This window comes from Lysobacter sp. Soil_N_23 (assembly GCF_057656135.1).
In genome coordinates this window covers 1-43,163 of sequence record NZ_JBDGKY010000027.1, presented here as the reverse complement: position 1 = coordinate 43,163, position 43,163 = coordinate 1, and the positions used below count along the sequence as shown (strand labels likewise).

At 67.0% G+C, this 43,163-nt stretch carries 32 protein-coding genes; 22 read left to right on the top strand and 10 right to left on the bottom strand.

What is annotated here, in order from left to right:
* Positions 1–171: 171 nt before the first annotated feature.
* Positions 172–618 (top strand): EF-hand domain-containing protein, encoded by a 447-nt coding sequence (locus AC3A3X_RS16290; protein WP_487584069.1) that lies wholly within the window; start codon positions 172–174, stop codon positions 616–618.
* Between the two features lie 25 nt (positions 619–643).
* On the opposite strand, the gene AC3A3X_RS16285 is transcribed toward AC3A3X_RS16290, so the two are convergent.
* Together AC3A3X_RS16285 and AC3A3X_RS16280 are read right to left on the bottom strand one after the other, a co-directional pair.
* Positions 644–1,225 (bottom strand): manganese efflux pump MntP, encoded by a 582-nt coding sequence (locus AC3A3X_RS16285; protein WP_487584068.1) that lies wholly within the window; start codon positions 1,223–1,225, stop codon positions 644–646.
* Positions 1,226–1,238: 13 nt separating this feature from the next.
* Positions 1,239–1,598: a hypothetical protein gene (locus AC3A3X_RS16280; RefSeq protein WP_487584067.1), complete on the bottom strand. Its 360-nt coding sequence runs from the start codon at positions 1,596–1,598 to the stop codon at positions 1,239–1,241.
* Positions 1,599–1,855: 257 nt separating this feature from the next.
* On the opposite strand from AC3A3X_RS16280, the gene AC3A3X_RS16275 reads away from it, so the two are divergent.
* The gene (locus AC3A3X_RS16275; protein ID WP_487584066.1) at positions 1,856–2,479 is read left to right on the top strand and encodes a DUF4136 domain-containing protein; all 624 of its coding nucleotides are present in this window, start codon (positions 1,856–1,858) and stop codon (positions 2,477–2,479) included.
* A 4-nt stretch (positions 2,480–2,483) separates the two neighbouring features.
* Here the strand turns inward: AC3A3X_RS16275 and AC3A3X_RS16270 are convergent, their stop codons facing one another.
* On the bottom strand, positions 2,484–3,317 hold the full coding sequence (locus AC3A3X_RS16270) for a hypothetical protein (RefSeq protein ID WP_487584065.1): 834 nt from the start codon (positions 3,315–3,317) through the stop codon (positions 2,484–2,486).
* A gap of 311 nt (positions 3,318–3,628) precedes the next feature.
* On the opposite strand from AC3A3X_RS16270, the gene AC3A3X_RS16265 reads away from it, so the two are divergent.
* From AC3A3X_RS16265 to AC3A3X_RS16240, 6 genes are all read left to right on the top strand, one after another.
* Positions 3,629–4,405 carry an iron-containing redox enzyme family protein gene (locus AC3A3X_RS16265; RefSeq protein ID WP_487584064.1) on the top strand — a complete coding sequence of 259 codons (777 nt, stop codon included), beginning with the start codon at positions 3,629–3,631 and terminating at the stop codon, positions 4,403–4,405.
* A complete protein-coding gene (locus AC3A3X_RS16260) occupies positions 4,342–4,845 on the top strand; it encodes a VOC family protein (protein WP_487584063.1) in 504 nt (167 codons plus the stop codon). Before AC3A3X_RS16265 ends, AC3A3X_RS16260 begins: the two co-directional genes overlap by 64 nt.
* 27 nt (positions 4,846–4,872) lie before the next feature.
* The gene (locus tag AC3A3X_RS16255; RefSeq protein WP_487584062.1) at positions 4,873–6,249 is read left to right on the top strand and encodes an aminotransferase class III-fold pyridoxal phosphate-dependent enzyme; all 1,377 of its coding nucleotides are present in this window, start codon (positions 4,873–4,875) and stop codon (positions 6,247–6,249) included.
* Between the two features lie 48 nt (positions 6,250–6,297).
* Entirely contained in the window at positions 6,298–7,539 is a 1,242-nt protein-coding gene (locus AC3A3X_RS16250; protein WP_487584061.1) for a cation:proton antiporter, read from the top strand.
* Positions 7,540–7,789: 250 nt separating this feature from the next.
* Complete coding sequence (locus AC3A3X_RS16245) at positions 7,790–8,149, top strand: gamma-glutamylcyclotransferase family protein (RefSeq protein WP_487584060.1); 360 nt, start codon at positions 7,790–7,792, stop codon at positions 8,147–8,149.
* Positions 8,142–8,768 (top strand): DUF4166 domain-containing protein, encoded by a 627-nt coding sequence (locus AC3A3X_RS16240; RefSeq protein WP_487584059.1) that lies wholly within the window; start codon positions 8,142–8,144, stop codon positions 8,766–8,768. Before AC3A3X_RS16245 ends, AC3A3X_RS16240 begins: the two co-directional genes overlap by 8 nt.
* A gap of 48 nt (positions 8,769–8,816) precedes the next feature.
* Here AC3A3X_RS16240 and AC3A3X_RS16235 read toward each other — a convergent pair whose 3' ends face one another.
* Positions 8,817–9,518, bottom strand: a complete 702-nt coding sequence (locus AC3A3X_RS16235) for a hypothetical protein (protein WP_487584058.1) — start codon at positions 9,516–9,518, stop codon at positions 8,817–8,819.
* A gap of 136 nt (positions 9,519–9,654) precedes the next feature.
* Between AC3A3X_RS16235 and AC3A3X_RS16230 the strand changes: the two genes are divergently transcribed.
* The 4 genes from AC3A3X_RS16230 (at position 9,655) to AC3A3X_RS16215 (ending at position 15,440) form a co-directional block, all read left to right on the top strand.
* Positions 9,655–10,728, top strand: a complete 1,074-nt coding sequence (locus tag AC3A3X_RS16230; protein WP_487584057.1) for a phosphotriesterase family protein — start codon at positions 9,655–9,657, stop codon at positions 10,726–10,728.
* Positions 10,729–11,006: 278 nt separating this feature from the next.
* Positions 11,007–12,512: a xylulokinase gene (gene xylB, locus AC3A3X_RS16225; protein WP_487584056.1), complete on the top strand. Its 1,506-nt coding sequence runs from the start codon at positions 11,007–11,009 to the stop codon at positions 12,510–12,512.
* A gap of 55 nt (positions 12,513–12,567) precedes the next feature.
* Positions 12,568–13,905, top strand: coding sequence for a xylose isomerase (gene xylA / locus AC3A3X_RS16220; RefSeq protein WP_487584055.1), 1,338 nt, complete (start codon positions 12,568–12,570; stop codon positions 13,903–13,905).
* Positions 13,906–14,006: 101 nt separating this feature from the next.
* Positions 14,007–15,440, top strand: a complete 1,434-nt coding sequence (locus AC3A3X_RS16215) for a sugar porter family MFS transporter (RefSeq protein ID WP_487584054.1) — start codon at positions 14,007–14,009, stop codon at positions 15,438–15,440.
* Positions 15,441–15,520: 80 nt separating this feature from the next.
* Here the strand turns inward: AC3A3X_RS16215 and AC3A3X_RS16210 are convergent, their stop codons facing one another.
* Positions 15,521–16,597: a LacI family DNA-binding transcriptional regulator gene (locus AC3A3X_RS16210; RefSeq protein WP_487584053.1), complete on the bottom strand. Its 1,077-nt coding sequence runs from the start codon at positions 16,595–16,597 to the stop codon at positions 15,521–15,523.
* Positions 16,598–16,668: 71 nt separating this feature from the next.
* Between AC3A3X_RS16210 and AC3A3X_RS16205 the strand changes: the two genes are divergently transcribed.
* From AC3A3X_RS16205 to AC3A3X_RS16180, 6 genes are all read left to right on the top strand, one after another.
* Positions 16,669–18,927 (top strand): alpha-glucuronidase family glycosyl hydrolase, encoded by a 2,259-nt coding sequence (locus AC3A3X_RS16205; protein ID WP_487584052.1) that lies wholly within the window; start codon positions 16,669–16,671, stop codon positions 18,925–18,927.
* A 6-nt stretch (positions 18,928–18,933) separates the two neighbouring features.
* Entirely contained in the window at positions 18,934–20,964 is a 2,031-nt protein-coding gene (locus AC3A3X_RS16200) for a sialate O-acetylesterase (protein ID WP_487584051.1), read from the top strand.
* Between the two features lie 25 nt (positions 20,965–20,989).
* Complete coding sequence (gene manD / locus AC3A3X_RS16195; protein WP_487584050.1) at positions 20,990–22,249, top strand: D-mannonate dehydratase ManD; 1,260 nt, start codon at positions 20,990–20,992, stop codon at positions 22,247–22,249.
* 5 nt (positions 22,250–22,254) lie between these two features.
* Positions 22,255–23,928, top strand: coding sequence for a glycoside hydrolase family 43 protein (locus tag AC3A3X_RS16190; RefSeq protein WP_487584049.1), 1,674 nt, complete (start codon positions 22,255–22,257; stop codon positions 23,926–23,928).
* Between the two features lie 11 nt (positions 23,929–23,939).
* A complete protein-coding gene (locus AC3A3X_RS16185; RefSeq protein ID WP_487584048.1) occupies positions 23,940–26,672 on the top strand; it encodes a glycoside hydrolase family 3 protein in 2,733 nt (910 codons plus the stop codon).
* Between the two features lie 122 nt (positions 26,673–26,794).
* On the top strand, positions 26,795–28,252 hold the full coding sequence (locus AC3A3X_RS16180) for a mannitol dehydrogenase family protein (RefSeq protein WP_487584047.1): 1,458 nt from the start codon (positions 26,795–26,797) through the stop codon (positions 28,250–28,252).
* A gap of 69 nt (positions 28,253–28,321) precedes the next feature.
* On the opposite strand, the gene AC3A3X_RS16175 is transcribed toward AC3A3X_RS16180, so the two are convergent.
* From AC3A3X_RS16175 to AC3A3X_RS16155, 5 genes are all read right to left on the bottom strand, one after another.
* A complete protein-coding gene (locus tag AC3A3X_RS16175; RefSeq protein WP_487584046.1) occupies positions 28,322–29,365 on the bottom strand; it encodes an SMP-30/gluconolactonase/LRE family protein in 1,044 nt (347 codons plus the stop codon).
* Positions 29,365–32,070 (bottom strand): beta-galactosidase GalB, encoded by a 2,706-nt coding sequence (gene galB / locus AC3A3X_RS16170; RefSeq protein ID WP_487584070.1) that lies wholly within the window; start codon positions 32,068–32,070, stop codon positions 29,365–29,367. Before galB ends, AC3A3X_RS16175 begins: the two co-directional genes overlap by 1 nt.
* Positions 32,071–32,162: 92 nt before the next feature.
* On the bottom strand, positions 32,163–33,584 hold the full coding sequence (gene uxaC, locus AC3A3X_RS16165; RefSeq protein ID WP_487584045.1) for a glucuronate isomerase: 1,422 nt from the start codon (positions 33,582–33,584) through the stop codon (positions 32,163–32,165).
* Between the two features lie 37 nt (positions 33,585–33,621).
* Positions 33,622–34,629: an endo-1,4-beta-xylanase gene (locus AC3A3X_RS16160; RefSeq protein WP_487584044.1), complete on the bottom strand. Its 1,008-nt coding sequence runs from the start codon at positions 34,627–34,629 to the stop codon at positions 33,622–33,624.
* A gap of 23 nt (positions 34,630–34,652) precedes the next feature.
* Positions 34,653–35,957, bottom strand: coding sequence for an MFS transporter (locus AC3A3X_RS16155; protein WP_487584043.1), 1,305 nt, complete (start codon positions 35,955–35,957; stop codon positions 34,653–34,655).
* A 477-nt stretch (positions 35,958–36,434) separates the two neighbouring features.
* Between AC3A3X_RS16155 and AC3A3X_RS16150 the strand changes: the two genes are divergently transcribed.
* The 4 genes from AC3A3X_RS16150 to AC3A3X_RS16135 all read left to right on the top strand — a co-directional run bounded on the left by AC3A3X_RS16150 (position 36,435) and on the right by AC3A3X_RS16135 (position 42,969).
* A complete protein-coding gene (locus tag AC3A3X_RS16150; RefSeq protein ID WP_487584042.1) occupies positions 36,435–39,473 on the top strand; it encodes a TonB-dependent receptor in 3,039 nt (1,012 codons plus the stop codon).
* Between the two features lie 133 nt (positions 39,474–39,606).
* Positions 39,607–41,091 carry an MFS transporter gene (locus tag AC3A3X_RS16145; RefSeq protein WP_487584041.1) on the top strand — a complete coding sequence of 495 codons (1,485 nt, stop codon included), beginning with the start codon at positions 39,607–39,609 and terminating at the stop codon, positions 41,089–41,091.
* 47 nt (positions 41,092–41,138) lie between these two features.
* Positions 41,139–42,155, top strand: a complete 1,017-nt coding sequence (locus AC3A3X_RS16140; RefSeq protein WP_487584040.1) for a glycoside hydrolase family 43 protein — start codon at positions 41,139–41,141, stop codon at positions 42,153–42,155.
* The gene (locus AC3A3X_RS16135) at positions 42,145–42,969 is read left to right on the top strand and encodes an aldose epimerase family protein (RefSeq protein WP_487584039.1); all 825 of its coding nucleotides are present in this window, start codon (positions 42,145–42,147) and stop codon (positions 42,967–42,969) included. Before AC3A3X_RS16140 ends, AC3A3X_RS16135 begins: the two co-directional genes overlap by 11 nt.
* Positions 42,970–43,163 lie beyond the last annotated feature (194 nt).

Here is a 43,163-nt window from a genome sequence, read left to right as displayed (position 1 = left end):
TCAACGCGATGGTGCGCGACGGTGTCCGCTGGAACGCCCATCGCGAACAAACCGCTTGACGAGAAACACAGTTGCTCGCTGCGCTCGGGATGACAGGACGGCTCCCGCTGTCCGCTTTGCGGCCCCCCCACCGTTGCATGAGCTTGTGCTCATCACTCCGGGGAAACTGCCATGACCGCCGCCTGCCTGCTGCGCCTGTCCGTTCTTGCGCTCGGCATGGGGATCGCAGGACCTGGTCTGTGCGATGCGCCCGGCACTGCCACGCAGGTACTACCGGAAGGCGCCGAAGCCCGCTTCGAGTACCTCGACGTCAATCGCGACGGCGTCCTGAGCAAGTACGAGTACGACAGCGACGTCGCCTTCGAGGCCGCCGACCGCGACCACAATTCGCTCATCTCCCCCAGCGAGCTGCAGGAGATCCTGGGGCCGCCGGTGCCTGGCGTGCCGACCGTCGCCGACCGGCTGATCATTGCCGACCTAGACAGCGACGGCGAACTCGACGACAACGAACTGCGTCGGGCCCTGGAAATGCGCTTCGGCTGGCTCGACCGCAACAGCGACGGCAACCTCGACCTCGAGGAAATGAAGTCGGGATACGGCGTTCGCGTCCGGCCCTAGTCACGCTTGAGGTACGTGGAAGCGATCAGGCGGGCGCCGCATGCAGGTGCTCGTAGAGGATGGTGGCGCCCACCAGGATCAGGATAACGCCGCCGACCATCTCGGCGCGCTTTCCGATCAACGTGCCCAGCGCCCGGCCGGCCATGATCCCCAGCGTGACCATGGTGAACGTGCACAGCGCGATGACGACGGCGACGACCAGGATATTCACATCGACGAAGGCCAGGCCGACGCCCACGGCCATTGCATCGATGCTGGTCGCCAGTCCGGTCAGGGCAAGCGACCACAGCCCGGCCTTGCCTTGTCGGGTGGTCGGTTCTTCGGCATCGTCCTGGTCGGTGACGGCCTTGTAGATCATGTGGAGTCCCAGCGCTCCGAGCATGCCGAAGGCGATCCAGTGGTCCCACGCCTCGATATGGCGCGAGGCCGCCGAGCCCAGCAGCCAGCCAACGATGGGCGTGAGGCCTTCGACCACGCCGAATATCAGCCCGATCCGCAGCGCTTCCGGCCATCGCGGCCTGAGCATGCCGGCGCCTTTGCCGAGCGCCGCGGCGAAGGCATCGGTGGACATGGCCAGGCCGAGCAGGACGATCGATACCGGGTTCATCGACGCGGCAGTCCTACTTCTCGTAGGTGATCGCGACATCCGCCGCCGTCTGGCTTTGCTTGAACACGCGCGCAGTACCCAGTCCGGACACGGTCAACGCCGTCTCCGAATCCCACCGCACCTTCAACGGCACGTCACCACCGAGGATCAGGGCGTTGCCCGGAATGTTGGGTTGCTCGGCGCTGCGCGGCAAAACGGCGACCTGCGTGTTGACTTCCGTGGTCGCCCCGCAGTTGCGATGGAACACGACGGCGCGGGCCGCCCCGGAGGGCGAGGGCACGATGGTGACCGGCTCGTTCCTGCACTGGTCGCCGCAGCCGGTCATTCCCATTACCAGCACGGCAACGAACAGGCATTTCAGGGAAAGGTTCATGCGATGCCAGCCTCAGCAGTGGATGTAACAAGTGTCGTCCTGGTGCAGCCGGCCGCAATCGTTGCCGGGGAGTAGCGTCACCCGCGCCAGTGATGGCGTCGTGAACGGAGCCGATCGGACCGATGCCATCACGTCTGTTTCACATGCGCTGACCGGACGATTGACCTGGAGCAATGCTTTCGAAGCGGATTCGGCCACATCGCCGGAGCGCCAACGAGCGCGTTGATGGTCACGTCCCTGGAACCGGAGCCCCGCCCATGAATCGTCTGCAGTCCTGCCTGCTTTGCTGTGCGTTGGCAGTCTTCGTCGCGCCGGGTTTGCACGCGAGCGAGCCCGTGGCGAGTGTCGAAGTATCCAAGCCGGCGACGTCGCTGCCGGGCAGCCGTTACGCCTGGGTCGACATGCCGCCGCAGCTGGCGGCGGAATTCGACCAGCGCGTGCAGGACCCGAAGTTGCGCGGAAGGCTGCAGACAGCATTGGACAAGGCGCTCGCGGCCAAGGGTTACCGGCGCACCGAGGACCTGCGCCAGGCCGACATCGCCGTGGCCTACCGCGTCGGCGTGCGCGACAGCGAGGAGACACTGGTCCGCGACACCGGACTGGCCAGCGCCAACGAGGCCGGCGTCGAGTGCAAGGCCGGCGGCTGTTCGCAGATCGTGACCCAGGGCGCCAACGGCGTGCCGGCGGTCAAGCTGGACACCAAGGAGATGGTCGAAGGCGGGCTGCTGGTGGAAGTGCTGCAGCCGGACGACATCCGCGTGCTGTGGCGCGCGCTCTATCGTGGCTCCGTGCGGGCCAGGCACGAGTCGTCGGTCAACCTCGACACCGTGGCCACGCAGACGTTGGCGCAGCTGCCGGCGGCGAGCGCGGCCTCGCCCTGATGCTTCACGGGCGGCCGACGCCCGGCGCGGGAGGGCGCCCGCCTGCTCGCCCCGCGCGCAGTGACATCCGCATGCGCCGCAGCGGCGCCTTCAGCGGCAGTGCGAGGTGCCGGTAGAAGAACGACACGACCCGTCGCGATAGCGGCACGCGGCGCGCCAGCCCTTCCTCGATGGTGTAGAGGCAGGGCGCGCAGATGCCGCAGGGCCTGCCACGCACGGGCGTGTGGCAGAACCAGGTCATGTCCATGATCGCGCTCCAGCCTTCGGCTGCGGCCTGCCGGTCGATGCCCACCTTGTCGATGTGGAACAGCGGAAAGCTGAAGTAGCGGAACAGCCGGAACTCGGCCGTGTGGGCATGGCGAGGGTCGACGCGGACGCTGCGGTAGCCGTCCGGGTGATCCGACTCCAGCGCATACGGTCGTACCAGGGCCTGCACCTTGTCGTCGACGTGCACGCCCAGTTCCATCGCCTCGATCGCGTTGTGCTTGCAGAACGATGGAAGCCACGCGTACTGGCTGCCGATGAACATGCGCCGGCGGATTTCCCTCAGCGCGGCATTGATCTCGTCATCCTCGACGACGTCACGGACCGAGCCGATCCGGATCGGTTGAAGCAGCTCACGGGTATGTGGCCAGGTTGCGCGCAGGTGGTCGCCGATGCGGACCATGGTCTGCAGCTCGATCTGCGTCGATGCCCGGGTCGGGTCTTCCAGGTAGTAAGGGATCACCGGAACACGATGCTTCAGCAACAGCTGCAACAGGCGGAACGTCGAATCCCACCCGCCTGTCCAGAGCAGGTTCACGGTGGATCCGTCGTTGACCTCACATGTGGCTCGCATCAGGCGATCGTGCATCCCTTTACGTGCTTCCCTCTATATGACGCGACCTATATGGCACGTCTCGCCGTGAACGAAAGCTGCATGGCGTTTCGCGCATTCAAAACAGATCGTGAATCGCGCAACGTCGAATCTGGATGATGAATACGCATGAGCTTCGTTGCAGCGAACGAAGATCAAATGTTTGGTGAACGATTGCTCGAAACTGCGACCTGTTGGTCTACGCAAGGTGAAATGCGACGCCGCTTTCCGAAGCTATGCTCGGCTCGAACTCTCCAGGGCTGGAACGAATGACATTGCTGAAGAGAACGACGTTGCTGAAGAGCTCTGGCGCGCAGGCGACACCGACACTCATCGAATCCGGCGCGACGCCTGCCGGCGCGTGGGACCGGCAGGGCTTCTGGCAGTTCGCCGACGCGGCGAAAGAAGCGACGGAAGCGCTGGCCGCGCAGAAGATGAAGGTTCTGCCGCAGCTTTCGATCGAGGATCTGCGCCAGGTCTGCGTGCAGTACCGGTTCTTCACCATCGACTACATCAGCGATCTGGCCCTGTTGCTGGCAAAGCTGCCGTTCGGCGGCCTTCGCAGCCTGCTCAGCGAGATCCTTGCCGAGGAACTGGGCGAAGGCGATCCGGACAAGGCGCATCCGGCGATCTATGACCGCTTCCTGGCGACGATAGGCGTCGAGCCGGCGCAACTGCAGCGATGCATTCCGGCCAATCGAAGCAACCTCGACAGCCTGACGCGACAGCTGTCCGCACGCAGCTCCGCCTTCGGCGTGGGTTTGCGCGGGATGGGCGGCGAGTGCCTGTGCCAGACCTATCTGTCGGTCCTGTTCGAGCACCTGCAGACCCATCCCTACATGCTCGAGCATGCCGATCGCATCGACTGGGAGTTCTGGACCATCCACACCGGTGAGCAGGACATCATCCACGGCGAGCTGACGCGGCAAGCCATAGACGACTACATCCGGCACGAACCCGAAGCGCTGTCGGACCTGGCCGACGGTTACGAATGCAGCATCACCGCATGGAACCTGTTCTGGCGGAACATCTTCGCAACGTGCGCGATCCGTCCGGGCGCGGTGTCATGAGCCAGGCCAGGTCGATCGTGCAGTTCAAAATCGCACAGTTCCACCTTGCCTTCCCGGTCCGTGACCTGGACGAGGCACGCGGTTTCTATGGCGGCGTCATCGGCTGTCCGCAGGGCAGGAGCGACGTCAATTACCAGGACTTCGATTTCTTCGGCCACCACCTGGTCGCCCACCTCGGCGGCGACAGCCGGGCCACGCTCGACAGCCGATTCGACGGCGAGGCGGTGCCGGTTCCGCACTTCGGCATGAACCTGGACCGTGAGTCGTGGGAGACGCTCGCCAGGCGGCTGAAAGCGGCTGGCATCGCCTTTGCCGAGGAGCCGCACCTGCGGCTGAAGGGCAAGCCCGGCCAGCACGTGACGATGTTTCTCTTCGACCCCTCGGGCAATGCGCTAGAGTTCAAGTCGTTCGACGACCCTGAACAGACCTTCATTCCCTGACCTTCATTTGCCCTAGGGCGCAAAGCCATGCGTGACGTCCCCCCTGATGGCGTGCCCGGTGCGGGCACTACGCGATCGGCCGCTGCCCGCGATGACCGCCTGCACGTGCTGCATTCGTGGTCGGCCCATGGCTCGCTGGATCCGCTCGTCGTCACCGGCGCGTCCGGGGTCCACTTCCACGACGAGAGCGGACGGCGCTGGCTCGACTTCTCCAGCCAGCTGGTCAACGTCAACGTCGGTCATCAGCACCCGAAACTGATCGCGGCGATCAAGACGCAGGCAGAGGTGCTGTGCACGGTTGCGCCGTACCACGCCAACCCGGCCACCAGCGAAGCGGCGCGGCTGATCGCCGAAGTCGCGCCGGGCGACTTGAACCGGGTCTTCTTCACCAATGGCGGTGCCGAAGCCATCGAGAACGCGATCCGCATGGCGCGCCTGCATACCGGTCGCCACAAGGTGCTGACCGCCTACCGCAGCTACCACGGCGCGACCGCCGCTGCGATCACCGCGACCGGCGATCCGCGGCGTTGGGCGTCCGAGCCGGGTGCGCCAGGCTTCGCCCGGTTCTGGGGGCCGTATCCGTATCGCTCCGCATTCCATGCAACCACTGCGCAGGAGGAATGCGAGCGCGCGCTGGCGCACCTGGCCGACACGATCATGGTCGAGGGCGGGCAGGGCATTGCCGCGATCGTGCTGGAGTCGGTGATCGGTTCCAGCGGCGTCCTGGTGCCGCCCGACGGCTACCTCCAGGGCGTGCGCGCGCTGTGCGACAGGCACGGCATCATGATGATCGCCGACGAGGTGATGGTGGGCTTCGGTCGCTGCGGCGAATGGTTCGCGGTGGATCGCTGGAATGTGGTGCCGGACCTGATCACCTTCGCCAAAGGGGTCAATTCCGGTTACGTGCCCTTGGGTGGGGTGATCATGAGCGACGCCATCGCCGCCAGCTTCGAATCGCGCGCCTATCCGGGCGGGCTGACGTACTCGGGCCATCCGCTGGCCTGCGCCGCCGCCGTGGCGTGCATCGGGATCTACAAGGACGAGGGCATCGTCGACCACGCCAGACGCCTTGGCGACGAGGTGATCGCACCGGCGTTGCAGGCAATGCAGGCGCGACACCCCAGTGTCGGCGACGTGCGCGGGCTGGGTGTGTTCTGGGCGATCGAGCTGGTGCGCGACCGCAAGACGCGTGAACCGCTGGTGCCGTTCAACGCCTCCGGCGCCGACAACGCACCGATGGTCGCGTTCGCAGCCGCCTGCAAGCAGCGCGGACTGTGGCCGTTCGTGGTCGGGAACCGCCTGCACATCGCACCGCCGCTGATCATCGACGAACAGACGATGCGCGAGGGCCTGTCGATCATCGACGAGGCGTTGGCGACGGCCGATCGTTACTGCGTCGGGTGAGGTGAAAGTGGTGGCCCACAGCCGCCACGGATGGCTATGATCGGCCTCATGCCGTCACTGCTCGCAGCCGTCCTCGATACGTTGGTATTCGTCGTCCTCGCCTGGTGCGTGTGGCGCGCGCTGGGTCGATCCATTCCCATCGCGGTGATCCCGATCATCATCGGGCTGGTGCTGGCGGCCACCGGAGCGGTGCCCGCGTCCTGGGGCCTGCCCTCCGCGATCGGTCAAGACGTCGGTTGGGCTGGCGTGCTTTTGCTGGCCTTCGCAGCGGGACTGGAGACACGCCAGGAGGCGCACCTCCCCGCCAATCCGGGAGCGGCGTCGCAGGCGCGCCCGCGCAAGTTGCGCTTCCTCGCCAGCGCATCGGTCGCACTGTTGCTGCCCTTCTGCGTCGGTACCGTTGCAGCCCATTTCTATTTCACCCGCTTGCCCGGCTGGGCCGCGCCCGGTGGCGGTGAATGGCTGGGTTCGATCGCGATCGGGCTGTGCGTGGCGGTCAGCGCGTTGCCGGTGCTGATCGGCATCGTCCGCGAGCTTGGTCCCTTGCACCGCCGGCTCTCGCAGCTTGCATTGAGCATCGCGGTGATCGATGACGCGGTGCTGTGGATCGGGCTGGCAGCGGTACTGCTCGCTGCCAATGGTGGCTCGCTGCTGGACGGCGTATCGGGCATGCAGGTGCTCGCGCTGCTGCTGGTCGTGGCGCTCGCGCTGACCGGAAGCGCGGTAAAGCGGCTGCGCCTGTCGCCGCCGCGCTGGCTGGTGTGGGCCGCGCTGCCAGTGTTGCTGGCCGCAGGTTCCTGGTCGACGTCGCAGCTTGGATTGCATGCATTGCTGGGCGCCTATTTCGCCGGCGCGATGGTGCCTCAGGCGTGGTCGAAGCAGCTGCCGGTCGAGCGCATCGGCCAGTTCGCGCTGCTCGCGCTGGCACCGCTGTTCTTCGGCCACAGCGGCATGAAGATCGACGGCCAGGTGCTGGGCTGGGCATCGCTGCAGGCCTCGGTCGTGCTGCTGGTGCTGGCCGTGAGTGCCAAGCTCGTGGCGGTGCTGATCTGCCCGCCCGCGCCGCAGTTGCCACGGCGTGAGGCCTTGGCCGTCGGCGCCCTGCTGCAGTGCAAGGGTCTGATGGAAATCGTGGCGGCCACGATCCTGCGCGACAAGGGCCTGCTGTCCGAGCACGCGTTCGCTGCGCTGGTGACGCTGGCCGTGCTGTCGACGCTGCTGACCGGGCCGGCATTCCGCTGGCTGGTACGTCGTCGGGTTGTGGAATCTCCGAGCCGCGAGATGGCTTGAGGCATTCGTCCACGGGGCGGCGTCGTCCGCCGGTTGGGCTTGCGTCTGCGGACGACGCTCTGGCAATTGGTTGCATGGTCTTCGGCGGCCCTCACCCCAACCCCTCTCCCGTAAACGGGAGAGGGGCTCGCACCGTCATCGGAAGACCGTCATCCCCGCGAAGGCGGGGACCCAGCGACGTTGCTCCAATGGCTGGCGACGTGAACTGCCAGCGGGTAATCGAGATGTCCTTCGCTATAGTTGCGCGACCATGCTCGAACGACTCTTCGTCTACGGAACCCTCGCACCCGGACGGCCCAATGCGCACGTGCTGGCGGACGTGCCTGGCACGTGGGAGCCGGCCACGGTGCGGGGCAGGCTGTACGCCCAGGGCTGGGGCGCGGCGATCGGTTTTCCCGGCATCATCCTGGAAGCGTCAGGGGATCAAGTGCAGGGGTTGGTCTTCAGTTCCCAAGCGCTGGCCGCGCACTGGTCTCGACTTGACGAGTTCGAAGGTGAGGGCTACGAGCGCGTGCTGACCAAGGCCAGGCTAGAGGATGGCACGTTGGTTGATGCCAATATCTACCAGCTCAGCGATCGCAGTCCGCCACTTGGAGCCAGTCATGCGTGACGTCGTCGCATCGGAAGGAGAGTTGTTCCGGCGTGTCCTTGGCGACGAGTGGAGCAAGCTGCATCCCGACATCCAGCATCGCTTTGGAATGAATCCTCCGGCAGGGAGCCGGCTCCACTACACCGGTACGTTATGGGAGCTGACGTGCTCGCGACTGGGCAAGCTGATGGCCCGGGCGACGCAGCCCTTCGTCCGCGGCGCGCTGATCCCCGTCACCGACCACGACTTCCCCGTCGACATCGAAGTCTTTTCGCGCCCCGGAGATCCGGCGATCTTCAAGCAGCGGATCTATCGTCTCAACGGGCGTGAGCCGATCACGTTCACTTCGCGGATGGTGGCGCTGGGGACCGATCGCGTCATCGAGTACGTCGGTATCGGCCTGGGCATGGTCTTGAAGCTGTCCGTCAACGACGGAAACCTGCATTTCACCAGCGAGCGTTACTTCTTCCAGGTCTTCGGAGTGCGGATTCCGTTGCCTGGCGTGCTGACGCCGGGCAAGACCTTCCTCGTGCACCGGAATGAAAGTCCGGAGAGCTTCAGCATCCGCATCGAGATCCGGCATGCGCTGTTCGGGACCACCTTCACGCAAGCCGGTGTGTTCCGCGAGCTGAGGCGTTGAACGACGATGGGTTCCATGGTGCGTGACCGGCCAAGGTCAACATGCCTTCTAGCGATGCGAATTCGCATCGTCCTCCGCAACCAGGCTTCCGCCCAGGCCGACACCCATGCCCATGCCGGCGCCCATGCCGGCGCCGCCGCCCATGCCCTTGCCGCCGCCACGACCATCTTCCTTGCCGCCTGCATCGCCCTTGCCCTTGGCGGCGGATGAAGACGGGCGAGCCGGTCCCTGCCGTGGAATCTCCAAGCCGCGCGGTACAGGCTCCAGGTCGAGCACGCCGCGGATGAAATCGCGCAGCGACACCACCAGATCGCCGGTATGGATCGGACGGCCGGCGACCAGGTCGCCGGCGGCGCGGGCGGCCAGTCGCACCTGCTCCTCGGTGCCCAGCAGGATGATGTCGGACAACGCGGCCTCGACCGCATCTCGCACGCGGCGCGAGCGGTCGCTGCCAGCGGCCACGGCGATTTCGTCCGCGCCTTGCTCCGCGCGGCGGGCTTCGCGCAACCGCTGCTCGCGCAGATGGGTCGGATCGACCATGAGGTCGCCGGTGAACGAGCCACCCAGGGTCTTGTAGGCCGCGATCAGCGTGCGCAGTCGCTCGTTGATCTGCCGGTTCTCGCGTTCGCGGCGTTGCTGCACCACCTGCATCACCAGCAGGCGGATGCCGACGCCGATCAGCGTGATCACTGCCAGCCCGACCAGCGTCGACAGCACGGTCTGCCAGGAACTGAAGTCGAGATTGCGCATGCGGCGGCTCCAGGGTACGGGCGACGGGTCCATTGTAGGCACCGCCAACCCTGCGATCGTGACGGCGGCGTGCGGGCCGGGTCGGCGGCGATGGCGATAAGATCGCGATGCCTCACTCCTGAGGGGAGACTGCGCGATGCAACGCAGGGAATTTCTCGGTGCCCTGGCGGCATCGTCGCTCGCATGGGGTCTGCCCGGTTGCGCCGGTATCGATGGCCGAGCCAGCGGGGCAGGCGCAACCGTGATGACGGTGAACGGTTCCATCCCGGCCGCGGATCTCGGCATGACGCTGGCGCATGAGCACCTGCTCGCCGATCTGCGTCCCTATGCCGAGCAGATGGCGAGCCCCATCGCGGTCGACATGGATGAAGTGGTGGAGGTGGTGTTGCCCTATCTGCGGGAAATCCACCGGATGGGCTGCCGCACGCTGGTCGACTGCACCGCCACGACCATCGGACGCAATCCTGTGCTGATAAGACGGCTATCGCAGGCCAGCGGACTGCAGATGCTGACCGTCACCGGCGCCTATGTCGCCGCCGGTGGCCGCTTCGTGCCGCCCTACGTGCTGGCCGAAACGGCCGACCAGCTTGCCCGGCGCTGGAGCGTCGAATGGCGCGACGGAATTGGCGATACCGGCATCCGCCCGGGCTTGATCAAGCTTGGAATCGAGGGCGACCCGCTCAGTGACATCGAACGCAAGGTGCTCCGTGCCGCTGCACGGACGCATCTCGAGTCGGGACTCGTCATTGCCTCGCACACGGGGCCGTGGGCTGAGGTCGCGCCCGGCCGCAATGGGCGATGCGCCTTCGCGCAACTCGACCTGTTGCAAGGCGCTGGCGTCGCGCCGTCGGCCTGGATCTGGGTTCATGCGCAGAACGAGGTGCAGGGCAGCCAGCATGTCGAGGCGGCGCGTCGCGGTGCCTGGGTTTCGTTCGACGGCTTCCGGCCCGGGCAGGAGGCGGCCTATCTGGCCGTGATCGGACGCATGCGCGATGAGGGCCTGCTCGATCGCGTGCTCGTGTCGCAGGACGCAGGCTGGTACAACGCCGGCCAACCGCGCGGCGGCGAGTTCAAACCCTATCTGCCGCTGTTCACCGTCTTGATCCCGGCACTGCGGGAGGGCGGTTTCGACGAGGCACGGATCCATACGCTCTTCGTCGACAACCCATCGCGTGCGTTCGCGGTCCGGGACGTCGCTCCCGCTTCATAGGGCCTGTCGCCACGCTTGCGGCTTCCTTCGCCCGTGGTTGGCTCCCTCCGTCTGCCGGAGGTTCTCTGAACACGCCCCCGAAGGCCGCGGGCGTGCTTGTAAGTGCCTGTCGCAAAAGGCATTCCGCATTGCAGCAAGCCATTTCCGCAAACGCTGGGTAGAGTTCCACCATCCGTCCCGGGACCCCTTCGACCTATGAATCGGCTGGCCAACATCCCCAGTGATGTTTTTTTATGCGTCCGGAATGGTAGCGCTAACTTTTTTTCTGGAAGGTCTGCATGAGCCTGTTCGTCGGTCTCGACGTTGGTACCCAGAGCGTCAAGCTGATTGCCTACGATCCGCAGGCACGCAACGTCGTGGCAACGCACGGCCAGGCACTGGAACTGATTGCCGGCGATGACGGCAGTCGCGAGCAGCACGCGCAGTGGTGGATCGACGCCATCCGCGCCTGCTTCGCGCGCATGGAGCCTGCGCAACGCGCGCGCGTGAGCGCGATCGGTGTGTCCGGGCAGCAGCACGGTTTCGTGCCGGTCGGTGCCGCCGGCGAAGTACTCGCACCGGCCAAGCTGTGGTGCGACACCAGCACCACGGTCGAGTGCGACGAGATCATGGCCGCGGCCGGTGGCGCCAAGGGCTGCATCGCGCTGGCGGGCAATCCGATCCTCGCCGGCTACACCGCATCCAAGCTGCCGTGGACGCGCAAGCACCGGCCCGAGGTCTACTCGCGCCTGGCCGCGATCATGCTGCCGCACGATTACGTCAACTTCTGGCTGACCGGCGAACGCTGGATGGAGTACGGCGATGCCTCCGGCACCGGCTGGCTCGACGTGCGCACGCGCCGCTGGTCGCCGCGCATGCTCGCCGCGACCGATGCGCAGCGCGATCTGTCGGCGCTGCTGCCGCCGCTGGTCGAGGCCGATGCCAGCTTCACGATCGCAGCAAGGATCGCCGACGAGCTGGGCCTGCCGCACGGCGTGCGCGTGGCCGCCGGCGGCGGCGACAACATGATGGCCGCCATCGGCACCGGCAACGTCGCCTCCGGCGTGCTGAGCATGAGCCTGGGCACGTCCGGCACGCTGTTCGCGCACACCGACCATCCCGTGGTCGATGACGCCGGCGGCTGGGCAGCCTTCTGCTCGTCCACCGGTGGCTGGCTGCCGCTGATCTGCACGATGAACTGCACCGTCGCCACCGAAAGCGTCGCGCGCATGTTCGGCTTCAGCAGCCGCGACGGCGATGCGGTCATGGCCGACACCGCGCCGGGCGCGGGCGGGCTGGTGATGCTGCCGTTCCTCAACGGCGAGCGCACCCCCGACCTGCCGCATGCGCGCGGTTCGCTGCACGGTATGGACTCGACCAACCTCACGCGCGGCAATGTCTACCGCGCGGCGATGGAAGGCGCGACCTACGCCCTTCGTTACGGCTACGACGCGCTGACCGCTGCCGGACTGCAGTTCGACGCCATCCGCCTGACCGGCGGCGGCAGCCAGAGCGCTGCGTGGCGGCAGGTGGTGGCCGATGTGTTCGAACTGCCTGTCGCCGTGCCGGAGCAGAGCGAGGGTGCCGCGTTCGGCGCCGCGCTGCAGGCGCTGTGGGCGCACGGTCGCGCCAGCGGCGGTGGCGACGACATCGCCACGATCGCGCGCGAACACGTCGGTACCGACGAGGCTTCGATCGCTCGCCCCGACGGCAACGCCGCTTCCGCCTACCGCTCGCAGTACCGCCAGTTCCGCCGCCACCTCGATGCGGCCATGCAGTCCCACGCCCACTCCAACAACCCCTGACGCCAGCCGGGCCTGCGGCCCGCCACTCCTCACACCCGAAAAAGTGACAGCCACCATGACGACTCCCTTCATCGGCGCCCGCGAATACTTCCCCGGCATTGGCCGCATCCCGTTCGAGGGACGCGATTCCGACAACCCGCTGGCGTTCAAGCACTACGACGCCAACAAGCGCATCGGCGACAAGACGATGGCCGAGCACCTGCGTTTCGCGGTGTGCTACTGGCACAGCTTCTGCAACGCCGGCCACGACCCGTTCGGCCCGGGCACCCGCGTCTATCCATGGGATGCCGCCGCCACGCCGCTGGCGCGCGCCGAGGCCAAGGCCGATGCCTCGTTCGAGTTCTTCACCAAGCTCGGCGTGCCTTACTACTGCTTCCACGACATCGACCTGGCGCCCGACGCCGAGGACATCGGCGAGTACGAGAAGAACGTCAAGCACATGGTCGCCATCGCCAAGGAGCGCCAGCAGGCGACCGGCGTGAAGCTGCTGTGGGGCACGGCCAACCTCTTCAGCCACCCGCGCTACATGAACGGTGCCTCCACCAACCCGGACTTCGCCGTGGTCGCGCGCGCTGCCGTGCAGGTCAAGGCCGCGATCGAAGCGACGGTCGAGCTGGGCGGCGAGAACTACGTGTTCTGGGGCGGCCGCGAAGGCTACGCCTCGCTGCACAACACCAACATGAAGCGCGAGCTCGCGCACTTCGGCCGCTTCCTGACGATGGCGCGCGACTACGGCCGCAGCCTCGGCTTCAAGGGCAACTTCCTCATCGAGCCCAAGCCGATGGAGCCGATGAAGCACCAGTACGACTTCGACTCGGCCACCGTCGTCGGCTTCCTGCGCGAGCACGGCCTGGACCAGGACTTCAAGCTCAACATCGAAGCCAACCACGCCACGCTGTCGGGCCACACCTTCGAGCACGACCTGCAGGTCGCGTCGGACGCCGGCATGCTCGGCAGCATCGACGCCAACCGCGGCAACGCCCAGAACGGCTGGGACACCGACCAGTTCCCGACCGACCTGTACGACACCGTCGGCGCGATGCTGGTGGTGCTGCGCCAGGGCGGCCTGCAGCCGGGCGGCCTCAACTTCGACGCCAAGGTGCGCCGCGAGTCGACCGATGCCGACGATCTGTTCCTGGCCCACATCGGCGGCATGGACGCGTTCGCACGCGGCTTGGAAGTGGCGCACGCGCTGCTGACCAAGTCGCCGTGGGAGCAGTGGCGCGCCGAGCGCTACGCCAGCTTCGACAAGGGCGCCGGCAACGACTTCGCTTCGGGCAAGATGGACCTGGCCGCGCTGAGCGAGCAGGCGCGCAAGGGCGGCGAGCCGGCCAAGCTGAGCGGCAAGCAGGAGCGCTACGAGAACCTGCTGAACCAGTACCTGATGCGCTGAGCGGCAAAGGCCTTCCCCCGTTCCGGCAACGGGGGAAGGAAGGGAGGGTCACCGCGCCACGCGCGGTGACAGGGGGCCGGATCAACGAAGAGGGGTAGGCCATGAACAGCGCCACGCTCGAAAACGCCACGTCCAACCACGACGCCGAGAACACCCGCCTGATCATCCTGGTCAGCTGCGTGGCCACCATCGGCGGTTTCCTGTTCGGCTTCGACAGCGGCGTGATCAACGGCACCGTCGACGGATTGCAGCAGGCATTCGGTTCGAGCAAGGCCGGTCTCGGCTTCGAGGTCGCCTCGATGCTGCTGGGCTGCGCGATCGGCGCGTTCTTCGCCGGACGCCTGGCCGACCGCTGGGGCCGGCGCTCGGTGCTGATCATCTCGTCGGTGCTGTTCCTGCTGTCGGCCATCGGTGCCGGCGCGGCGGCGACGTCCTGGATGTTCGTCATCGCGCGCGTGCTCGGCGGCTTCGCCGTCGGTGCCGCCAGCGTGATGTCGCCGGCCTACATCGCCGAAGTGGCGTCGGCGCGCTACCGCGGCCGCCTGGCCACGGTGCAGCAGATCGCGATCATCGGCGGCCTGTTCTGCGCCTTCCTCAGCAACTACCTGCTGGCCAAGGCCGCCGGTGCCTCGACCGAGGGACTGTGGCTGGGACAGGCAGCATGGCGCTGGATGTTCTGGGTGCAGGCGATTCCGTCGCTGCTGTTCCTGGTGCTGCTGCTGACGATTCCGGAAAGCCCGCGCTACCTGGTGGTGAAGAAGCGCCAGGCCGATGCGCTGGCGGTGCTGACCCGCCTGTACGGTGCGGCCGAAGCACGCACCAAGCTGGCCGAGATCGATGCATCGCTGTCGGCCGACCATCACCGCCCGCAGCTGTCGGACCTGATCAACAAGACCACCGGCAAGATCCGCCCGATCGTCTGGATTGGCATTGGCCTGGCCACGTTCCAGCAGCTGGTCGGCATCAACGTCGTCTTCTATTACGGCGCGGTGCTCTGGCAGGCGGTCGGCTTCTCCGAGAGCGACGCGTTGCTGATCAACGTGCTGTCGGGCGCGCTCAGCATCGGCGCCTGCCTGGTCACGGTGCTGCTGATCGACCGTATCGGCCGCAAGCCGTTGCTGTGGGTCGGCTCGGCCGGCATGGCGGTCTCGCTGGCGCTGATGACCTGGGCCTTCACCACCGGATCGATCGATGCCAACCACAAGCTGGCCCTGTCGGATTCGATGGGCACGCTGGCGCTGGTCGCGGCCAACGTCTACGTGATCTTCTTCAACGCGTCCTGGGGCCCGGTGATGTGGGTGATGCTGGGCGAGATGTTCCCGAACCAGATCCGCGGTTCGGGCCTGGCGGTCGCCGGTGCGGCGCAGTGGACTTCCAACTTCGCCATCACCGTGACCTTCCCGATGCTGCTGGCCAGCATCGGCCTGGCCGGCGCCTACGGCATCTACACGGTGGCCGCGATCGTCTCGGTGTTCTTCGTCCTGCGCTACGTCTACGAGACCAAGGGCAAGGAACTGGAACAGATGGAAGGCTGAGCCGGGGGATGCTTCCGGTTCCGCCCCTACCGCTTCACGTTTTCATGCGGCCGGTTTGCATGCAGCCGGCGGCGCCGACCTTACGGGTTCTCGGCGTCGCCCGGCTTTGCCGGCGGCGCGACCGAGTCGCGCGAGACCAGCTGGTGGGCGACGACGTGGTCGACCACCACGCGCGTGCTGCGGTCCTTGCGGCGGATGTTGCGCAGCAGGATGTCGATGGCCGAGTCGGCCATCGAGGCGATCGGCTGGCGGATGGTGGTGAGCTCGGGCCAGACCGTGGTCGCGGCCGAGGTGTCGTCGAAACCGACCACCGACAGGTCGCGCGGCACGTCGAGGCCGCGCCGGTGCGCGACCGAGATCGCGGCGGCGGCCATGTCGTCGTTGCTGGCGAAGATCGCCGTCGGCGGCTTCTTGTGCGCCAGCAGCTTCTCGGTCGCATCCAGGCCGGAGCGGTAGGTGAAGTAGCCCTGCTGGACGAGAGTCTGGTCGAGCGGAATGCCGGCTTCGTTCAACGCCGCCTGGAATCCTTCGAAGCGGCGCGCGCTGGCGGTCTGGTTCGGATTGCCCTTGATGTAGCCGATGCGCGTGTGGCCGAGCGAGATCAGGTGCGCGGTGATTTCGCGGCTGGCATGGAAGTCGTCGATGCGGACGCTGGAGATCTCCTGGCTGAAGCGTCCCGAGGCGATCGCCACGACCGGCACGCCGGCGCTGACCAGCTCCGACACGACCGCCTTGGATTCGCACAGCGGCGGCGGCAGGATCGCGCCGGCCACGGTCTTGGCCAGTGCGCGCGCGGCATGACGCTGCTGTTCGGCGTCGAAGTTTTCCCAGGTGTCGATGACCAGCTGCGCGGCGGTTCGCGAGGCACCGTTCAACGCACCCACCAGCAGTTCGCGCAGGTAGGCCGCGCTGGGGTTGGTGTAGATCAGGGCGATGCGCGAGTCCTGCGCCGCGGCCAGCGAGCTGGCCGCCTGGTTGGGCGTGTAGCCCAGCTCGCGCACTGCCTGGGTGACGCGTTCGCGGGTGGACTCGCGGACCTTGCCGTAGCCGTTGACCACGCGCGACACGGTCATCGGCGAAACGTTGGCGAGCGCCGCCACCTCATCGATGGTGACGGCGCGACCCTTGCGGCGAACCGATTTCTTGGGCTTTTCCAACGTTCCTTCCTTAGCGCGGCCTAGGTCGGCGCAGACCTTCTTATCTACACCAAAGTGACATCGGACAGGGAATGACAGCGAAGCACATGGTACCGACAACCGCCCCACGCAGCGACAGAGCCTCCGCGATCTCCGGGGCGAGGCGCCTGCTGCGCCAGGCCTTCCAGTGCCTGGGCCGGGCCGGCATCGCGGCGGTTGCCCTGATCGCGACGCTGTCGGTCGTGCCGGCCGCGCATGCCGAGGACGGCTACGACCTGTGGCTGCGCTACCACTTGCTGCCGACCGATAGTGCCACGGCTTACCGCGCACACGTCTCGCAGCTGGTCGTGCCGGATACGAGCCCGACGCCAACCCAGGCCGCCACCCGTGCCGAACTGCTGCGCGGCCTGTCCGGACTGCTCGGCACCGCACCTGCGCTGTCGGCTTCGGTCAACGCCGACGGTGCCGTCATCGTTGGCACGCCCACGTCCTCGCCGCTGATCGCCGGCCTTCGTCTGAAGCTGCAGGGCCTGGGCCGCGAGGGCTACCTGATCCGCAGCGTCAGCGTCGATGGCCGCCGTGCCACGGTCATTGCCGCCAACGAGGATGTCGGCGCACTGTACGGCGCGTTCCACTTCCTGCGCCTGATCCAGACCGCGCAGCCGCTGGCGGCGCTCGACCTGCGCCAGGCCCCGCACGTGCAACTGCGCGTGCTCAACCACTGGGACAACCTCGATCGCCATGTCGAGCGCGGTTACGCCGGCGAATCGATCTGGGACTGGCACAAGCTGCCCGACTACCTCGACCCGCGCTACACCGATTACGCCCGCGCCAACGCCTCGCTCGGCATCAACGGCACCGTGCTCAACAACGTCAACGCCAATGCGCTGAGCCTGACGCCGATGTATCTGGAGAAAGCGGCGGCGCTGGCGGGCGTGTTCCGGCCTTACGGCATTCGCGTGTATCTCAGTGCCCGTTTCAGTGCGCCGATCGAGGTCGGCGGCCTCAAGACCGCCGACCCGCTCGATCCGCAGGTGCAGCGCTGGTGGCGCGACAAGGCCGACGAGATCTACAAGGTCATTCCCGATTTCGGCGGCTTCCTGGTCAAGGCCAACTCCGAAGGCCAGCCCGGCCCGCAGGACTACGGCCGCAGCCACGCCGACGGCGCCAACATGCTCGCCGATGCGGTCAAGCCGCACGGCGGCGTGGTGATGTGGCGCGCGTTCGTCTACTCGCACGAGGAGCCGGACGACCGAGCCAAGCAGGCCTACAGCGAGTTCGTGCCGCTCGACGGCAAGTTCCGCGACAACGTCATCGTCCAGGTCAAGAACGGCGCCATCGACTTCCAGCCGCGCGAGCCCTTCCACCCGCTGTTCGGTGCGATGCCGAAGACGCCGCTGATGATGGAGTTCCAGATCACCAAGGAATACCTGGGCTTCGCCACGCACCTGGCCTACCTCGGGCCGATGTACGAGGAGACGCTGGAAGCCGACACCCATCGTCGCGGCAAGGGTTCGACCGTGGCGAAAGTCGTCGACGGCTCGCTGCACAAGTACGCGCTGACCGGCATGGCCGGTGTAGCCAACATCGGTTCCGACCGCAACTGGAGCGGATCGCAGTTCGACCAGGCCAACTGGTATGTCTTCGGCCGCATGGCCTGGGATCCGTCGCTCAAGGCCCGGCCGATCGCCGAGGAATGGACGCGGATGACCTTCTCCAACGATGCCGACGTGGTCAACCCGATCGTCGGGATGATGATGGGATCGCGCGAAGCGGTGGTCGACTACATGACGCCGCTCGGGCTGCATCACCTGATGGGCAACGGCCACCATTACGGCCCGGGCCCGTGGGTGTCGGGCGGTCCGCGCGCCGACTGGACCTCGGTCTACTACCACCGCGCCAACCGCGACGGCATCGGCTTCGATCGCAGCGCCGGCGGCAGCAACGCCGTGGCCCAGTACGCGGCGCCGGTGGCGCGCGAGTACGGCGACCTCAAGCGCGTGCCGGAAAAGTACCTGCTCTGGTTCCACCACGTGCCGTGGGATTACCGCACGCAGTCCGGCCGAACGCTGTGGGACGAGCTCGTCCATCGCTACACGCATGGCGTCGACAGCGTGAAGCAGATGGAGCAGACCTGGCAGGGACTGGATGGCCGCATCGATTCCGAGCGCCATGCCCAGGTCGCCACGTTCCTGTCGATCCAGCAGAAAGAGGCGCAGTGGTGGCGCGACGCCAGCATCGCCTACTTCCAGACGTTCTCGCAGCGCCCGTTGCCCGAAGGGTCCGCGCCGCCCGCGCATTCCCTCGAGTACTACGAGGCCCTTTCCTTTCCTTTCGCGCCGGGTCACTGAGCCAGCATGAAATCCACTGCATCGAACTCACTGCGTCTTGTGCGTGCCGGCATGCTGGCGCTATTGGCGGCGTCAACCGCGCACGCCGGTGGCAACGCCCACGAACCGTTGCAGGACCAGCCCGGCGCGACCACGTCCGAGCGCAGGCCGGCGCCGCTGCTGCACGAGATGTTCCAGGACCATGCGGTCCTGCAGCGCAATGCGCCGATCCGCGTGTGGGGGCAAGCGGGGCCGGGGCAGGTGGTGAAGGTGACGCTGGCGCGCAAGCAGGCCAGTGCGCGTGCCGACGAGAATGGTCGCTGGCAGGCGACCCTGCCGCCGATGGCCGCGGGCGGACCCTACACGCTGAACGTGAGCGCGATGGGAGGCACGAAACAGACCGTCGACGACGTGATGGTCGGCGAGGTCTGGCTGTGCTCGGGCCAGTCGAACATGGTGCTGCAGGTGCATCGCACGCTGGACTCGCGCGCCGAGATCGCCGGGTCGGGCAACGACAGCATCCGCATGCTGACGGTCGGCGAAACCGGCAGCGTCGCGCCGCTGGAGCATTTCGCCACGCCGGTGAAGTGGCTCAAGGCGTCGCCGGAGACCGTGCCCGATTTCTCCGCGGCGTGTTTCTACTACGCGCGCGAACTGCAGAAGACCGTCAAGGTGCCGATGGGCCTGGTTACCGCGGCCTGGGGCGGCTCGCGCATCCAGGCCTGGACCAGCGGCGAGGCACTGCGCGCCTCAGGGCAGTACGACGACGAACTCGACGTGCTGGCGTCCTATGCGCGCGATCCGGTCGCCGCGGTCGGCCAATGGGGCGATGTCTGGGCCAAGTGGTGGCGCGGTCGCAAGGACTACAAGGCAGGCGATGACCCGTGGGCAGCGGGCTACGCCGCCACCGACGGCTGGCGCAACGCACCGCGTGCCCTCGGTCCCTGGGAGGAGTGGGGCGTGAAGGACCTGGCCGAGTACGACGGCATGGTCTGGTTCCGCACGTCGGTGAAGCTCACCGAACAGCAGGCCGCGCAGGAAGCGGTGTTGCTGCTGGGTTCGATCGATGAAGTCGACATGACCTGGGTCAATGGGCATGGCGTCGGCAGCACGTATGGCCCGGGCTCCGGGCGCGAATACGCGCTGCCGGCAGGACTGCTGAAGGCCGGCGACAACTCGGTCACCATCAACGTGCTGGACACCTATCGCGCTGGCGGCATGAGCGGCCCGGTCTCGGCGTATGCGCTCCGCTTCAAGGACGGGACCACGGTGCCGCTCGACGGCGCCTGGAAGTATCGTCCGGCGCCAGGCTACGACTGGCCGCCGCGCGCGCCGTGGCAGACGGCCGCAGGCCTGTCGACGCTCTACAACGGCATGATCGCGCCGATCGGCAAGTACGGCTTCCGCGGCATGCTCTGGTACCAGGGTGAGTCGAACACGTTCGAAGCCGATCGCTACGCCGACCTGCTGCGCATGTGGCGCAAGGACTGGCGCTCGCGTTTCGGCGCCGACCTGCCGGTGCTGATCATCCAGTTGGCCGGCTATGGCATGCCGAAGTCGCAACCGGCCGAAAGCGGCTGGGCCGAATTGCGCGAAGCACAGCGCATCGTCGCCAATGAGGAGGCCCGCAGCGGCCTGGCGGTGACGATCGACATCGGCGACCGCTACGACATCCACCCGCCGAACAAGCAGGAACTCGGACGCCGCCTCGCGCGCGCTGCACGGCATGCGATCTATGGCGACAAGCAGCCGCCGTCGGGACCGGTGCCTGCGTCGGCAAAGCGCGAAGGCGATGCCGTGGTGATTTCGTTCGCCGATGTCAGCGATGGCCTGGTCGCCTTCGGCGCCGACGGCCCGATCGGCTTCGAGCTGTGCGGCGCGGCGAAGGACAGCTGCCACTACGCCGATGCCCGCATCAACGGCAACAACGTGAGCCTGCGCGCCCCTGCGGCGGTGAATGTCACGCGCGTGCGCTATTGCTGGGCCGACGGCCCGGTCTGCACCCTCTTTGACGGCGCCGGCCTGCCGGCCGGTCCGTTCGAAACCCCCATCAAGTAAAAGCATCCAGCCGAGTGATTCGATGATGAGTACCCACCCCCAAACCGAAACCACGACACACGGCTCCTCGCGCGATCGCGAGATCGTCGATGCACGCGTCATCGTCACCTGCCCGGGGCGCAACTTCGTCACCCTGCGCATCGAAACCCGCTCGGGCGTCGTCGGCCTCGGCGATGCGACGCTCAACGGCCGCGAACTGGCCGTGGCGTCGTACCTGCGCGATCACCTCGTGCCGAACCTGATCGGCCGCGACGCCGGCCGCATCGAGGACATCTGGCAGTTCTTCTATCGCGGCGCCTACTGGCGTCGCGGCCCGGTGACGATGACCGCCATCGCCGCCGTCGACGTTGCGCTGTGGGACATCCTCGGCAAGATGGCCGGGCTGCCGCTGTACCAGCTGCTGGGCGGTCGCTCGCGCGAAGGCGCGCTGGTCTATGCCCACGCCAACGGCCGCGACATCAGCGAGGCCAGCGAGGAGGTCGGCAAGTACCGCGAGAAGGGCTTCCTCGCCGTGCGCGCGCAGAGCGGCGTGCCCGGCGTGAAGAAGGCCTACGGCATCTCCAGCGGCGGAAAGCCCTATGAGCCGGCCGAGAGCGAACTGCCGGCCGAGACCGTGTGGTCGACGCCGAAGTACCTGGAAGTGGTGCCGAAGCTGTTCGAGCGCCTGCGCGCCGACCACGGTAACGATGTCGAACTGCTGCACGACGTGCATCACCGGCTGAGCCCGATCGAGGCCGCGCGTCTGGCCCGCGACGTCGAACCCTACCGCCTGTTCTGGCTGGAGGACGCCACACCGGCAGAGAACCAGAAGTCGTTCGAGCTGATCCGCCAGCACTCGGTCACGCCGCTGGCCGTGGGCGAGGTCTTCAACTCTATCTGGGACTGCAAGCACCTGATCGAGAACCAGCTGATCGACTACATCCGCACCACGATCGTGCATGGCGGCGGCATCACCCACCTGCGTCGCCTGGCCGACTTCGCCGGCCTGCACCAGGTGCGCACGGGCTTCCACGGCGCTACCGATCTCTCGCCGGTGTGCATGGGCGCGGCCCTGCACTTCGACACCTGGGTGCCGAACTTCGGCATCCAGGAGTACATGTTCCATTCCGAAGAGACCAACGAGGTATTCCCGCACGACTACGTGTTCCGCGACGGACGCCTGCACGTCGGCGACACGCCGGGCCACGGCGTGACCATCGACGAGAAGCTCGCCGCGCGTTACCCGTACTCGCCCAAGCAGCTGCCCATCGCGCGTCTGGAAGACGGCTCGATGTGGGACTGGTGATGTCGATGCGGCGGCTGCTCAGGCGGATGGTTTCGTTGCTGCTGGCATTGTCGGCGGCATCGGCGCAGGCGCGCGAGCCGGTGCTGTTCGACTGGTTCGAGTACCGCGGCCATGACGCCACGTTCGAGCAGCCGTTGCCGGAAGGGAGCTTCCGCAACCCGGTGCTCGCCGGGTTCCATCCCGATCCGGCGGTGGTCCGCGCGCGCGACCGTTACTACCTGGTCAACTCCAGTTTCGGTTTCTTCCCGGGCATCCCGGTGTTCGAAAGCCGCGACCTGGTGCACTGGACGCAGATCGGCAACGCGATCGAGCGGCCGTCGCAGCTCGACTTCGATGGCCTGGGCATGTCGCGAGGCGTGTTTGCGCCGACGATCGCCTACCACGACGACACCTTCTACGTCGTCAACACCGCGGTCGACAATGGCGGCAATTTCCTGGTGACGGCGAAGGACCCGGCCGGCCCATGGTCGGATCCGGTCTGGCTGCCGACCATCGACGGCATCGACCCGTCGCTGTTCTTCGACAGCGACGGCAAGACCTACCTGCTCAACAACGGCGAGCCGGAAGGCAAGCCGCGCTACGACGGTCATCGCGCGATCTGGATGCAGGAGTTCGACCTGGCACAGCGTAAGCCGGTCGGCCCGCGCAAAGTGCTGATCGACGGCGGCGTCGATCCGTCGAAGAACCCGATCTGGATCGAAGGCCCGCACATCTACCAGCGCGAAGGCTGGTACTACCTGGTCTGCGCCGAGGGCGGCACCGGGCCGGATCATTCCCAGGTGGTGCTGCGCAGCCGCACCGTGTGGGGGCCGTATGCGCCTTATCCGGGCAACCCGATCCTGACCCAGCGCGATCTCGATCCCGCGCGCGCGAACCCGATCACCAACGCCGGCCATGCCGACCTGGTCGAAGGGCTCGACGGCAGCTGGTGGGCGATCTTCCTCGCCAGCCGCAACTACGGTGGCGTGCACTACAACACCGGGCGCGAGACCTACCTGCTGCCGGTGGCATGGAAGGATGGCTGGCCGGTCATCCTCGATCAGGGGCGCGCGATCCCGCAGGTCCTGCCCGGTCCTCGCTTCATGGAGCGTGGTCAGTCGCAGGCGCCGATGACCGGCAACTTCACCTGGCGCGACGAGTTCGACAAGCCCGCGCTCGATCGTGCGTGGATGCACGTGCGCGTGCCGAAGCGGCCCTGGGTAGATCTCGCTGCGATGCATGGCCAACTGGCGATCCATCCGCTCGCGGAAGGCCTGGACACGTTGCGCAATCCTTCGTTCCTGGCGCGGCGGCAGCAGCATCTTGCCTTCGAGTCGAGCACTGCGCTGACGGTGCCGGTCGAAGCGGGCACGGAAGCGGGCATCGTCGCGTTCCAGAACGAGCGCTACTGGTACTTCCTGGGTGTGCGTCGCGTTGGCGCCAGTCTTGAACTGTTCCTGCAGCGCAGCAGCGCCGGCAAGGCAAGCACCGTCGCCACGACGACGATCGCGAATGCGACGACGCTGAAAATGAAGATCACCGGCGACAGTGGTGCCTACTCGTTCGCCTTCGATGCCGACGGCAAGGGCTGGCAGTGGCTGCGCCGCGATGACGACGGAACCATCCTCAGTACCGATGTCGCCGGCGGGTTCGTCGGCGCGGTGGTGGGGCCCTATGCGCGTGTGGAGGAAAGCCGATGAAAGGGATGGGCATGAAGGCAAAGTCGCTGGGTCCCCGCCTGCGCGGGGATGACGGGAAAGGGGCGGGTCGGGTGCGTCCGCTGCGCTGGGTCATTGCTGGCGTGCTGCTGGCGGCCAGTGCACAGGCGCTGTGCGCGACGCCGTCTACCGACGCCGGAGCTCCGGCTTACCTCGACCTCAACCGCAGCTTCGAAGAGCGCGCCGCCGACCTCGTCTCGCGCATGACGCTCGAGGAAAAGGCCGCGCAGATGCAGAACGGCGCGCCTGCCATCGAGCGCCTGGGCGTGCCGGCCTACGACTGGTGGAACGAGGCGCTGCACGGCGTCGCCCGCGCCGGCGCGGCGACGGTGTTCCCGCAGGCGATCGGCATGGCGGCGACCTTCGACGTCCCGCTGATGGGCCAGATCGCCACGGTCATCAGCGACGAGGCGCGCGCCAAGCATCACGAGTTCGCGCGGCGGGGGCAGCACGGCCGTTACCAGGGGCTGACCTTCTGGTCTCCCAACATCAATATCTTCCGCGACCCGCGCTGGGGCCGTGGCCAGGAAACCTACGGCGAGGACCCGTACCTCACCGCGCGCATGGGCGTGACGTTCGTCAAGGGCCTGCAGGGCGACGACCCGAAGTACCGCAAGCTCGACGCCACCGCCAAGCACTTCGCCGTGCACAGCGGCCCGGAGGCGGACCGCCACACCTTCGATGCGAAGCCCAGCCAGCGAGACCTCTACGAGACCTACCTGCCGGCCTTCGAGGTACTGGTGAAGGAAGGCCAGGTCGACGCGGTGATGGGCGCCTACAACCGCGTCTACGGCGAATCCGCCAGCGCCAGCAAGTTCCTGCTGCAGGACACCCTTCGCGGCCAATGGGGCTTCAAGGGCTACGTCGTCTCCGACTGCTGGGCCATCGTCGACATCTGGAAGCACCACAAGATCGTCGCCACGCCCGAAGAGGCCGCCGCGCTCGCGGTGAAGAACGGCACCGAGCTCGATTGCGGCGACACCTACACGCCATCGTTGCCGGTGGCGGTGAAGAAGGGCCTGAGCACCGAGGCCGAGATCGATCACGCGCTGACGCAGTTGTTCACCGCGCGGATGCGTCTTGGCATGTTCGACCCGCCGGAGAAGGTGCGCTGGGCCGGCATCCCCTACTCGGTGAACCAGGCGCCCGCGCACGACGCGCTGTCGCGCAAGGTCGCGCAGGAGTCGATCGTGCTGCTCAAGAACGACGGCGTGCTGCCGCTGTCGCGCGATACCAAACGCATCGCCGTGGTCGGCCCGACCGCCGACGACACCATGGCGCTGCTCGGCAACTACTACGGCACGCCGGCCGCGCCGGTGACGATCCTGCAGGGTATCCGCGAGGCCGTGCCGAACGCACAGGTCGTGCATGCGCGCGGTGTCGATCTGGTGGAAGGTCGCGACGATCCGGCGGCTACGCCGCTGATCGAACCGCAGTACCTGCGCCCGGAGAAGGGTTCGAGCGAACGCGGCCTGCGCGGCGAGTACTTCCGCAGCCGCGACCTGTCCGGCAAGCCGGCGCTGGTCCGCGTCGATTCGCAGATCGGCTTCCGCTGGGACCGCGGTTCGCCGACCGACAACCTGATGGCACGCGGCGAGGCGCACGGCGGGCAATCGGTGCCGTCGGACAACTTCAGCATCCGCTGGAGTGGCCAGCTGCTGCCGCCGGTGTCGGGGACCTACCAGCTCGAAGCATCGGCGAACGACGGCTTCCGCCTGTACCTCGACGGCAAGCGGGTGCTCGACCAGTGGAAGGACAGCGACCGCCTGCGCGCCGACAGCGCCACGGTGACGTTGCAGGCCGGGCGCAGCTACGATCTCAAGCTCGAGTACTACGACGGCGAGCGTGACGCAGGCGTGCGCCTGGCCTGGCGCATGCCAGGTGCCAAGCCGCCGTTCGAGGAAGCGCTGCAGGTGGCGCGCGAGTCCGACGTGGTGATCTTCGTCGGCGGCCTCACCGGCGACGTCGAAGGCGAGGAGATGACGGTCAGCTACCCGGGCTTCGCCGGCGGCGACCGCACCGACATGCGCCTGCCCGCAACGCAACGCAAGTTGCTCGAAGCACTGCACGCGACCGGCAAGCCGGTGGTGATGGTGCTGACCGCCGGCTCCGCGCTGGCGGTGGACTGGGCCCAGCAGAACCTGCCGGCGATCGTGATGGCGTGGTATCCGGGCCAGCGCGGCGGCAGCGCGGTGGCGGACGTGCTGTTCGGCGACGCCAACCCCGCCGGTCGCCTGCCGGTCACGTTCTACAAGGCCGACGAGAAGCTGCCGGCGTTCGACGACTACTCGATGCAGGGGCGCACCTACCGCTACTTCGAGGGCGAGCCGCTGTATCCGTTCGGTCACGGTCTGTCGTACACCACGTTCGCCTACTCCGATCTGCGTCTGGACCGGGCCAAGGCCGGTCCGAAGCAGCCGGTGACGGCGACGGTCAAGGTGCGCAACAGCGGCAAGCATGCAGGCGACGAGGTCGTGCAGCTGTACGTGCGCGCGCTCGATCCGAAGCAGCCGCATGCGCGCAAGGACTTGCGTGGCTTCCAGCGCGTGAACCTGCAACCGGGTGAGGAGCGCACGCTGACGTTCGCGCTCGATCCGTCGGTCGACCTGCGCTACTACGATGTTGGCACCAAGGCGTACGCGGTCGAGCCGGGCAGCTATGAGGTGCAGGTCGGTGCGTCGAGCGAAGACATCCGCGCACGCACCAAGCTGAGCATCACCAAGTAGCACCCGTTTAAGCCCCTCTCCCGCTCGCGGGAGAGGGGTTGGGGTGAGGGCAAAGGCAACAGCAACGTCCCTGGATCCCCGCCTTCGCGGGGATGACGGGGTAGGTTCCCTGAAGGAAGAGTATGTCCAACCGCTTGAACCAGACGGCACTCCCGGCACTGCCCCCCGACATCATCCGCCCCGCCTACGACCGTGCCGGCACCCGCATCGGCATCGTCCACATCGGCGTCGGCGCATTCCATCGCGCCCACCAGGCCGTCTACATGGACGACGTCCTGGCCAGCGAACCTGACTGGGCGATCTGCGGCGTCAGCCTCAACAGCCGTGACGTGCGCGACGCGCTGCAGCCGCAGGACGGCCTGTACGCACTGGCGCTGCTCGGGCAGAACCCGTCGCTGCGCGTGATCGGTTCGATCCGCGAACTCCTGTTCGCACGCGAGCAGCGCGACGAAGTGCTCAGGCGCCTGGCCGACCCGCTGGTGCGCATCGTCACCCTGACCATCACCGAGAAGGGCTATTGCCTGGCGGGTGCGGACCTCGACCTCACCCATCCGGAGATCGTCCACGACCTCGCCTCGCCGGACGCACCCAATGGCGCCATCGGTTACGTGGTGGCGGGGCTCGCGGCGCGGCGCAAGCTGCGGCTGCCGCCGTTCACGGTGCTCAGCTGCGACAACCTCCCCGAGAACGGCCGCAAGCTGGGGCGCGCGGTGGTCCAGTTCGCACGGACGATCGACCCAGAACTCGCGCGCTGGATCGAGTCGGAGGTCGCCTTCCCGTGCTCGATGGTCGACAGCATCACTCCGGCCACCGACGACGCACTGCGCGAGCGCGTCGCAGCAGAACTGGGCTGCGCCGATGCCTGGCCGGTGCAGCGCGAGGCCTACACGCAGTGGGTCGTCGAGGACAGCTTCTGCAACGGCCGGCCGGCGTTCGAGCGGGTTGGCGTGACCCTGAGCAGCGACATCGCCGGCTACGACCGCGCCAAGCTGCGCCTGCTCAACGCGCCGCATTCGGCCCTGGCCTACCTGGGCTCCCTGATGGACATCGAGACCGTCGCGCAAGCCATGGCCACGCCGGTGCTGGCCGGCTTCGTCGAGCGGCTGATGCACGACGGCATCGTGCCGAACGTGAAGGCGCCCACCGGCTTCAACGCCGGCGCCTACGTCGAGGCGATCCTGGCGCGCTTCCGCAATCCCGCCATCCAGCATCGGCTGCTGCAGATCGCCTGGGACGGCTCGCAGAAGCTGCCGGTGCGGCTGCTCGGCACGATCGGCGATGCGCTCGCCGCAGGCCATCCCATCGACCTGCTGTGCCTGCCGGTGGCGGCATGGATACAGTTCGTGCGACGCCAGGCGCGCAACGGCGTGGCGCTGGTGGATCCGATGGCGGACGTGCTGGCAGAGGTTGGCCTTGCCACGACTGGCGATGCGAATGACGACGTCGCACGGTTCCTGGCACTGGATTCGATATTCGCGCCGCTCTCGGCCGATGCGTGTTTTGTCGATGCGGTGCGCGCGGCCTATGCCAGCCTGGGCGACGGCACGCCAGCCGCCGTCTGGCGCGCCCTGAGCGACTGACCGTAGGAGCGAGCTTGCTCGCGAACAGGCGAACCGGTGTGGAGACGCAGATCGCGAGCAAGCTCGCTCCTACCGGAACCCCAGGCCGGTGACCGCCACCCGCACGCGAGCGACAAAGGTGTGCGAGGTCAGGTAGAGCGTATGGCCGTCGTCGCCGAAGGCGCAGTTCGAAACGCGGCTGCCGGTCTCGATCAGTCCCAGCCGCTTGCCGCTGGCATCCATCACCAGCAGGCCACCGGGCGCGCTGGCGAACAGGTGGCCGTCGCTGGACAGGCACAGTCCGTCCGGTGCGCCGCTGGCGCCGGAGGCGACCAGGTCGGACGCGTCGGCAAGCACGCGCCGGTCGAGCACGTCGCCGCGATCGTCCAGCCGGTACGCCATCCACACCGGATGCTTCTCGTCCGAGTTGGCCACATACAACGTGTGCTCGTCGGGCGAAAGTGCGACGCCGTTGGGGAAGCGCAGGCCGTCTTCGATCAGGTGCACGGAGCCGTCGCGGTCGAGGCGGTAGACGCCGTTGACGGCCTGCTCTTTCAATGGCGACTCGTCGATGCCCTTCAGCCCATACGGCGGATCGGTGAAGTACACCGAGCCACTGCCGTGGCGGATGACATCGTTGGGACTGTTGAGGCGCTTGCCGCGGTAGGCAGCGGCGAGCGTGGTCTTGCGCTTGCTCGCCGGGTCGAGGCGGGCGATGAGGCGCGAACCCGAATCGGCCAGCAGCACCGTGCCCTGCGGTTCGGCGTCCAGGCCATTCGCTCCGGCCTCGCGCAGCCCTTCCAAGTCCGTACCGTCGTAACCCGATGGCTTGAGGAACACGGCCAGCCCGTCGCTCGGTGACCAGCGGTACATCGTGTTGCCGGGCACGTCGTTGAACAGCAGGTAGTGACCGTCGTGCATCCACAGCGGGCCTTCGGACCAGTCGAAGCCTTCGGCGATGCGCTCGATGCGCGCGTCCGGCGCGACGATTGCGCGAAGGGCGTCGTCGTACACGGTGATACGTCCGACGGTCGGGTAGGCGTGCGTGGCGGTGGGATCGACCGCGGGAGTGCACGCGGTTGCCGCCGCCAGCAGCATGGCGACAGGCACGGCCCGGAGCGAGGAGGAGCGCATCACCGCACCTGTACCGTGGCTTGCGCGCCTTGCAACTGCGCCGACTGCGCCCGCACCGTCACGGTGCCAGACTGCCCTGGCTTGCTACGCAGGATCACCAGCGCAAGTCCGTTGAACGCGTTGCGCTCGTGCGAGGGGAACGGGGTCATGTCGGTCGGGTCTCCGTTGTCGGTGGCGATGATCTCCGCTGGCCCCTCGACGCTGAACGCAATGTGCGATGCCGCATCGGGCACGGGCTGTCCGTCGCGGTCGAGTATGCGCAATGTCACGAACGACAGGTCGCTGCCGTCGGCGCGGATCTGCTCGCGGTCCGCCTGCAACTCCAGCCTCGCCGCTGCGCTGGCCGTGCGCGTGCTCTCGTCGGCCCAAGGCTTGCCGTTCCTGTAGGCCTGCACCCGCAGTTCGCCGGGCTGATACACGACGTCGTCCCAACGCAGGCGGTACTCGTACGGGCCCTTCTTCCGACGCCCTTGCGACTTGCCGTTGACGAACAGCTCCGCCTCGTCGCCGGAAGTGAATACATGCACCGGCGTCACCTGGCCTTCGCGCCCCGGCCACGTCCAGTGCGGCAGCAGGTGCGCCATCGGCAGCTCCGGTCGCCAGCGCGCCTGGTAGAGATAGAAGCGGTCCTTCGGGAAACCGGCCAGGTCGACGATGCCGGAGTAGGAACTGCGCGAGTCGTAGTACGGCGTCGGCTCGCCGAGGTAGTCGAACCCCGTCCACACGAACTCGCCCGCGACATACGGATTGCGGTCGAGCGAGGCGAAGACCTTGTCGGCGCTGGAGCCGAAATCGACCGCGTGCAGCTCATACGCGCTGACCTGGCGGATCTTCGAGTCACCGCCACGGCCATCGCGCACCGGTGCGCTGGTCTCCTTCGTCACCGGGAACAGGTACACGCCGCGGGTGCTCAGTGCCGAGGCTGTCTCGGTGCTGATGATGGCCTTGTCCGGGAAGCGCGCGTGGAACGCCGGGTACTGCGGCGGCGTGCGGATGCGCTCGGTGCCCTCGAACTCGGGCGTGTCGCGGATGCCTTCGCCCTGGTAGTTCAGGCCGATCACATCGAGCACCGCCGGCAGCGGCATGTCCGGCTTGGCCCAGTTCATGGCGTTGGTGGTCGGGCGGGTCGGGTCTTCCTCGCGGACGATCTCATGCAGGCGCCTGGCGATCGCCGCGCCTGCCTCGCCGGTGTACTGCTCGCCGACTTCGTTGCCGACGCTCCAGGCGATGATCGACGGGTGGTTGCGGTCGCGGCGCAGCATCGAGCGCAGGTCGGGCTCGTGCCAGTCCTTGAAGATCAGATGGAAGTCGAGCGGCGTCTTCCTGCGCTCCCAGGAATCGAAGACCTCGTCGATCACGAGAAAACCCATGCGGTCGGTCAGCTCGAGCAGCTCGGGCGCCGGCGGGTTGTGGCTCATGCGCACGGCATTGGCGCCCATCCCTCGCAGGATCTCGAGCTGGCGCTCCGCCGCGCGGACGTTGAAGGCGGCACCCAGCGCGCCCAGGTCGTGGTGGTTGTTGACGCCGCGGATGACGATGCGCTCCCCGTTGACGATCAGGCCCTCGTTGGCGTCGAAGCGAACCGAGCGGATGCCGAATGGTGTCTCGTGCCGGTCGACGATGCGGCCATCGCGCGAAACCGTGGTGATGGCGACATAGCGGTTCGGTCGCTGCGTCGGCGGTGGACCCCATAGCCGCGGATGGGCGAGGGTGGTCGAGCCGCTAATGCTCGCCCTGGAACGCGCCGGAACCTGCGTGCGCATGGGCTTGATGCGCGCGACCACGTCGCCGGACCGCTGCCCGGAATCGTCCAGCGCCACAATCTCGGTGGCGACGTCGACCTCGGCGGCACGCGCGGAGTCGTTGTCGACGGACGCATCCAGCCGGATGGTTGCTGCATCGGCAGACACCTGCGGTGTCGTCACCCGCGTGCCCCAGTGCGCCGCGTGCAGCGGATCGACCTTGCTCAACCACACACTGCGATACAGGCCGCCACCGGGATACCAGCGCGCCGAATCGGGCGGGTTGTCGAGACGGATCGCCAGCTGGTTGTCGCCACCTGGCCGCAGGTACGGCGTCAGGTCCACGCGCCACGAGTTGTACCCGTACGGCCAGCCACCGACGAGATGGCCGTTGAGCCACACCGTCGCGTACGACATCGCGCCGTCGACATCGAGGAAGACCGAACGGCCGCGATCGCTCGCCGGGATGTCCAGCTTGCGCCGGTACCAGCCGATGCCCCAGCTCGGCAGACGGCCCATGCCGCCATAAGGGCCTTCGCGCAGGAACGGTCCGGCGATGGCCCAGTCGTGCGGCAGGTTGACCTGCTGCCAGCCGCGATCGTCGAAGTCCGTCTGCACGAACGCGACATCACTGCCGGGATCATTCCCGCTGGAGCCGCCGGCGGGCCGGACATGACGCCGTGACGGGTCGCCGATGAAGGCGTTGCCGCTGGGCAGGATCCACGGCTTGAGCACGCCCTGCGCCCGTGCGGCGAGCTGCTCGGCTTCCTCGGGGCGGGCATCGGCGGCCTTGCCGTCCTGGTTGTCCGTCACCTTCGGCCGCACGTCGTAGTCCAGTCGCGTCGACAGGCCCGGCGGATCGCCCTGGTGGAATCGCCAGCCGCTGTTGATCGAGATGCGCTCGCGCGCAGCGGCATCGAACGGCGCCACGATCACGAACCCGACAAGACAGATGCCAGCCACCACCTGTAGGAGCGAGCTTGCTCGCGACCCGCCGCTGCCGTCGCCGTCGCCCCGAATCGCGAGCAAGCTCGCTCCTACGCGGGCGGCGCGCATCACAGCTTGTAGGCCTGCTTCGGCAAGCGATAGGCCAGGTCGACGGCAAGCTCGGCCGCTTCGTCCTCATCCATCCGGTGCTCGCTGACCAGCTTGGCCAGGAACGCGCAATCGACGCGACGGGCGACATCGTGACGGGCGGGAATCGACAGGAACGCACGCGTGTCGTCGTTGAAGCCGACCGTGTTGTAGAAGCCGCCGCTGCTGAGGGTCTGCTCGCGGAAGCGCCACATGCCTTCGGGCGCGTCATGGAACCACCACGCCGGGCCGAGGAACAACGCCGGATAGTGCCCGGCAAGCGGCGCCAGTTCGCGCGCGTAGGTGCTCTCGTCGAGGGTGAACACGATCACCCGCAGGCGCGGATCGTTGCCGAAGCGGTCGAGCAGCGGCTTGAGCGCGTTGACGTAGTCGGTGCGCATCGGCATGTCCGCGCCCTTGTCGCGGCCGAAGCGCTCGAACAGGCGCGCGTTGTGGTTGCGGAAGCAGCCCGGATGGATCTGCATCACCAGGCCGTCGTCCAGGCTCATCGCCGCCATCTCGGTCAGTACCTGGGCGCGGAACAGCTCGGCTTCGGCCGCGCTGGAACCGCCGCGTGCCACCTTCTCGAACAGACGGCGCGCTTCATCGGCGGGCAGGTCGGCGGTGGCGGCGGTCGGGTGGCCATGATCGGTCGAGGTCGCGCCCATCGCCGCGAACGCGGCACGGCGCTGGCGATGCGCGCGCAGGTAGCCGTCCCAGGTGTAGACGTTCTCGCCGGTGATCTCGCCGAAGCGCTCGAGCGAAGCGGCGAACTCCTCATGCTCCGGATCGACCACCGGGTCCGGGCGGTAGGCCGTGACCACGCGGCCCGGCCAGCCACTGGCGCGGATCTGCGCGTGATGCTGCAACGGGTCGAGCGGCGATTCGGTGGTCGCCAGCAGTTCGATGCGGAAGCGGTCGAACAATGCGCGCGGCCGGAACTCGGCCAGCTGCAGTGCGGCGGTGATGTGGTCGTAGTAACGGTCGGCACTGCCGGCATCCAGGCGCTCGCGCAGTCCGAACACCTCGTGGAAGACGTGGTTGAGCCACATCGACGACGGCGTGCCGCGGAACAGGTGGAAGTTGGACGCGAACAGGCGCCAGGCCGCGCGCGGATCGACAGACGAACGCGAACCGTCACGGCGCGGGATGCCCAGCGCGTCCAGGTCGATGCCCTGGCTGTAGAGCATGCGGAACACGTAATGGTCCGGGATCAGCAGCAGCTCGGTGGCGTTGGCGAAGGCTTCGTTGCCGGCGAACCAGGACGGATCGGTGTGGCCATGCGGGCTGATGATCGGCAGTTGCGCGACCTGGCCGTACAGGCGCCGCGCGATTGCGCGTGCGCCGGCTTCGGCGGGGAACAGTCGGTCCGGGTGCAGGTCCAGTGCTTTGGTGGTGCTCATCGTGCCAGCTCTCTTCGTTGCGTTCTCTTCGTTGCATTCACTTCGCGGCGGCGTCGGTGGTGGCGGCCGAAGGCCCGGTCACACCGCGCACATAGCCACGCAGCCACGCCATCGCCGGCCGTTCGCTGCCGTCCTTGCGCACCAGGTAGGCCTTCTCCTTGGTCCGCCACATACCCGGACGATAGCCCCACAGGGTGATGCCCTTGACCGCCGGATGTTCCCAGAACACAGGGAAGATCCGCTGGTAGTCCTTGAGCTGCTGCGCGTCGGTGGCGCCGTCGATGTCCAGCTCGGTCACGTAGATTGGCAGGCCGGTCGCGGCGAGGCGATCGAGGTTGGCGCGGTGCACCGACATCGGCGTGTCGGCCTTTGTCGCGAAGGCGTGGCCCTGCACACCGATGCCATCGACCAGGTTGTCCTTGCGCAGCAACTCGATGATCTCGAGGTAACGCCGGGTATTGTCGTCCTTGTTGGTGATGTTGTAGTCGTTGATCAGGAGCTTGGCGTGCGGGAAATTGCGGCGGGCGAGGCGATAGGACTCGATGATCCAGTCCCAGCCGCTGGCGCCGCTGCCGCCGAGCGCGTTGATGTAGTTGCCGCCGCCTTCGTCGTCCTTGTTGGGCGGGTCATTGAGCGGCTCGTTGACCACCTCGACGTAGTCCAGGTCCGGATAGCGCTTCGCGACGGCGGCGAACCATTCCTCGATCTCCTCGCGCTGTTCCTTCGGCGACAACTTCTCCATCCACTCCGGCTGCTGGTTGCCCCAGACCATCACGTGCATGTGGAACGGGAAACCGTGGCTCTTGGCGAACTGATAGGCCGCATCCAGGCCGGACCAGTCCATCTGGTCGCGCACGGCTTCGACCGAGCCCCACTTGCCGGCGTTCTCCGGCGTGACCTTGTTCCAGTAGCCGGCAAAGCCGGGCAGCTGGGTCGGGCTGTGGACGCTGCCGAGGAACTTCGCCTGCCCGGCGGCGAGCGGCGCGCCTTGCGCCTGCAACGCCAGCGGCATCGCGGCCAGCAGGACCAGCATCAGTGCTTTCATCCTTGCATCCCCCATGAAGACGGTCATGCGCCTGTTCCGTCCAGCAATTGCGCCGGCTCCAGGCGCGGCGCCAGCAGGTGCACGACCAGCAGCGCGATCAGGTAGGCAGATCCGGCCATCAGGAACACCGGCACGTAGCTGCCGGTGGTCTGCAGCAGGAAGCCGGTGAAGGTGGCGATCATCATGCCGCCGACGGCGCCGGCGAAACCGCCGATGCCGACCACCGACGCCACCGCGCGGCGCGGGAACATGTCGGACGTCAGCGTGAACACGTTCGCCGACCAGCCCTGGTGGCCGGCCGTCGCCAGGCCGATCAGGCCGACCGCGAGCCACAGGTTGTCGGCATTCGCGGCGAACACGATCGGCACCACGGCCAGGCCGCAGATGCCCATCGCGGTCTTGCGCGCGCGGTTGACGCTCCAGCCCATCCGGATGAAACGCCCGGCGAGCCAGCCGCCGAAGATGCTGCCGACATCGGCCAGCACGAAGATCACGATCAGCGGCAGGCCCAGGCCGAGCAGGGTCAGGCCGTACTCGGCGTGCAGGAACTTCGGCAGCCAGAACAGGAAGAACCACCAGATCGGGTCGGTGATGAACTTGGCGGCGACGAACGCCCACGCCTGGCGATGGCGCAGGATGCGCGACCACGGCACGCGCACCGCCGGTTCCGGCGGATCGCTGCGGATGTAGGCCAGTTCGCCGGCGCTGAGCCTGGGCTGGTCCTCCGGCGTGCGATAGATCAGCAGCCACGCCACCAGCCAGGCCGCGCTGAGCGCGCCGGTGACCAGGAACGCCGCCTGCCAGCCCCAGGTCGCGGCCACCACCGGCACCATCATCGGCGCCACGATCGCACCGACGTTGGAGCCGGAATTGAAGATGCCGGTTGCCAGCGCCCGCTCCTTGCGCGGGAACCATTCGGCCACGGTCTTGATGGCGGCCGGGAAGTTGCCGGCCTCGCCGAAGCCGAGCACGAAGCGCGCGGCGGCGAAACCAACCACGCTGGCGGCGAGCGAATGACTCATCGCCGCCAGGCTCCAGATGCTGATCGAGATGGCATAGCCGACGCGCGTGCCGAGGCGGTCGATGATCGCGCCGGCGCAGAGCAGGCCGATCGCATAGGCGGCCTGGAAGGCGGTGACGATGTAGCCGTACTCGATCTCGTTCCAGCCGATCTCGGCCTGCAGGAACGGCGCCAGCACGCCGAGCACCTGGCGGTCGATGTAGTTGATGGTCGTGGCCAGCAGCAGCATCGCGCAGATGCGCCAACGGTACATGCCGACCTTCGTCACCGGTGCCGCGACGCCGGTGGTCGTGGTTGCTTCGCTCATGCCACCCCCACCAGCACCCGACGGTGTGTCCTCAGCCGTACAAGTGTCGCCGCAGCGCGGCCGAGGCAGGGAAAATTGCTGCAGTGCAGCGCGTCATGCGCAGGTCTGGCCAATCGTGTCATCGCGGTTTTCCCTGCGTTTTTGCCGCAGGTCAGCTGAATGTTAGCGCTAGCATTAGCACACGGATCAGGGGCCGGGCTACTGCCTTTCGACGGCGGTCACAGAGTGAAAACTGCTTCAGGTGTCGAGTATTGCGCAAACGGGCAAGAGGAAACTGACTGCCGGGACGGGGCGAAACGGCTCATGTTGCTATGCAGCGTGCGAGGCAAAAATGGTAGCGCTACCATCCGCCCCGGATCGCCTCAGACGGATTCGTAGCGTCACCAGTGTTGTAGCCAACAAAAAAACCAGCCACTCGCCTGCGCAGCGACAACGATCGCGCGCAGGCGCAGTCACCAGAAACGGGAGGGGAGTACGGTGCAAATCCATATCGCAAGAACGGCCTTGTCGCGCGCCTTGGGCATTGCTCTGTTGGGCATGGCCAGCAGTTCGGTGCTGGCACAGGCCCAAGAGCAGGTACAGACGCAGCAGGAAAGCACGCAGCAGGAAAGCACGCAGCAGGCGCAGCCGACCCAGGTCGCGCAGGCAGACACCACGGCAGCACCGGTGCAGACGCCGGCCGGCTCGCAGGATGCGGTCAACCTCGATCGCGTCGTCGCCACCGGCTTCCGCAAGAGCCTGGAATATTCGACCCAGTCCAAGCGCGACGCCATCAACGTCACCGACACGGTGTTCGCCGAGGACATGGGCAAGTTCCCCGACCTCAACATCGCCGAGTCGCTCAACCGCATCCCGGGCGTGCAGCTGGCCCGCGACGTCAACGGCGAAGGCCTCAATGTCGCCATCCGCGGCCTGGGCACCAGCTTCACCAAGACCACGCTCAACGGCAACTCGATCGCAACCGCATCGGTCGGTCTGAACAACCAGAACCAGAACCGCGAAGTCGACCTGAATCTGTTCCCGACCGAGTTCTTCACCCAGTTGTCGGTCAGCAAGACGCCGCTCGCCAGCCAGCTCGAAGGCGGCGTGTCCGGCGTGGTCGACATGCGTACCGCGCGTCCGTTCGACAACCCCGGCAAGCACCTGACCTACAACCTGCAGGCCGACTACAACGAGACCAGCGAAGAGACCAGCCCGCGCGGCTCGCTGATCGGCAGCTGGACCAACGACGACGGCACGTTCGGCGCGCTGGCGGGCGTGTCGGTCTCGCGTGGCAAGATCGGCGTAGAAGGTTTCGAAAGCGTGGGCTGGACCAATCCGGGCCTGACCGCAGTCCAATGCGGGCTCGCGCCGCCGACCGACCCGCTGAACACGACCCAGCCGGGTTCGTGCAATACCGGCGGTGGCGGCAACTGGCGCATTCCCGACCGGGTTCCCGACAACGCGGCCGCGATCGCCGCGGGCCTGACACCGGGTGACGTGATCAGCCGGGACATGCTGCTTGCCCTCAATCCGGGCCTGAGCATCGAGCAGATCAGCGAAGCCCTGATCCCGCGCCTGGGCCGTCCGGTCCACATGTCCGGCGACCGCGATCGCGATGGCTTCGTCGGTGCGCTGGAATGGCGCCCGAGTGACAATGCGCGGTTCTACCTCGATACGATGTACACCGAGGCGCACCGCACCAACGAACGAATCGACGTCAACCTGATCGGGCGCAACTTCGCCGCGAACGGCCCGATCCCGATCGACATGCAGGTCGACGGCAACGGCGTGGTGACCAGCGCCACCCTCGCCAACGCCCAGTTCTTCCTCGAGGCGCGTCCGTACCGGGAAGACGTCAAGTTCTGGAACGTCAACCCGGGCGGCACCTTCTGGTTCGACGACGACATCAAGCTGGACTTCCAGGCCAGCATGAGCCGCAGCTGGATGGACCGCGAGTCGCCGACGATCCTGGTGAACACGCCGTTCACCAACATCGAGTACCGCAACGACGGTGGCGATGTTCCGAGCTGGACCACCGACATCGACCTCAACGACCCCAATGCGGGTTGGACGTGGGATGGTGGCCGACTCAACATCCAGAACGAAAAGCGCGTGACCGAGACCCGCGGTGCCCGCGCCGACCTGCAGTTCGGCGAGGACCGCAGCAACGTCCGCGTCGGCATCGCCTGGGACGAGGCCGAGCGCCGCATCCAGGGCTTCGACAACAGTGCGGCCTGGGAAGACACCGCATGCCGCGGCCTGAACCCGGACGGCAGCGTGCCGAACCCGCGTCCTGGCTGCGTCGGCGGTCCGCTGGCGGCGGTTCCGCAGGCGCAGTTGGCGTCGTACCTGCGCCCGGGCCCGTTCGGCTTCATCACGGTCGACTTCGACCGCTTCAAGAACGACACCAACTACTACGAACTGCGTGACAACGCACCGGAGTCGGGTTCGTCCAACACGGCAGCCACCACCGGCGGCATCAACGAACAGAACCTGGGCGCATACATCGAAGTCAACGGTGAGGCCGAAGTGTGGAACCGTCCGCTGCGCTTCAACGGCGGCGTGCGCTATGTCACCACCGATCAGGAAACCATGGGTCCGGTGCAGGTCGGCGCAACGCGCGAATGGCGTGTGTTGCAGTCCGACTACGATGAACTGCTGCCGTCCTTCAACGTTGCCTGGGACGCCACCGACAGCATCGTCCTGCGCATGTCCGGTTCGCGCACGCTCACCCGCCCGAACCCCAGCGACATGCTGCCGAACACCAACTTCAGCGATCCGGTGGCGCAGCAGGCCACGCAGGGCAACCCGAACCTCGAACCGTACCTGTCGACCAACTTCGACATCGGCGGCGAGTGGTACACGGGCGACGAGGGTTTCGTCGGCCTGACTTACTTCAACAAGAGCATCGACGGCTTCACCGTCCTGGGCACGAGGACGGTTCCGTTCACGGACCTGGGCATTCCGTTCGACAGCCTCGCCGACTTCCAGCAGACCGCCATCAACTCGCGCGGCGGCCCGGACAATGCAACCGTCACGGTGCAGCAGCAGGTCAATGCCGACGGCACGCTCAAGATCAAGGGCATCGAAGCGACCTGGGTGCAGCCGCTGGACAAGGTGTTCGAAGGGTTGGGCTTCATGGCCAACTACACGCACGTCAAGCAGACCTCGGAAGGCGATGGCGTGCCGGCCGTGGCGGTGGGCGTGGCGCCTGACCTGTGGAACGCGACCGCGTACTGGGAGAACGACCGCGCGTCGATCCGGCTGTCCTACACCTGGAACGACGACATCATCGCCTCCGGTGCGAACCAGAACGGCATTCCGCAAGCCCGCCTGATCAGCGAGGCACGCGGACAGCTCGACCTGTCGGCCAGCTACACGCTGGCGCAGTTCAGGTCGGAGCCGCAGCTGACCCTGAATGTCATCAACATCACCAGCGAGCCGCTGAAGACCAACTTCTACTACGACAACGCCACGTACGAGTACTACGAGCCAGGCTATACCGTCCTGCTGGGCGTCCGCGGTACCTTCTGATGCGGTCGTCGATGCGGTAAACGGTGGGAAACCACCCGCGGCCCGTCCCGGTGCCTGGCACCGGACGGGCCGTGCCGTATCTGCAACCGATGGCAATACGCGCAGCCCGACCCACAACCTCGAAACGGTGGTCATGAACAGCACTGCAGAAGTCCTCTCCGTCCGCGAGAAGGTTGGTTACAGCCTCGGCGACCTGGCCGCCAACCTCATCTTCCAGACGCTGGTCGCGTTCCTGGCCTTCTTCTACACCGACGTCTACCGGATCCCGGCCGGCACGGCCGCGACCATCATCTTCATCGGCGGCATGCTCGGTGCGTTCGTGTTCACGCCGCTGATCGGCTTCGCCGCCGACCGCACCAGCACGCGCTGGGGCAAGTTCCGTCCGTGGATCCTGTGGACCGCGATCCCGTTTGGCGTGTTCTCGCTGCTGGCCTTCAGCACCCCTGACCTGGGCGAGCAGGGCAAGGTCGTCTATGCGCTGGCGACCTACATCCTGCTGGTGATGATCTACGCCGCCAACAACCTGCCGTACTCCGCGCTCAGCGGCGTGCTCACCGGCTCGATGGCGCAGCGCAACAGCCTGTCGTCGTACCGCTTCGTGGCAGTGATGCTCGCGCAGTTCGTGATCCAGGTGCTGCTGCTGCCGCTGGTGCTGATCCTCGGCAGCGGCGACAAGGTGCGCGGCTTCCACAACACCATGCTGCTGTTCGCCGTGGTCGGTACCGTGTTCTTCCTGATCACCTTCTTCACCACGCGCGAGCGCATCGTCGCCGCGCCGGAACACAAGTCGAGCATCAAGCAGGACCTGGCCGACCTGGCCCGCAACCGTCCGTGGATCGTGATGCTGGCGCTGACCATCCTGGTGTTCGTGACCCTGGCGCTGAAGGGCGGTTCGTACATCTACTACTTCCAGTACTACCTGGATGCGGGCGCGCTGGGCCGGTTCCTCGAGGACGTTGGCTTCAATCGCCTGATCGGCGGACTGAACGCCGTGCTCACCGGCATCGGCCTGACCGAGTTCCAGTGGCCCAAGGACGCGCCGACCTCGGCGTACAGCATGTTCAATGCCGCCGGCATCATCTCGATGATCGTCGGCATCGGTTTCTCCAAGCGCCTTGCCGACCGTTTCGGCAAGCGGGACGTGTTCGGCGGCGCACTTTTCGTTTCAACGATATTTCTGCTGGCGTTCTTCTTCTACCCGCCGACGGCGGTCGCGCTGGTGTTCGTCTCGCTGGTCCTGCACGGCTTCTTCTACGGCATCACCATCCCGCTGCTGTGGGCGATGATCGCCGACGTCGCCGACTACTCGGAGTGGCGCAACTACCGCCGCGCCACCGCGATCATCTTCTCGGCGATGCTGTGCGGCCTGAAGATCGGCCTGAGCGTCGGCGGCGCGCTGGTTGCAGGGCTGCTCGCCTACTACGGCTACCAGGCCGGCGAACCGGCGCAGGCGGCGCAGACGATCGACGGCATCCGCCTGGCGGTCAGCATCTACTGCTCGATTCCATTGCTGCTGTGCGTCGTGCTGCTGTTCCTGTACCAGATCAACAAGTCGATGGAGTCGCGCATCGAGCAGGAGCTGGGCGCGCGCAGGCTGCAGGCCGGCAGCGCTGCCTGATTTCCGAACGTTGATCCCGTTGCAATCCCACCACGAAGGCAACCGTCATGGCTGACGACATCGGATCCGACGAACTGAAAGCACTGGCCGCGAAGGCCATCTCGCAGCCGCTGGTCACCCACATCTACACCGCCGACCCGTCTGCACACGTGTTCGACGGCAAGCTCTACATCTATCCGTCGCACGACATCGATGCCGGACTGCCGTTCGACGACGATGGCGGTCATTTCGGCATGGAGGACTACCACGTCCTGCGCATGGACTCGCCCACCGGCGAGGCCGTCGACTGCGGCCTGGCCCTGCACGTCAAGGACGTGCCCTGGGCGCAGCGGCAGATGTGGGCCCCCGATGCGGCCAGCAGGGACGGCAAGTACTACCTGTACTTCCCGGCCAAGCGTGCAGACGGCATCTTCCAGATCGGCGTGGCGGTGGGTGCGCGGCCGGAAGGTCCGTTCGTGCCCGAGCCGCAGGCGATCGTGGGCAGCTACTCCATCGACCCGGCCGTGTTCGCCGATGACGATGGCGAGCACTACATGTACTTCGGCGGCATCTGGGGCGGGCAGCTGCAGAAGTACCGCGACAACGCCTACGGCGCATCGCACGAGGAGCCGGCCGATGGCGAGCCGGCGCTGGGCGCGCGCGTCGCGCGCCTGAGCGCCGACATGAAGCAGTTCGCCGAAGTGCCGTGCGAGGTGCTGATCCTCGACGAGGCCGGCCAGCCGCTGCGCGCCGACGACCACGATCGACGCTTCTTCGAGGCGTCGTGGCTGCACAAGCACCAGGGCCGCTACTACTTCTCGTATTCGACCGGCAACACGCACTTCCTGTGCTACGCGGTGGGCGACAACCCGTACGGTCCCTTCACGTATCAGGGCACGATCCTGACGCCGGTCGTGGGCTGGACCACGCATCACTCCATCTGCGCGTTCCAGGGCCGCACGTACCTGTTCTATCACGACTCCATCCTGTCGGGCGGCGTGACGCACCTGCGTTCGATCAAGGTCACCGAACTCCACTACGACGACCACGGCAAGATCAGGACCATCCACCCGTATGGGGAGTGATCCTCGCGCCGACGCGATGGCACCGTTGGCGCCGGGCCCGGTGACCACGATCGGTACCGGTGCACTTGCGGTCGACATCGCGCCGGAGGCGGGCGGACGCATCGCGCAGATCCGTCTGGACGGTGTCGAGCAGCTGGTCGGCCATGGCGAAGGCACCAGCGCCGCGATTGCATGGGGCTGCTATCCGATGGTGCCCTGGGCCGGACGGGTACGGAACGGTCGCTTCGCCAGCGAAGGTCGCCTCTACGACTTGCCGTTGAACCTGGAGGCGCACGCGATCCACGGCGTCGGCTTCACGATGCCGTGGCGGCTGGATTCGCACGACGGGGACCACGCCGAACTGTCGTTGGCGTTGCCGCAGGACGAGCACTGGCCGTTCGGCGGAAGTTCGCGTCAGCGCATCGAGGTCGGTGATCGCCACCTCAGGCTGACCTTGTCGGCGACCGCGGGAGAGCTTGGGATGCCGGCGACGATCGGCTGGCATCCGTGGTTCCGCAAGCCCGATCGCGTCGAGTTCGAGCCGCGCATGATCTACCCGCGCGATGCCGACGGCATCGCCGTTCGACCGCTGGTGGCGCCGACGCCGGGGCCATGGGACGACTGTTTCATCAACGACCTGCCGGTGCTCATCGAGCGCAACGGCCAGCGCGTCCGCATGACATCCGACTGTGTTCATTGGGTGGTCTACGACGCAGCCGCGCACGCCACCTGCGTCGAGCCGCAGAGCGGGCCGCCGGATGCTTTCAATCTTGAGCCGATGCTGCTGGCGCCGCACACCTCGGTGGAGGCCTGGTTCCTGCTGCAATGGCTGTGACGGGCACGCGCCAGGGCGAAGGAAGGTTCTTCTTTCCTTGGCGTTGGTGTTGCTTGTCGTCCCGAACGCAGTGAGGGGCCTGCTGTTGCTGTTGCGTTTTGGGCTTGCGTCTGCGGAGCGGCGTCGTCCGCCGGGCCGGGGATTGCTCCGCCCCTTAGTCGGACATCCTGTCCGAATGCGGGGCGTGGGCCATC

What these genes read in the sequence shown, in the direction of transcription:
- xylA (WP_487584055.1), top strand. Translation starts at nt 12,568, where the DNA reads ATGACGACTCCCTTCATCGGCGCCCGCGAATACTTCCCCGGCATTGGC.
- AC3A3X_RS16230 (WP_487584057.1), top strand. Translation starts at nt 9,655, where the DNA reads ATGCAACGCAGGGAATTTCTCGGTGCCCTGGCGGCATCGTCGCTCGCA.
- AC3A3X_RS16175 (WP_487584046.1), bottom strand. Translation starts at nt 29,365, where the DNA reads ATGCGCTCCTCCTCGCTCCGGGCCGTGCCTGTCGCCATGCTGCTGGCG.
- manD (WP_487584050.1), top strand. Translation starts at nt 20,990, where the DNA reads ATGAGTACCCACCCCCAAACCGAAACCACGACACACGGCTCCTCGCGC.
- AC3A3X_RS16255 (WP_487584062.1), top strand. Translation starts at nt 4,873, where the DNA reads ATGCGTGACGTCCCCCCTGATGGCGTGCCCGGTGCGGGCACTACGCGA.
- AC3A3X_RS16270 (WP_487584065.1), bottom strand. Translation starts at nt 3,317, where the DNA reads ATGCGAGCCACATGTGAGGTCAACGACGGATCCACCGTGAACCTGCTC.
- AC3A3X_RS16145 (WP_487584041.1), top strand. Translation starts at nt 39,607, where the DNA reads ATGAACAGCACTGCAGAAGTCCTCTCCGTCCGCGAGAAGGTTGGTTAC.
- AC3A3X_RS16290 (WP_487584069.1), top strand. Translation starts at nt 172, where the DNA reads ATGACCGCCGCCTGCCTGCTGCGCCTGTCCGTTCTTGCGCTCGGCATG.
- xylB (WP_487584056.1), top strand. Translation starts at nt 11,007, where the DNA reads ATGAGCCTGTTCGTCGGTCTCGACGTTGGTACCCAGAGCGTCAAGCTG.
- AC3A3X_RS16240 (WP_487584059.1), top strand. Translation starts at nt 8,142, where the DNA reads ATGCGTGACGTCGTCGCATCGGAAGGAGAGTTGTTCCGGCGTGTCCTT.
- AC3A3X_RS16215 (WP_487584054.1), top strand. Translation starts at nt 14,007, where the DNA reads ATGAACAGCGCCACGCTCGAAAACGCCACGTCCAACCACGACGCCGAG.
- AC3A3X_RS16285 (WP_487584068.1), bottom strand. Translation starts at nt 1,225, where the DNA reads ATGAACCCGGTATCGATCGTCCTGCTCGGCCTGGCCATGTCCACCGAT.
- AC3A3X_RS16135 (WP_487584039.1), top strand. Translation starts at nt 42,145, where the DNA reads ATGGGGAGTGATCCTCGCGCCGACGCGATGGCACCGTTGGCGCCGGGC.
- AC3A3X_RS16245 (WP_487584060.1), top strand. Translation starts at nt 7,790, where the DNA reads ATGCTCGAACGACTCTTCGTCTACGGAACCCTCGCACCCGGACGGCCC.
- AC3A3X_RS16235 (WP_487584058.1), bottom strand. Translation starts at nt 9,518, where the DNA reads ATGCGCAATCTCGACTTCAGTTCCTGGCAGACCGTGCTGTCGACGCTG.
- AC3A3X_RS16275 (WP_487584066.1), top strand. Translation starts at nt 1,856, where the DNA reads ATGAATCGTCTGCAGTCCTGCCTGCTTTGCTGTGCGTTGGCAGTCTTC.
- AC3A3X_RS16140 (WP_487584040.1), top strand. Translation starts at nt 41,139, where the DNA reads ATGGCTGACGACATCGGATCCGACGAACTGAAAGCACTGGCCGCGAAG.
- uxaC (WP_487584045.1), bottom strand. Translation starts at nt 33,584, where the DNA reads ATGAGCACCACCAAAGCACTGGACCTGCACCCGGACCGACTGTTCCCC.
- AC3A3X_RS16205 (WP_487584052.1), top strand. Translation starts at nt 16,669, where the DNA reads ATGACAGCGAAGCACATGGTACCGACAACCGCCCCACGCAGCGACAGA.
- AC3A3X_RS16180 (WP_487584047.1), top strand. Translation starts at nt 26,795, where the DNA reads ATGTCCAACCGCTTGAACCAGACGGCACTCCCGGCACTGCCCCCCGAC.
- AC3A3X_RS16260 (WP_487584063.1), top strand. Translation starts at nt 4,342, where the DNA reads ATGGAACCTGTTCTGGCGGAACATCTTCGCAACGTGCGCGATCCGTCC.
- AC3A3X_RS16185 (WP_487584048.1), top strand. Translation starts at nt 23,940, where the DNA reads ATGAAGGCAAAGTCGCTGGGTCCCCGCCTGCGCGGGGATGACGGGAAA.
- AC3A3X_RS16155 (WP_487584043.1), bottom strand. Translation starts at nt 35,957, where the DNA reads ATGAGCGAAGCAACCACGACCACCGGCGTCGCGGCACCGGTGACGAAG.
- AC3A3X_RS16200 (WP_487584051.1), top strand. Translation starts at nt 18,934, where the DNA reads ATGAAATCCACTGCATCGAACTCACTGCGTCTTGTGCGTGCCGGCATG.
- AC3A3X_RS16280 (WP_487584067.1), bottom strand. Translation starts at nt 1,598, where the DNA reads ATGAACCTTTCCCTGAAATGCCTGTTCGTTGCCGTGCTGGTAATGGGA.
- AC3A3X_RS16190 (WP_487584049.1), top strand. Translation starts at nt 22,255, where the DNA reads ATGCGGCGGCTGCTCAGGCGGATGGTTTCGTTGCTGCTGGCATTGTCG.
- AC3A3X_RS16160 (WP_487584044.1), bottom strand. Translation starts at nt 34,629, where the DNA reads ATGAAAGCACTGATGCTGGTCCTGCTGGCCGCGATGCCGCTGGCGTTG.
- AC3A3X_RS16250 (WP_487584061.1), top strand. Translation starts at nt 6,298, where the DNA reads ATGCCGTCACTGCTCGCAGCCGTCCTCGATACGTTGGTATTCGTCGTC.